Raw genomic sequence first — 56,957 nt, 5'->3', positions numbered from 1 at the left:
AAGCCCGGAACCTTTGTCGGCTGGATCATGTACCTCGCCCGTAGTCGTGGCCCCGTGCCCCCACTGCCAGCCCCCGTGCGCATCGAACCCGTCGAGGACAAGGGCACGCTGATCATCCTCACCCCCGAGCGCTTCACCGTGAGCAACCCGGAACACGTCGCGCTGGCCGAGCACGTCCGGGGCCTCCTGGACACCGCAGGACTCATGAAGCCCCTCACGCCTTGAGCCCCGGGCCACATCCTCACGCGGTGGCCTTGCGCGCAGCCCGTCGGGCCGCCATGCGTTCCTGGAGGCCGTGCACCAACGCGTAGAACGTGGGCAGTGCCAGCAGCGTGAAGAGGGTGGACGTCACCAGCCCGCCCACCATCACCACCGCCAGCGGCCGTTCTATCTCCGTGCCATGCAGCGGCAGCACCAGCAGGGGCAACAGTCCGAGGATCGCCGTGCCCGCCGTCATCAGCTTGGGCCGCACCCGCCCCAGGCTCGCTTCGCGCACCGCCTCCGGGAAGGGCTTGCCCCGAGCGATCAGATCCTTCGTCTGCGACACGAGCACCAGACCGTTCTGCACCGCGATGCCGAACAGGCCGATGAGCCCCACGAGGCTGGACACATTCCAGGTCTCCCCCGCGATGAGCAACGCCAGGATGCCGCCCACGAACGCGTCCGGCAGCGTCGCCAGGATGACCAGCGCCTCCGCCACCGAATCCAGCGCCAGGTACAGCAAGATGAACACCGCCAGCAGCGCCACCGCGATCGCCGCCGTCAACGACTGCGCCGCGCGCTCCTGGCTCTCCACCTTGCCGCCCACGTCCACGAAGTAACCCGTGGGCAGCTTGAGCTGCGTGGCCAGCACCTCGCGCAGCTCCTTCGCCGTGCCGCCCAGGTCCCTGCCGGACACGCCCGCCTCCACCGCGATGCGCCGGCTGCCCGCCTCCCGCCGCACGCTGCCCGCGCCGAACGTCTCCTCAATCGTGGCCAACTGCCCCAGCGGGATGCGCGTGCCGTCGTGCCCGTCCACCAACAGGTTGCGCAGCGCGTTCATGTCGCCCCGGCGGTGGTCCGCCAGCTTCAACACCAGGTCGTAGCGGCGCTGACCCTTCCAGATCTGCGCGGCCTCCTCGCCCACCAGCCCCACGCGGACCGCCTTGATGACGTCCCCGGGCGTCAGCCCCACCCGCGCCACCGCGGCGCGGTTCACCTGGATGCGCAGTTGGGGCAGCCCACTCAGCTTCTCCACTCGCAGGTCCTCCACGCCCTCCACCTTCGCCATCAACACCCGCGTGCGCTCCGCGAGCGTCGCCAGCGTGTCCAGGTCCGGCCCGAAGATGCGCACCGACAGGTCCGCCGGACTGCCGCCCAGCCCCTCGTCGATGCGCATCCCCAGCGGCGTGGTGAAGAGCGCGGACACGCCCGGCACCTTCTCCACCGCTTCGCGCATCCTCGACTCCAGCGCCTCCCGGTCTCCGGTGACATCCTTCTTGAGCACCACCAGCACGTCGGAGAGCGTGTGCGGCATCGGGTCCTCGGTGCGCTCGGCGCGGCCCGTGCGGCGCACCACGTCCTCCACCTCCGGGAACTCGCGCAGCACGTCCTCCACCCGGTGGTTCAGCCGGTCCACCTCGTCCAGGGACGCCTCCGGAGGCAGGATTGTCTGGAGCAGGAACGCTCCCTCATCCAGCCGGGGCATGAAGTCACTGCCCACCATGAACGCCAGCCCCAACGCAGGCACGGTGACGGCCAGCGCCACCACGCGCACCAGCCCCGCGCGGCGCATGCACGCCTCCAGGAGCGGCGCGTACGCGGCCTTCGCCTTGCGGATGATCCACACGTCCTCCGGCGCATCCTCGCGCGGCGCTCGCAAGAGCAGCCCCGACACCACCGGAACCAGCGTGAGCGCCAGGGCGAGCGACGCGGCCAGACACGCCACCACCGCCGCCGCGAGCGGCTGGTACATGCGGCCCTCGATGCCCGTCATCGCGAACAACGGGATGAACACCGCCACGACGATGAGCGTCGCGAAGGCGATGGGCCGCCCCACCTCCAGCGCCGCGTGCAGGGCCTCGTCCCGCACCGAACGGCGTCCCTTGCCCTCGCGCAGGTCGTGGATGACGTTCTCCACGACGATGATCGCCGCATCCACCAGCAGGCCCACCGCGATGGCCAGTCCTCCCAGCGTCATCGTGTTCAACCCGATGCCCGCCGCCTTCAAGAGCAGCCCCGCCAGCGCCAGCGACAGGGGCAGGGTGAGCGTGACGATGAGCGCCGCCCTCCAGTCCCCCAGCATGAGGAAGAGCACCAGCACCACCAGGAACGCGCCCAGCAGGATGGCCCGGCCCACGCCTCCCAGCGCGGAGCCCACCAGCTCCGACTGATCGTAGACGACGCGCAGCTCGACGCCCGGCGGCAGGGAGCGGCGCAGCTCTTCAATGGCCGCGCGCACGCCTTCCGTCACCCGCACCGTGTCCGCGCCGAACTGCTTGCTCACCCGGCAGCTCACCACCTCGCCCTTGAGCCGGTGGGCCAGCCCGCGCCGCAGGGCCGGGGCCTCGCGCACGTCCGCCACGTCCCCCAGCAGCACCGGGGTGCCGTCGCGCAGCGCCACGACGGTGTTGTTCAGGTCCTCCACCGTCTCCGCGCGGCCCATCGCTCGCACGGTCCACTCCATGGGCCCCTGCACCACGAAGCCTCCGGACGCGTTGACGCTGGCGCCCTCCAGGCCGTGCTGCACCTCGTTGAGCGTGATGCCTCGCGCCACGAGCTGATCCGGATCCAACAACACCTGGAACTGGCGCAGGTAGCCGCCCAGCCGCTCCACGCCCGCGACCCCTGGCACCGCGAGCAGCCGGTTCTTGATGTCGAACTCCGCCAGATCCCTCAGCGTCATCAGGTCCGCGCTGCCGGGCTCCGCCTCCAGCGTGAACTCGAAGACCTCGTTGAGCCGGCCCGTGAGGCTGGACACCAGCGGCGTGTCGGTGCCGGGCGGCAGCTCACCCTCCGCCTGGGCCACGCGCTCCACCACGTACTGGCGGCTGCGGAAGTAGTCCGCGTCCGGTTCGAACTCCACCGTGACCTGCGTGACGCCCAACTGCGAGGTGGAGCGGATGCGGCGCACCTCGGGCAGGCCCGCCAGCGCCACCTCCATGGGGATGGCCACCGCCGTCTCCAGCTCCTCGGCGCCCATGGCCGGGTTCTGCACGATGATGTTGAAGATGGGCGCGGACAGGTCCGGGAAGACGTCCTGACGCAGGTTCTTCAGCGCCACCGCGCCAAACGTCGCCAGCGCCAGCACGAGCACCACCGTCAAACCGGGCCTCGCGAAGGACGCGGTGAGGATGCGGCCCGGCAGCGACGCGCGGGGATCAGTGGCCATGTTCGTCGCCCCCGCCCTTGGACTTCTCCACCTCGGCCTTGAGCAGGAACGCTCCCTCCACCACCACCTGCTCCCCGACGGAGAGCCCCGACAGCACCTCCACCAGCGTGCCCACGCTGCGCCCCCGGCCCACCTCGCGCAATTCGAAGACACCGGCCTCCGGCGTCGGGATGAAGGCCACCCAGCCGTTCTCCACCCGCTGGAGCGCCGCCGCCGGCACCGCCGTGAGCGTGGCGTCCGAGTCACCCAGCGGCACGGACGCCGTCGCGGACATGCCCGGCCGCAACTGCCCCTTGCTGTTGTCCAGCTCCAAGCGGACGGGGATGGTCCGGCTGGACGGGTCCACCCGCTGCCCCACGTGGCCCACCTTCGCGGGGAACTCCTGGCCGGGGAACGCGGCGAAGGTGACACGCGCCTCGGTGCCGGGCTTCAAGCGCACCGCGTCCCGTTCGAACGCGTGGACGATGAGCCACAGCGACGACAGGTCCCCGATGCGGAACAGGGGCTGGGAGGGATCCGCCATCTGCCCCAGCCGCGCAGCGCGCTCGATAACGGTGCCGTCGATGGGCGCCCTGAGCACGAAGTTCGGGGTGCCGTCGCTGGAGGCGCCGCTCGTGCCCAGGGACAACAGCGAAGCCTTCGCGGCGGCGACCTCCGCCTCCGACGCGGCGGCCTCTGCTTCGGCGGCCTGCACGTCCTTGCGCGCGACGATGCGCTCGTCGGCCAGCGTGCGCTTGCGTTCGGCGGCCTGCCTCGCGGCGGTGGCGCGGGCCTGCGCGGCCTGGAGCTCCGCGCGAGCACGGCCCAGCTCCGGACTCTGGAGGTCCGCCAGCCGCTGGCCCTGCTTCACCGCCTGGCCCGTGGTGACGACGACGGCGGCCACCCGCGCGGGCACCGGCGTGGACACCTCCGCGTAGGCATCCTCGCTGAACGTCAGCTCCCCCAGCGCGGTGACGCTCTCTCCGCCGGGGCGCGCCTCCACCTTCGCGGTGGTGACGCGCAGGTCCCGGAGCATCTCCTGGGGGACGTGCACGTGGTGCTCATCCTCGGGTTCGTCATGGGTCTTCGCCGGGGCGGCTTCGTCGTGTCCGTCCTCGTGCGCGTCGTCGTGTCCGGGCTTGGAGGACTTGCAGGAGGTGAGGCCCACGACGAGGGCGGTCAGCAGCAGGAGGGTGGACTTCATGGCGTGACTCCCATTTCCACTGCGTATTGCGCCCGGGCGAGGCCGACCTCGAGCAGGCTGTCGAGCCACGCGGTCCGCGCCTCCAGCGTGTCGCGCCGGATGAGCATGAATCCCGCGAGATCCAACTCCCCGGCGTCGTAGGAGCGCCGGGCGAGCGATTCGTTGTCGGCGAGCAGCGGCAGCGCTTCGGCTTCCAGCAGCTCCAGCGCCTCCACCCGCGCGAAGTAGCGCCCGCCCGCGGCGGATGTCTGGTTCGCCACGGCCATCCGCGCGACCTTCAGCAGGGAGTCGAGGCGGCTCGCCTCGGCCTCCGCGCTGGCGCGTGCCTCCTGCCCCCGGGCGAAGACAGGCAGTGGCACGCTGAGCGTTCCCAGCAGCGCCGTTTCGTCGGCCTCGCGCTGGTAGCGCACGCCCAGGGTCACGTCTGGAAGGGCCTCGCGCCGTCCCAGGGTGGCGTTGGCCTGGGCCTGGGTTTGTTCCTCCTCCAGAGCCGTGAGGTCCGCGCGCTCCAGCTTCTTGCGCATGTCCCTGGGAAGGGGTGCCAGCACCAGCGTCCGCAGGTCACCCTGGACGCTCGGCACCTCTTGAATGGTGGCCCCCAGCAGGGCACGCAGTTCATCCATCAAGGCCGAGGCCTCCCCGCTGGCGAGCGCCTGCTCCGCCCGGGCCCGGGCCCGGGCCACCTTCGCCACGTTGACGTCCACCACCGGGACGTCACCGGCCTCGAAGCGTCGCTCGGTGGCGTGAACGGTGTCTGTCAACGCCACCACGACGGTGTCCGCCAGCTTCACGCGCTCCTGGGCGTGCAGGACGCGAAGGAAGCGGCCGGCCACCTCGCCCAGCACGAGCCGTTCGGCGTCGCGCACCTGGGCTTCCTCGCGTGAAAGGCCGGCCCGCGCGGCGCCCCGGCGCAGGCCCTGCTGGCCTCCGATTTCGAGGGGCTGTGAAAGCCCCACCGCGAGATCCATCCCCCGCTCGCCCGTGACGAGCCTGCGCGGGCCCGCCTGCAGGTCGAGCTGCGGATTGCCTCGGAGCAGCGGCGCGGCGCCAGCCACCTGACCCCGGGCGGCCTGGACGTGCGCACGGGCTTCCAGCAGGGCAGGGGCCCGCTCCCGGGCCAGGGCCAGGGCGGCTTCGAGCGTGATGGGCGGACCCGAGGCCCTCCCTTGATAGGCGCGTCTCTGGGTCGGACCCGCGTCGGCGGGGGACGTCACAAGCAGGGCGGCGGCGAGCCCGAAGGCTGCCGTCGCGGAACGGTTGAACACGGAGGGGACCCCTGGAATGGCGGGCGCCGCGCACCAGCGGTCCCGGACAGGGCCGGGCACACCGGTGGCGCAAGCGCGTGCGAACGGACGACGGACGCGGGCCTAGACCAGGGGGGCTATGGGGACGTGCAGGATGTCATCCGCGTCCGCGGACGACGGCACTACGGCGTCGAGCAGGATGCGGAGGGAACGGGGCGCGGAGCTCACGAAGCCCGGCAGCGGAACGGCGACGGCCAGCGGCTTCACGTGGCTGCAACAGGCGCAGTCCACGCAGGTCTCCGCGCACTGACCCTGGGCGTCGTCATCCGAACACCCGGTGACGCAGATCTCCGCTGGCGCCGGTCCGAAGGCATGCGCGAGGCCGCCTCCCACCGGAGCGAGGATCATCAGGCAGATGAAGAGCCAGAGTCGGAGCACCGGGCGTTCTTCTAGCACGCTCCGGCGCCCCTTCGCACCCTGGCAGGCGATAGAGCGCTCCCGAGGATTGCCTCAAGGGAGCACTCCGGCGTCAGGCCCGTCTCAGGTCCCGATGCCCTTGCGCAGCTTGGCCCAGTCGAAGTTGGCCGCCGGGTCGTCCTTGCGGCCCTTGGGCACCGCGACGTCCTTGTGCCCGACGATGTTGCCCGCCGGCACCTTGTACTCCTGCTTCAGGTAGCCCACGAGCTGCGTCAGCGCCTTGTACTGGGCGTCGGTGAAGGCCGTCTTGCCGCTGCCGTCGTTGACGATCTCGATGCCGATGGAGCGCCCGTTCACGTCCGTGGGCACGCCGTTGAGCTCGCCCTTGCCCGCGTGCCAGGCCCGCTTATCGTCCCCGACGAGCTGGTAGATCTTCCCGTCCCGGTCCAGCATGTAGTGCGCTGACACCTTGCTCGCCGGGTCGCGCATCCACGCCATGTCACCCTTGCCGTTGTTCGTCCCGGTGTGGTGCAGGACGATGGCGTCGATGTTCGCGCCGTTGCGCGAGTCGGAGTTGGGGGACGGCGCGCTGATGACCGCCGGCTTGGTGAACTTCCCCGGCTGGGTGGGCGTCGTCGGCGTCGTCGGCTTCGCGAGCGCCTTCTTCAGGGCCGCGGCCGTCTGCTCGCCGTAGAAGCCGGTGGTGGGCAGCTTCTGGTCGCCCTGGAACTTCTTCACCGCCGCCTCGGTCAGCGAACCGAACGTGCCCGGGCCCGTGGCCGCCTGCGCCTTCGTCAGGTAGCCCAGCTTCACCAGGCCGTCCTGGAGCTGCTTCACCTTCGGGCCGCTGTCACCCTTCTTCAGCCCGGCGGGCGGCGCGGTGATCGCGGGGGCCGTGGCCGCCGTCCGCGAAGTCACGGAGGCGGTGACGCGGGAAGCGATGGAGCGGATGCTCATGATGTAAAATCCCGGTAAAAGTGAAGAGAGGTTGCTTTCGCGATTATCGCCCCGGTGCGCCGGAAGTTGTGTGATCCGGCTCTCAAGATGAAAACAGCCCCGAGACCCGGGTTTCATGCCGGGCATCGGGGCTGCGGGTGATCGGCCTTCCGCCTACTGGAAGAAGGCGGGCGGGAACGCGTCCGCCGGCTCGGTGTCGACAAGATTCTTGTCGTCGAGCGTCACGGGCGTGCCCGTCTCGTTGGTCTGGTTCTCGATCTGATCCCGCACGAAGGCCGTGAACTCGGTGGTCGTGGGGCCGGCGTCCGGCGTCCCGGAGTCGGGCGTGCTGCCGCCGTCCGGCTTGTTGTCGTCGTCGTCGTCGCTGCATCCGGTGTAGGCCAGGGTGGCGCCCAGCGCGAGGATGCAGGCCATGGCTCTCAGGCTGCGCATGGCATCACGTCCCGTCGCCGTTGGCGCCCGCGTTGGGCGTCCGCAGATAGGGGAAGGTGGCGTCGAACTGCGACGCATCCTGGAGCACGCCGTCGTTGAACGGGATGTTACGCGACGGGGCCTGGGTGTCGTCGGCCAGCAGGTAGCCCATGGCCACGCGCAGCTCGATGTCCACCACGTCGTCGCCGGGGCGGCGGCCGTTGGGGAAGCCCGCCGGATCGCAGCCCGCGAGGCCGGTGTCCAGCTTGCCGTCCTTGAAGCAGCCCGCGGCACCCAGGTTGTTCTGGGTCGCCTTGGCGGTGGCGGGCAGCGCCATGTTCAACCGCTGCATCTCCGCCGTGGAGCCGTTGGCGTTGACGCCGGTGACGCCGGTGAGGAACGCCGTCACCAGGTCCGTGCGCGGGAAGACAGTGGGTGCCCTCACGCCGTCGTCGGTGAAGAGCGTCTCCAGCAGGGCGGGCAGGGTGGGGTTCGTCACGTAGTTGGCGAACTGGCCGTCGTCCTTGGGCTCGCTCGCGTTGAACTTGTCCTTGTCCGGCAGGCCGATGACGATCTCGTTCACCAGCGGCATGCCCAGGCGGCTGACCTGCTGCCACGCACCGCCGTCACGCGAGGGCTTCGCGAACGTGGGTGACGGGTTGATGGCGCGCGCCTGGCGCACGCTCGCGGACGTCCAGCCACCGATGACGTCCTGGGTGCCGGCCTTGAGGCAGGCGATGGGCACTTCCAGGGCCAGCGTGGTGATGTTGTTCTTCGCCAGCGGGTTGGGCACCGCGTTGCGCTGCGCCGCATTGGCGATGACCGACGCGGGCGCGTTCACCAGGTCGAACACCGGGCCCAGGTTGACCGCGAAGGACTCCTTGCGCTGCCCGACGAACACGCGGCCCGGGGTGGCACAGTCCGGGATGTTCACCGAATAGATGTGCTCCTTGGCGTAGGCCTCGTACACGGCCGGCAGGCCCAGCGACTTGGTGCCGATGTAGTCCGTGGGCTTGCGGAACGTGGCCAGACCGCCCGCCGCGTTGGTCACGTCCTTGGCGGCGCCGGTGCGGCGGTCACCGCGGACGACCTTGAGCGTGAAGGACTCCTGCACGTTCAGGTTGGCCTGGTTCGCGGTGGTGATGGGGCCCACGTTGAAGAGCGGCACGGGGACCGTCTTCGCCTGGGCGCCGGTCCCGATGGTCAGCGCCGCGCCGTTGTTGGAGTTGGCCAGCGTGTTGGTGAAGCGGAACTGGAAGGTGAGGTCCTCTTCCCCGTTCCCATTGTTGTCGATGTGGATCTCGTACAGCGCTTCGGGATCCAGCGTGAAGAAGTTGGGACCGCCGTATGGCTCCTGGAAGGGGACGTAGTTGGCGATCATCGTCACGAAGTCCGCGCGCGTCGCCTCATAGCTGCGGAACATGTAGAAGTCGGTCGCGTCGACCTTGGGTGACTTCGTGATGAAGGGTGCTTCCCGGTGACTCGACGCAATGGCGCTCGACGCGCCCAGCGTGGTCGCGACGGTGAGGACCGCCGCGAGCTTCTTCGCTCTCATCTGAACCTCCTGCTGCGTTGGATGTATTTGTTGGAGTCCCCGGGTGTCTTGCAGGCGCAGGACATACCTCCGGGTCACAGCAATACGCTGATGGGATTCGCGTGGATTTCCGGAGCGGACGGAAGGCCTGCGCTGGAGGGCAGGTGCCTCAGGTGAAGGACACACCCACGCCGAACGCGCGCTCCGCGAGCCAGGCGCACGCCACCAGGGCGATGACCGCGGATCCGCCCACGAGCAACGCCCGCCGATACACGGGCGTGCCGCGCAGCAGGTACGCCACGGGCAGGAAGACGGCCACGCACGCGAGCTGGCCCAGCTCCACCCCGACGTTGAAACCGAACAGTGTCACCGCGAGGCTGCCCGCGGGCAGCTCCAGGTCCGCCAGCACCGACGCGAAGCCGAAGCCGTGCAGCAGCCCCAGCGCGAACGCGGCCATCCAGCGGGTGCGATCCATCAGCGGGAAGACATTGTTGAGCGCGGCGACGATGACGCTGGCCGCGATGGCGGACTCCACCAGGCGCGACGGCAGTGACACCCAGCCCAGGGACGCGGCGCTCAGCGTCAGAGAATGCGCGAGCGTGAAGGCGGACACCACCTTCACCACGTCCTTGACCGCCGAACCAAAGTCCGTCACCGGCACCCACCGTCTCGTCGTGGGGTCGCGGCGCAGCACGGACGGCAGGAGCAGCGCCAGCAGGAAGAGCAGGTGATCCACGCCCGCCCAGATGTGTTCGACGCCGGAGTGCACCATCTGTCCAAAGCGTCGCCAGGGCGACAGGCCCTCCAGGGACACGCGGGCGGTGTGACGCGTGGCGGAGAGGATCAGCGGTTCGCCCGCGCCGTCGCTGCCCACCCGCACGATGCCCCGATGCTGCGGGTCGCGGTCGAAGAGCAGGGAATAGTCCACGTCCAGCGCCACGGGCGTGGCCGGGCACGCGGCGGTGAAGTCCACGACGGCATAGGCCCCGTCGGAGTGGCGCACCACCCGCAGCGGAGAGGCTGGGGACAGGGGGCAGCCGGCCCCTTGCGCGGACAGCTTCAGCCGGGCGAGCGCGTAGCCCGCGACGTCCGCCTGCCGCGCGCGCAGCTCGCTCCAGGTGATGGCGCCGTCGCCATCCGCGTCCAGGACGAGCACCTCCTCCAGGTCGCGCAGCGCCACGTCCCAGCGGCCGTTGAAGCCGTCACCGGCGCGGTCCAGGTGCAGGTAGCTGTCGCTCGGCTTGTGGGCCAGCGCCGCCAGCGGAAGGAGGAGCAGGGCCAGCGTCAGGGCTTTCATTGGGACGCCTTTCGCGCGCGTTCAGCGAGCGCCAGCAGGCCGGGGTCGTCCGCGCCGCTCGCCTCCATGAAGCGCAGGGCGGGGTTGGCGGCCTCGGGGGTGTGGTTCGCGAGTGCGGTCTCGAACAGCAGGCGCACATCCCACGGTTCGTGCTGCACCTCCCAGTTCACCTGGGCCAGCTTCAGCGCCTTCGCCGGGTCCTTGAGGACGTGGAGGGCGAAGCGGGCCTCCTCGCGCGCGTGCAGGCCGTCACCCCGCAGGTGGCTGGCGGCGTGGCGCGAGCCCAGTTCTGCGGCGAGCGCGGGGGCCTCCGGCGTGCCCAGCGCCGCTTCCGCGAGCACGCGGCGCAGCAACTGGTTGTCGTCCTGGCCGTGGTCCTTCACCAGCGCGATCACGTCGCGCGGCCGGTCCAGGTCCAGCAGCAGGTCCGCGTAGGCCGCGCGCGTATAGGCGTCCGACGGATCCAGGATCAGCACGCGGGCGAAGAGCTTCGCGGCGCGCTCGGTGTCGCCCGCGCGAGCGGTGGCCTCCGCCAGGGTGGACAGCGCCCACGATTGTTCCTCCACCCCGTGGGCCCCCCGGGCCAGGGCGGCGGACAAGAGCGCCTGGGCTTCCCTGGAACGGCCCGCCAGGCTCTTCACCTGCGCCTGACACACCGCGCCGGCCAGCGAACCCGCGAGGGGCGCGAGCATCGTGCAGCTCTTAGCGGCCTCCGCGTGTTCACCGCGCACGCCCAGGACGACGGCGCGCGTGAGCCAGGCCTGGGCATCGTCGGGGGATTCGCGCACCAGGGCGTCCAGGTCCGCCAGCGCGGCGGGAAACTCATGGCGGCCCTGGAGGATGGTCGCGCGCAACAGGCGCACGCCCGGAGGCGGGGTGGCAGCGTCCCACCAGGGCGCGAGCGCCGCCTGCGCCCGGCCCAGGTAGCGCGGGTCCCCGGAGGCCCGCCCCTCCTCGATGTCCAGCCGCGCCAGCCGCAGCGCCAGATCCACCTGGTCCGCGCGCGCCGCCAGGGCCCGTCGCAACGCGGCGCGTTCCCGGGCCTTCGCATCCGTCGCGGTCGCTGGAACCCGCTCCAGCACCGCGCTGTCGGTGGTGGGCGTGAAGGGCACGCGCTCCGTCGCGGGCGTCTGGCCACAGCCAGCGAGGCCCAGCGACACCGCGAGGGTCAGGCCGAGCGCGGTGCGTGAGACACCTTTTGACGACAGGCTGTGCGAAAGCATGGGTGCAGGACTCTACGGAGCCCGCGCCCGGGTGGATGCGTGTACGGCGGTCGGGATTGTCGCGCGGCGGACGTCAGCTTCCGGCGGCGCGGCGCGGCGTCTCGGTCAGGCCCGCCGCGTCACCGTGCACCAGCGCGTACGGGTCGAGCGGATCCCCGCCCAGCCCCTCCAGCGCCACCCACGTGCCCAGTCCCATGCGCCGCGCGTGCTCCAGCAGCATGCGCGTGACGACCTGATCCTCCAGTGCGTGCCCGGTGGAGTCGAACACCGTGTTGCGCAGCTGCCAGCCCTGGAACTCCTCCGGCTGCTGCACCACGGTGGCCAGATCTGGACCTATCTGATCCGGATGGAGCTGCTGACATTCCCCCTCCAGGCGCGCCTGGCTGGGAAAGTCCGGGCACACCAGGCTGCGGCGCAGGAGCGCCAGCGGCAGCTCCGTCTTGCCAGGCCGGTCCGCGCCCACCGCGTTGATGTGCGCATGCGGCTTGAGCGCGTGGCCGGAGATCACCGGCCCGGAGCCCGCCGTCACGGTGGTCGCGGTGCAGAGGATGTCCGCTCTCGCCTCCAGGTCCGCCAGCAGCGTGGGCCGCACATCCAGCCCCAGGAACGCCACGCGCCGCACAAAGGAGCGCGCCGCGTCCGGATCCAGGTCGTGCACCAGCACCTGCTCCAACTGGAACACGCGGCTGAGGGCATGAAGCTGCGTGACGGCCTGCGCGCCGCAGCCCACCAGCCCCAGCACCGTGCTGTCCGGCGACGCGAGACACCGGCTGGCCACGGCCGACGCGGCCCCGGTGCGCAGCGCGGTGGCGAAGACGCCGTCCATCACCGCCACCAGATGGCCCGTGCGTGCGTCGTACACGCTGTGGGTCGCGATGAGCGTCGGCAGGCCGGCCTCCAACACGTTGGCCGGGCAGGAGCCCACCACCTTCATCGTCAGGCTCTCGCCCCGCTGCAGGACGGGCATCCACTCGAGCGCTCCCAGCGGATGCGCCCCGTCCGACAGCGAGAAGCCCTCCCGCTTGTGCACCTGCGTGAGGGAGTCATCCAGCTCGCGCAGGGCCACGGTGAGTGACTGGATGAGCTCATCCATCAAGGCGTGCAGGCCCACGCCCGCCACGATGGCGCGCAGGTCGGTGGGACTGATGAGGAGCGTGCGAGGGACCGGGGGCGTCATGTGTTCAGAATTTACGCCCCTGACAGGAATTGCAACCTGACAGTTTTGAGCATGAATTCCTCCCGCGCTGTGTCTTTTGAATACAGGTGCAGGGAACAAGGCAGCTCCTGGTCCCTGTTGGACGTGAGCGCTCGACGCCCAGTGGAGTTACAGAAGCCACGCCCCTGTCTGCCACCCGAGCCTCCACCCCAACGCCCGAGTGACAACCCCCGTGACGCTTCCCGGCCCCAGGAATTCCGTGCTCAGCGCCGTGTCCGACATGCCTTCCGGCGCCCCCATCCCGCCGTCGAACGAGCTGCGCCGCGCCCGGGTGCTGCTGGTGGACGACGTGCCGGCGAACCTGCTCGCCCTGGAGGGCATCCTGGAGCCGCTGGGCCAGCAGTTGGTGTCGGTGCGCTCCGGCGACGAGGCGCTCAAGGCGCTGCTGCTGGACGAGTACGCGTGCGTGCTCATGGACGTGCAGATGCCGGGGCTGGACGGGCTGGAGACGGCGAAGCTGGTGCGCGCGAGGGAGCGCACGAAGCACCTGCCCATCCTCTTCATCACCGCGCTCAGCCGCGAGACGGCCTTCATCACCCGGGGCTACGAATACGGCGCGGTGGACTACCTGCTCAAGCCCGTGGATCCGGACATCCTGCGCGCGAAGGTGTCGGTGTTCGTGGAGCTGTACCTTCGCGGCGAACAGCTGCGGCAGCAGGCGCTGGAGCTGGCCGAGCGGCGGCGCGTGGAGCAGGAACTCCAGCGCACGGCGGAGCTGGAGCAGCAGATCGTCGGCATCGTGGGGCATGACATCCGCTCACCCCTGGCCGCCATCCTCACCACCGCGAGCATGCAACTGGCGCGCGAGTCGCTGCCGGAAGGCCAGCGCAAGGCCTTCGAGCGGGTGGCCCGGGGCGGCGAGCGCATCCAACGCATCGTGGAGCAGTTGCTCGACTTCACCCGAGCCCGCCTGGGCGGAGGCATCCCGGTGGAGCCGCGTCCGGGCGACCTCAACGAGCTGTGCTGCAAGGTGGCGGACGAGCTGCGCGCGGCCCAACCCCACCGCACCGTCCAATGCGATTTCACCTGTGACACCCTGCCGGGCGCGTGGGACCTGGACCGGCTGGCGCAGGTGCTGGCCAACCTCCTGGACAACGCGTTGAAGTACAGCCCCCACGACAGCCCGGTGCGCATCCGCACCTTCGAGCAGGGTGGCGACACCGTCCACGTGGAGGTGCACAACGGCGGCGCCCCCATTCCCACGCACCTGCGCTCCACGCTGTTCCAGCCCTTCCGCCGGGGCGTCGATACGGAAGGCCGGGAGAGCCTGGGCCTGGGGCTCTACATCGCGCACAGCATCGTGGAGGCCCACGGCGGAACCCTCCGGGTCGAGTCCACCCTGGAGTCAGGAACCACCTTCTTCGTGTGCCTGCCGCGTCACTCCCAGCGCGACGGGCGCCACCTCTCCGCCTGCGCCGGCGCGGCACAGCCGGAATCGCTGACGGCCTGAAAACACAAGTCCCGTCGCGTCAGGAGAGTATTGCAGTGCCGGCTGATTACTTCAGTCAAAGGCATACAACTATCCGCCCTCATCAAAACCTCTCATTCTCACAGCGAAGCTCTGGGCATTTTGCTACAATGCCAGACGTCCGGGAGGTGAGGTGCCACCGGACTTACATGTCCGCTGTGGGGAGGGTGCGAGACAATGACGACCGACAACTCGATGTGGATTCCCGTGGATGGAAACGACCCGATGAGGGCCTGGATCCGTCGTCCAGCATCCGGGAGTGGTCCGGCGTTGGTGGTGCTGATGGTGGAGGCGTTCGAGGGCAACGAACACCTCAAGCACATGGCCGAACACTTCGCGGAAGAGGGTTACGTGGTGGTCGCGCCGGACCTCGCGTCGAGGGGGGAGCCGGAGGAAGCGGATCTGAAGGCGGTGGTGGCCTACGCCCGCGCCCTGCCGGAGGTGACGGGCCTGAAGGGCAAGAAGCAGGTGGGCGCGCTGGGCTTCGGACTGGGCGGCACGCTGGCCGCGCAGCTCGCGGTGCACGGCCAGGTGGACTGCGCGGTGGCCTACTGCGCGCCGGGCATGGAGGACGTGCTGGCGGAAGCGGGGCCCGAGGCGTCCCCGATGGTGCTCAACTTCGCGGAGTGGGACGGCTTCGTGCCCCCGTCCGCGGTGGCGCGCGTGCGCAAGCACGTCACGCCCGACGTGGAGCTGTACGTGTACCCGGGCGTGCGGCACGGCTTCTTCCGCGAGGGGTCTCCGGCATACCACCGGCCCTCGCAGATGATGGCCCACACCCGCACCATGGCCCTGCTGCGCAAGACGATGGGTCCCCACTACGACCTGTCCGCGCTGTGGGACCGCCACACGGAGCTGGAGTTCGCCATCCGGGACGCCGACGCGACGATGGCCACCATGGTGGCGCATCCGTACGTCAACAGCATCCCGGTGATGACGGGCGGCGTGGGAGCCAAGTACCTGCACCGCTTCTACGAGAACCACTTCATCCACGCGAACCCGAAGGACACGAAGATGATCCCGCTGTCGCGCACCATCGGTGCCGACCGCGTGGTGGACGAGTTCATCTTCTGCTTCACCCACGACATCGAGATGGACTGGATGCTCCCGGGCATCGCGCCCACGGGCAAGTACGTGGAGGTGCCGCTGGTCGCGGTGGTGAACTTCCGCGGCGACAAGCTCTACCACGAGCACATCTACTGGGATCAGGCCACGGTCCTGGTGCAACTGGGCCTGCTCAACCGCGAGGGCCTGCCGGTGTCCGGCGCGGAGTCCGCGCGCAAGCTGCTGGATGAGACCCTGCCGTCCAACACCTTGATGGAGAAGTGGGACGACAGCGCCCCCACCAAGCGGCAGGCGGGCTGAAAAAGGGATGACGCCCGCGCCCCGGGGTGGTGTCTACCCAGGGCGCGGTGTCTCACTTTCATGCGGGAAACGCGCGGGACCATTGCGCGGGCTCGCTGGGGGTGTTCACAATGAGGCACCTCACTGGATAGTCCAGGGGGGCTTCGTTTCCCAGATTTCCCTCTGGAGTGACCTCCGCGCGCTGGCGACAGCGTGGAAGGAGGCCGCCACCGACGCCCGGATGCGACTTTCCCTGTCCCAGAAGCTCTCGCTGGCGCCGCTCCTGGTGGCGCTTTTCTTCGCGGTCCTCTTCTTCGGGTACCTCATCCCGCGCGTGTCCAACGCCTTCGAGGCGCAGGGCAGGGACGTGGGGGTGTCCATGCCCGCGGCGCTGGCCTCCACATTGGCGGGCGTCATGGCCTCGGGCCAGACGGAGTCGCTCCAGGCGCTCCTGGAGCCGGTGGCCCGCAACGGCAAGGTGGCCTACGTGGCCGTCTTCGACGGGTCGGGGCAGCTTCGCGCGGTGGCGGGGGAGTACGGCCCGGCCATGCGGGAGCTGCGGGATCGGCTGGGCAGGGCCACGGGCGAGGCGACGTTCTACGTGCGCGACGCGGAGCTGATGGACCTGAGCTCGCGGATGGCGAACGGCGCGGGCAGCGTGCACGTGGGCTTCAACCGCACGGCGGCGCGGGCCCAGGTGGCGAGCCTCACCACCGGCGTGAGCGTGGTGCTGGTGCTGGCGCTCGTGATGTTCGTGGTGGTGGGCATCGTGCTGGCGCGGCGCATCGCGGGGCCGCTGGTGCAGTTGACGGAAGCGGCGCAGCGCATCGCGGAGCACGGCGACCTGCGGGAGATGGTCCGCATCGACTCCACCGACGAGGTGGGGCAGTTGGCGGGCGCCTTCACGCTGATGGTGACGAAGGTGAAGGACCTGCTCGTGCAGTTGCAGCAGTCGTCGGATCTGCTCAAGGGGTCGGTGGACCACCTGAATGATTCGGCGGGCCGGCAGAACGAGATGGTGTCGCGCCACGCCGCCGCGCTGCAGGAGACGCAGGTGACGGCGCAGGAGATCCGCCAGACGTCGGTGGTGGCTTCGCGCGCGGCCGAAGCGGTCATCGACGTGGCGGAGCGCGCGGAGGCCCTGGGCAAGACGGGCGAGAGCGCCATCACCGACAGCATCGAGGGCCTGGTGGACCTGCGCTCGCAGGTGGAGCAGATCGCCGAGCGCATCATGGCGCTGGGCGAGCGCACCGAGCAGATCTCCGGCATCACGGAGACGGTGAAGGACCTGGCGGACCAGTCGCACCTGCTCGCGGTGAACGCGGCCATCGAGGCGGCGCGCTCCGGGGAGCACGGCAAGGGCTTCGCGGTGGTGGCCCGGGAGATCCGCGGGCTGGCGGACCAGTCCATCCGCGCCACCAACCAGGTGCGCGGCATCCTGGCGGACATCAGCGCGGCCATCTTCGCCACGGTGGAGATCACCGCGGCGGGCACGCAGCGCATGGAGTCCGGGCTCGCGCAGGTGCGCACCTCCGGGGACACGCTGCGCCAGCTGTCCTCCATCGTGCGCGACAGCGTGGTGTCCGCGCGCCAGATTTCCCAGACCGTGAACCAGCAGGCCACCGGCATCGAGCAGATCTTCACCGCGGTGAACGAGCTCAACGCGGTGATGGGCGACACGGTGAAGCGCATCTCCACCACCAGCGAGTCCGCCGTGGCGCTCAAGATGCTGTCCGAGCGCGTGGCCGCGATGGTGAAGGACTACCGGCTGTAGTCCTCCGCTCCGTGCAGGGGCCCCGGCGCTTCGGGGCCTTGTCAGGAGCGGACGTCCGGGGCGCGGGCCTCGCGCAGCGCGGGGCGGAGGCGGGGCAAGAGCCGCTCCAACACCTGACCCACGGTGCGCGCGGTGGCCGCCCCGGGCTCGTTGACCCGGGCCGCGAGGAACGCCGCGCCCAGGCGGGCCACCGACGACACGACGAAGAGGACGTGCAGGTTCGCCCACACGTATCCGCCCAGCATGAACTGCTGGGGGATGCGCGCGGCCAGGGCGCCTCCCAGGGCCGCCGCCGCCGCGTAGGCCAGGCCTCCCGCGGTGGCGAACGCGGCCAGGTAGAAGGGCCGTCCCCGGCGCGGCGCCACCGTGAGGGGCAGCGCGAAGATGGCCAGGCCGTGGCCGCTCCACAGCGCGCCCGCCAGCAGCACATCGAACAGCAGCGGCCACAGCGTCCCCGCGGACGGCAGGAGCCACAACAGCGGGATGACGCTGATCCCCAGCGAGCACGCCATCAGCACCGGCTGCGCGCCCAGCCGGTCGATGGCGCGGCCCCACATGGACGCGGTGAGCACGCGCACCCCCGCCACCGCCGCCGCGTGCAGGGCCATGATGACGAAGGTCATCTTGAGGTTCTGCAGCGAGTGCAGCGCGAAGAAGGGCGCGGACACGCCCACCGCCGCGTTCCACGCCACCTGGTACAGCAGCACGCGCCGGGCGCCGTCGTCCTTCCAGGGCAGCAGCGCCGCCTTCAGCTCCAGCCGGGGCGAGCTGCCCGGGGGCGCGGGGTCATGCTGCGCGGCCATCATCAGGGTGGTGACGAGGCCCATCGCGCATGCGGCCAGCGCCAGCAGCGGCAGGGCCATGCCCACGCTGTCCACCCTGCGCAGCCGATCCATCAGCAGGCCCGCGGTGAGCGACGCGCCGGTGCCCATCAGCGTGGTGAGCGCGGTGCGCTTGCCGAAGAAGCGGCCCCGCACGGCGCGCGGCACCAGCTCCCCCATCCAGGCCACCCAGGCGTTGTTGCCCACCACCGCCAGGAGCGCGGACAGGCCGGCCACGCCCATGAGCAGGTGCTGCTGGCCCGTCAGCGACAGCTTCAGCCAGGGCATCAGCGCCAGGGGCAGCATCACGAGCCGCGACAGGCACACGGCGGTGAGCGCCACCCGTCGGTGACCGAAGCAGAGCGTCAGCCATGCGGCGGGGAACTGGACGAACTGGGCGAAGAACGGCAGCGCCGTCATCACGCCCACGAGGAAGGGGCCCAGCTTCAGCGCGATGGCCCACGCGGTGAGTGCCGTGGCACCCGCGCACGCGGTGAACACCTCCGCGAACATCCCCTCCACGACGGACATGCGCAGCGACCCGCGCAGCCGCCGGTGGACGGGCGGGCCCCGGTGGCTGTCCGAGGGTGGTGGGGCACCCAACAGCGGCGCCGACGCACCGGGCAGCGAAGCCCCGGGACGGAAGAGCGGGACGCCGGTGGCGAGGGAAGCGAAGCTCTGGACGAGGTGGCGGCGGAAGGCGGCGGGGGACACGCGGCCCCGGATGTTCCCTGGCCTCGCATTCCCCCTCAACCGGACCCCCGGTGTGGCCCGGGCGCACGGCCGTCCACCAACCGGGCTTCTCCCCTGCATTCAGCTCGCTGGCCGCCCGCCTGCTGGGCAGATGGGATTCAGGTGCAGTTCACGCGGTCTTGAACTATATGAACGAGTTGAAGGAGACCGCGCACATGGATGTCGCTCACGAGCTGACGGAGTTTCTGGGGCAGGTGGAGCAGCGGCTGAACGCCTTGCTTGCGGATGGCGACGTCGGGCCTGACGTGGAAGGTGACACGTTGATGAACGCGGCGCGGCACCTGTGCCTGGGCACGGGTGGCAAGCGAGCGCGTCCCATGCTCGTGCGCCTGTTCGGTGGTGCCGTGGGCGTGCCGGCGGAGCGGCTGGTGGACGTGGGCGTGGCCGCGGAGATGATCCACTCGGCAAGCCTCCTGCACGACGACGTGGTGGACGCGGGCATGTACCGCCGGGGTCGCCCGACGGTGAACGCGCGCTGGGGCAACATCGTCGCGGTGATGAGCGGCGACCTCATCCTGTCCACGGCACTCACGCAGCTGGCGCTCTTGGACGCGCGCGTGGTGCAGAGCGGCCTGGCCATCGTCACGGAGATGACCCGCGCGGCCATCGCGGAGGTGGAGGCTCGGGGCGACATGAACCTGCCGCTGACGCGCCTGCGCTACATCGCCGAGGGCAAGACGGGCTCGCTGTTCGGCTGGTGCGGCAAGGCGGCCGCGACGCTGGCGGATCAGCCGGATGCGGTGGCCCGCTTCGACGCGTTCGGCCGGCACCTGGGCGTGGCGTTCCAGATCGCCGACGACATCCGCGACATCCTGGGCACGGACGTGGGCAAGCCCCGGTACGCGGACGTGCACTCGCGCACGCCGTCGCTGCCCATCCTGCTGGCGGTGGCGCGCGACGAATCGCTGCGCCGCAAGCTCAAGGACGCGTGGGCGTTCTCCGTCATCACCCCGGAGCGCACGCGGGAGATTGGCAACGCCATCGAGGCCACCGGCGCGGTGGAGGCGTCCATGGCGATGATGAACACCGAAATCGAGGCCGCGCTGGACAAGCTGGGGCCCTATTCGAAGGACGCCGCGGGCGCGGAGCTGGCCAGCTGGGCGCACCGGTTGGCCGAGGGCATCGCGGATCAGGTCAAGGGACGCGCTGCGTGAAGGGCTACCTGTGGACGGGGGGGGATCCCGGGAGCCAGAAGACCGTGGCACCGCTGGAGAACGGCCGGCTGGCGCCGTGGGAGTCCATCGCCGTGGAGGCGGTGGGCAACGTCATCGAGTTCTGGGGCTTCAAGCGCAACCAGGGCCGCGTGTGGGCCCTGCTGTACCTTCGCGGTGAGCCGCTGACGGCGGGGGAGATTGAACGCGAGCTGGAGCTGTCCAAGGGCGGCGTGTCCATGCTGCTGCGCGACCTGGAGCGCTGGGGCGCCGTGCAGCGGGTGCGCGTGCCGCAGGACACGGTGTGGCGCTACTCGGCGGAGACGGACCTGGTGCGGATGGTGACGCACGTGGTGGAGGAGCGCGAGGCGGCCTTCGTCACGCGCATCCGGGCGGACCTGTCCGAAGCCCGCCGGCTGGCCGTGGGCGTGGGCGGGCTGCCGGCCGAAAGGCTGCGGCGGCTGGAGCGCATGGCCACGCTGGCTGAGCACGTGGAGCGGGCGCTGCGCCTGTTCATCAAGACCTCGCGCCTGGACGTGGCGGGCGTGCTGGGCGCGTTCCGCGACGGCGCCCTTTCTCGCTAGGGGCAGTGGTAGGAGGGCACGCATGGACTCGCACTACGATCAGGTGATGAAGGCGCGCGCGCAGGCGGATGCGGACGCGCCCCGGCTGTACTTCGCGTACTCGACCATCCTCGACCGGGCCGCCTTCGAGGAGTGGAAGGGCCAGCACAGCTACGGCTTCTTCGAGCTGCCGGAAGGGCAGTTGGCCGAGGCGCTGGACGTGGACCTCGTCTACGACTTCCCCTCGCGCTGGTGGGGCGGACGGGTGGCGGGCCTCACCGACGCGCCGGGCGCGCGCGTGTACGGCCGGCTCTTCCAGATCGCCGGCAAGGACTGGCCCATCGTCCAGCACAAGGAGGGCTTCGTCACGAGCATGTGCGTGGAGCGCACGGTGCGCGTGCGCGTGGACGGCAAGGAGCTGGAGGCCACCGCGTTCGTGACCAACCCGCGCCGTGCGTCGTCGGACGGGCCGGTGAGTCCGCGCTTCGTGGAGGCGCTGGTGCGCGGTGCGACGAGCGCCGGGCTGCCCGCCGACTACGTGGAGAAGCTGGGCCGCGGCGAGACGCGCTGAAGCGCGCGGTGCATCCCGTCGCGAAGCCCGTGGCTCACGGCCGAGCGGCGGGCTCCCTGCGGTAGAGGGCGCCGGCCTGCTCGTCGCTGAGGACGAAGCCGCCGCACGGGGCCACTTCCACCGGCCGACCCCACACGCTCAGCAGGTCCGGGTTCTTGAACCCGGTGACGCCGTCTACCTCGCACGTGGCTGGTTCGCGGCGAGGTCCCACGGGAACGCGGTGACCTCGTAGCCGGTCCGCTCCGTGCGATTCCTCGACGCCGTGGGAGGCGACCCGCTTGCCCGTGGGTGGGGGCGTGGCGAAGTCACTCGGGGGATGCGTGCCCCTGTCTCCGGTGCGCTCCGTGCGGTTCCACGAGCAGTGGGAGGCCACCAGCGCGCCGCGCCGCCAGCCGGGGTGGAGCACCCACGCCAAGCCCTTCGGGTTGCGCAGGTCTCGCGCGAACAACTCCCGTGAGCCGCCAGCACAGCCGTTCAACGTGCCGCCCACTCCTGAACATCCCTTCAGGCAGGCGGGTGGCCATCCGAGCGATGGCTCCGGGGCCTGGGACTCCACGTTTTGGATGGGCAGCACCTCCGGAAGTCCCGCTCGTCTTTCCGGACCAAGCTCCTCGGCACAGGGGACTTCATGGGGCTCCACCCTCTAGCGATGACCGGAGCTGGGTGGACTGAACGGAACCTGAACAAACCTTCAGTCATTTTTTCAGGGGGCGCGAAGGGGCCTGAACGGGCCTGAACAAACCTTCAGCCAGTTTCGAGACCTCTCAATCTGTCATGCCTACATGAACAAACGAGTACCCATTTCTCCACGATGCATGCCCCTCCTCCAGTCGTGCCTGGAACAATTATTGTCTGTCATTGTTGGTCAAAGACAGTCTTTGTTTGTATGTTGTTTTTGATGTTTCATGTCTGTCTTTGAGGTGCTGATGGCGGGCATCGGGCCCGGAAACAGCGCGGACCGGCTTGACCCCGAAAGGGCGTTGTGGCTTCATGAATTTGATTTCGATAATCAAAGTCAATTGGAGGTCGCGATGCTCGGTCAGGGATGCTGCAGGGCGGTGCTGGCGCGAGGCCCGTGCGCTGAGGTGACGCGGTGCAGCTGTGGGCACATCCACCTGGCGGTGGGGCCGGTGACGCTCCGTCTGGAAGAGGATGTCCTGCGCGCGCTGGGCCACACGCTGCTGGAGGCCATCCAGCACCTGGAGGAGGTGCCGCAGCCGCCCCGTCACGAGCCCGAGGCATCGGAGCCGCCGGCCCCCACCTCGCACGGGGTGCCCAACGGCGGGTGGAAGCAGTGAGCCCGCAGGGGACGTTGCGGTGGGGTGGCATCCGTTCCGCCAGGGATCGGCGGCTGGGGACCTCGGCGGCCTCGCCGTCAGAAACGCCATCCCAGCCGTTGTCGGTGCGCCTGGAGGAGGGGACGGGCAGCGCGCGGCGGCAGGTGGAGCAGTCCACCTTCCTGGAGGCGCTCTTCCACGGTTCGTGGAACGGCGGTGTGTATGGCCAGTTCGTGCGGGCCCGGCACTACGTGAACCACCTGCGCCAACTGCACGTCCTCTATGAGGCCTTCGAGTCCGCGCTGCCGGCGGTGAAGGACGTCGCGCTCGCGCGGGTGCTGCGACTGCCGGAGCTGCGGCGGGCCTCGGCGCTGGCGTCGGACCTGGACTGGTTCTGCGGCGACACGCGCACGCAGCCCTTCGCCTGCGCGGAGACGCGGCTGCACGCCGAGCGGATCCACGAGGTGGCCACCGAAGCGCCCCACCTGCTGCTCGCGCATGCCTACGCGCGGTGCGTCCAGGACCTCTTCACGGCGCCCCAGCGCTCGGAGCTCGTCGTGCAAGCGTTCGAGCTGGAGGGCGGTCGAGGCACCGCCTTCTACAACGCGGTGTCCGCGGGAGAACTGAACGCCTTCCAGCGTCGGCTGGCGACCCGGCTGGATGAGGTGGCGCTGGGCGAACTCGAGTCCCAGGAGGTGATCCAGGAGGCGCGGCTGGCGTTCCGCATCCAGGGACTTATCTGCGACGAGCTGGCGCGCGACGCTCCCGGCATCGAGGACTCACGCGGCCCGTTCAATCCCTGACGCACGCGGACAACACCGCCCGGGGGCTGGGGTGACTGCAAACCCACCGCAGGGTCATCCCACCCCACAGGTCATATCCTCGTCTGGGAGGGCGATATGCCCTTTCGTGACAGGCACGCTAGGATGGCTGATCGTGACGACTCAGATGACCTCGAACATCGATCGCCGATCCTTCCCCCGGCTCCAGGCTCCCCTCTATTCGCGTCCCGCGCGGATGAAGATTGGAGAGAAGAAGCAGGTCCTCGACGTCAGCCTCGGTGGCGCGCGCATCTACTCCGACGAGCCGCAGGACGTGGGCTCACGCCTGGACCTGGAGTTGTTCCTGCCGGACGGCAGCTCCCTGGAATGTACGGCCCGCATCGTCTGGGCCGTCAAGCTACCCAAGGACGCCGTGGCCCGCTTCGAAATCGGCCTGTCGTTCATCGACGTACCGGACGCGACGCTGGAGCGGTTGAAGACCGTGCTCGTCGCGGATGAAACATAGAGGCTGAAACAGGGCGCTGCTGATGGCGGGAAGGTGGCCCTGACGTCGCCGCGCCAGGGCCTGTCGCTTCACCGCGCGCTACTTCGACGACGCGCTGTCCAACTCGCGCAGGTCGTCCGCTTCCAGCTTCACGCTGAACGCCCCGAGCAACTCCTTCACCTGCGGCACGGACGTCGCGCTGGCGATGGGCGCCACCACCGTGGGCCGCGTCGCGAGCCACGCGAGCGCCACCTGCGCCTCGCTGGCACCCCGGCGCTGGGCGACCTGCTTCAGCGCGGCGACGACGCCCCAGCCCTTCGCGTTGCCGTACTTCTTCATCACGCCCCCCGCGCGCGCGGACTGCGGCGGCGGCTGTCCCTCCTGGTACTTGCCGGTGAGGAAGCCCGACGCGAGCCCGAAGTACGGCGCCACCGCGAGCCCTTCCTTCTCGCTCAGCGGCTGGAGCGCGTCCTCGAAGCCGGGGCGCTCCACCAGGTTGTACTCCGGCTGGAGCACCTGGTAGCGCGCGAGCCCCAGGCGCTGCTGCGTGGCCAGCGCCTCCGCGGCGCGCTCCGCGGTGTGGTTGCTCAGGCCCAGCGCCTTCACCTTGCCCGCCTTCACCAGCGCGTCGAAGGCGCGGAGCGTCTCCTCGAAGGGCGTGTTCGGGTCGTCGTAGTGCGCGTAGTACAGGTCGATGCGCTCCACGCCCAGGCGGCGCAGGGACGCAGCCACGCTCTTCTCGATGTGTTCGCGGGTGAGGCCCTTGCCCAGCGCCGTCTCCGCGCCGACCTTCGTGGCCACCACCACGCGGTCCCTCGCCTTGCGCGAGGCCATCCACTTCCCCAGCACCGTCTCGGATTCACCGCCCTGGTGGCCGGGGATCCACCGCGAATACACGTCCGCGGTGTCAATGAAGTTGCCGCCCCCTTCGACGAACGCGTCGAGCACGGCGAACGAGGTGGCTTCATCACTCGTCCAGCCGAAGACGTTCCCACCCAGACACAGGGGAAACACCTCCAGCCCGGTCGTTCCCAACTTCCGCTTCGTCGCTGCCTGCGAAGCCATGCGCGCGTCCTTTCGTTGCCGCCGTGAAGGCCGGACGAAAGGACGCGCTCGAAGGCGCCCTTCTCAGCCCGGCGTGAACCACACCACCGACAGCGGGGGCAGGGTGAGGGCCACCGAAGCCGGCTGACCGTCCCAGCCCGTGGGCTCGGTGTGCACCTGGCCGTTGTTGCCCAGGCCGCTGCCGCCGTACTCGCCCGCGTCGCTGTTGACCAGCTCCACGTAACGGCCAACGAGCGGGAAGCCCACGCGATAATTCTCGCGCGGCACCGGGGACAGGTTGGCCACGCACACCACGTGGCGCCCGGGCGTGCGCGAGCGCCGCACGAAGGCCAGCACGTTCGCCGCGGAGGCGTCCGGCTGGAGCCACTGGAAGCCCACCGGCTCGCTGTCCGCATCGTGCAGCGCGGGCAGCTCGCGGTAGACGCGGTTCAGGTCCCCCACCAGCTTCTGGATGCCCTTGTGGCCCGGGTCATCCAGCAGGTGCCAGTCCAGGCTCTTGTCGTGGTTCCACTCGCCCGGCTGGCCGAACTCGCCGCCCATGAAGAGCAGCTTCTTGCCCGGGTGCGCCCACATCCACGCGAAGAGCGAGCGCAGGTTGGCGCGCTTCTGCCACGCGTCACCCGGCATCCGGCCGTAGAGGCTGCCCTTGCCGTGCACCACCTCGTCGTGGCTCAGCGGCAGCATGAAGTGCTCGCTGAACGCGTACAGCAGGCCGAAGGTGAGCTGGTTGTGGTGGTACTGCCGGTGGATGGGATCCTTGCCGAAGTACGACAGCGTGTCGTGCATCCAGCCCATGTTCCACTTGAAGTGGAAGCCCAGGCCGCCCTCGCTCGTGGGCTGGCTCACCTTGGGCCACGCGGTGGACTCCTCCGCGATGACCACCACGCCCGGGTGCTTGCGGCTGATGGTGTCGTTGAGCTCGCGCAGGAACTGGATGGCCTCCTCGTTCTCGCGGCCACCCCAGCGGTTGGGGATCCATTCGCCGTGTTTGCGGCTGTAGTCCAGGTAGAGCATGGAGGCCACCGCGTCCACGCGCAGCCCGTCGATGTGGTACTCCTCCAGCCAGAACAGCGCGTTGGCGATGAGGAAGTTGCGCACCTCGTTGCGGCCGAAGTTGAAGACGAGCGTGCCCCAGTCCGGCTGCGCTCCCTTGCGCGGGTCGGCGTGCTCGTAGAGGGACGTGCCGTCGAAGTTGCCCAGCGCGTGGGTGTCGCGCGGGAAGTGTCCCGGCACCCAGTCCACGATGATGCCGACGCCCTCCTGGTGCAGGTAGTCCACCAGGTAGCGGAAGTCGTCCGGGTGGCCGAAGCGCGACGTGGGCGCGTAGTACCCGCCGACCTGGTAGCCCCATGAGCCGCCGTAGGGGTGCTCCGCCACGGGCAACAGCTCCACGTGCGTGAAGCCCAATTCCTTCACGTAGCGTGACAGCTCCGGCGCCAGCTCGCGGTACGTCATGGGCCGGTCGCCGTCCTCCACCACGCGGCGCCAGCTGCCCAGGTGCACCTCGTAGACGCTCCAGGGCTGGCGCGCGGCCTCCGTCTGCTTCTCCCGGGCCTCCAGCCATGCCGTATCGCCCCACGCGTAGCGGGCCAGGTCGTGCACCACCGACGCGGTGGCGGGCGGCGTCTCCGTGCGGAAGGCGAACGGATCCGACTTGAGCAGCCGGCCGCCCTGGCCGGGACGGATCTCGAACTTGTAGCGGGTGCCCTCGCCGACCTCCGGGACGAACAGCTCCCAGATGCCGGAGGACCCCATGCGCCGCATGCCATGCAGGCGACCGTCCCAGCCGTTGAAGTCGCCCACCACCGACACGCCGGACGCCGTGGGCGCCCAGACGGCGAAGGACGTGCCCTTCACCCCGTTGTGGTGGATGAGGTGCGCGCCCATGCGCTCCCAGAGCCGCTCGTGGCGTCCCTCACCGGCGAAGTACAAGTCCAGCTCCCCCAGCGTGGGCAGGAAGCTGTACGGGTCGCGCAGCGTGAAGACCTTCTTGCCCGGGTACTCCACCTCCAGCAGGTAGCTGAAGGGCTCCGTGCGGCCGTTGATGCGCGCCTCGAAGACGCCGCCGGTGCGGTGCACCATGGGCACCTTGCCGCCGAACTCCGGCAGCACGTGCAGGGACACGGCCTCCGGCCGGTAGGCCCGAACGACCATCCCGTCCCCGTCCGGGTGGACGCCCAGCACGGAGTGCGGCTCCGGATGGCGCAGCTCCACCACGCGTTGCAGCTCCGCCTCCACCTGTGCTCTGTCCGCCGGCTTCCTCACTGGGCATCCTCCATCCGCAACAGGGCCTCGACGGGGATGCGCACCCAGTCCGGCCGGTTCGCGAGTTCGTAGCGCACTTCGTACAACAGCTTCTCCAACTCGAAGGCGCGCAACATCACATCAAAGGCTTCGTCGGTGTCGGGCAGGAAGGGCGCGCCGCGGGTCGCCGTGCGGTAGCCCTCCAGGAACGCGTCGCGGGTGGGGCCCACGCGCCCGCGCGGCTGGCCGCCCTCCAGCGCCACGGTGGCCTCCGCGTAGTCGAAGGAGCGGATCATCCCCGCCACGTCGCGCAGCGCGCTGTACTTCTCCCGGCGCGCGGTGAACGAACGCGAGGGCTCTCCCTCGAAGTCGAAGAACAACCACTGGTTCTCCGAACGCAGCACCTGGCCCAGGTGCAGGTCGCCGTGGATGCGGATCTTCTGTCCGGAGGGCGTCACGTGCGCCAGCTTCTTCGCGTACGCGATGAGCCCCTCGCGCCGGCCCTCCAGGTCCGTGTGCAGCCGTCCCGCGTCCGCCAGCGTCACGCCCAGCTCGCCCACGATGGACGCGCTCCAGCGCTGGAGGTCCTCCAGCAACAGGGGCTCCGGGGAGAAGGACAGGTCATCCGGCCCGGCGGAGGCGAAGGCCTTGTGCAAATCGCCCAGGCGCGCGCCCAGCTCCCGCATGTCCGTCAGGAAGCCGTCGCCCAGGGCCTTCGTCTGGCGCAGCCGGTCCAGCGTGTACTTCCAGCCGTCCACCGCGTCCGGCACGAAGCGGTGCGCCAGGGCCAACGTCGCGCCCGCGGGGCCTTCCAGGTTGAGCGCGCCCAACAACTGCGGCGTCGCGCGGAAGGACGTCTTCGTCGCCAGGAAGCGGCCCACCTCGTACTCGGGGTTCACGCCCGCTTCGAGCTTGCGGATGACCTTGATGATGACCCGCTCCCCCAGCACGAGCGACGTGTTGCTCTGCTCCACGTTCAGCCGGCGCACCGGCAGCGGATCCGGCAGGGCCACGCCGCTGTCGGTGGAGGCGATCCATTCGCCCAGCACGCGGCCGGAGCCGGAGGGCAGCTCGCGGCCCTCCCGCGCCAGGCTGAAGAGGGCGCGCACGCAGACGTCGTCGTCCAGCGCGCTCGTCAGGCCCTCCGGGGTCTGTCGCGCCATGAGCTGGTAGCGCTCCGGCTGGCCCAGCGCGTACACCACCTCCACGATGGCGAGGGTGAACGAGCACGTCCCCAGCTCCATGTTCACGTGGTCCGCCACGCTGACGCTCTTGATGGGCCACGCCTTGCCGGCGAACCATCGCTGGGCCTTGAGGAAGTCGGGGATCTTTGTCAGGTCCAAGGGTGTCACGCGCGTTTACTCCTTCCCCGGCAGAGGCTTGTCCAACCGGAACCACAGGAACATGTAGGGGCCCATCGACAACTGATAGGGCAGGTCGCTGATGCGGGGGAACGCCGTATCTCCAATCAGCTCCACCGGCACGGAGCCGCTCAGCTCGCGCAGGTCCAGCAAGGCCGGCTGCGCGAAGCGCGACAGGTTGCAGATGACCATCACCGTCTGCCCCTCCCACTCCCGCACGAAGGCCAGCACCTTGCGGTTCTCCGTGGAGAGGAAGCGCAAGCTGCCCATGGCGAACACGGGGTAGCGCTGGCGGATGCGGATCATCCGCTTCACCCACTGGAGCAGGCTGGACTTCTGCCGGTCCTGCGCCTCCACGTTGATGGACTGGTAGCCGTAGACGGGATCCGCGATGACGGGCGCGAACAGGCGCGCGTAGTCCGCGCGGCTGAAGCCCGCGTTGCGGTCACCCGTCCACTGCATGGGCGTGCGCACGCCGTTGCGGTCGCCCAGGTAGATGTTGTCGCCCATGCCGATTTCGTCCCCGTAGTAGAGGACCGGCGTGCCGGGCAGGGTGAACAGCAGGCTGTGCATCAGCTCGATGCGCCGGCGGCCGTTGTCCATCAGCGGCGCCAGGCGGCGGCGGATGCCCAGGTTGATGCGCATGCGCGGGTCGGTGGCGTACTCCCGGTACATGTAGTCCCGGTCCTCGTCCGTCACCATCTCCAGCGTCAGCTCATCGTGGTTGCGCAGGAAGATGGCCCACTGGCAGTTGTCCGGGATCTCCGGCGTCTGCTGCATGATCTCCACGATGGGCGTGCGGTCCTCGCGGCGCACCGCCATGAACAGGCGGGGCATCACCGGGAAGTGGAAGCCCATGTGGAACTCGTCGCCCTCGCCGAAGTACTTGCGCACGTCGGCGGGCCACTGGTTGGCCTCCGCGAGCAGCACCTTGCCCTGGTACTCCGAGTCGATTGTTTTACGCAGGCGCTTGAGGAAGGCGTGCGTCTCCGGGAGGTTCTCGCAGTTGGTGCCCTCGCGCTCGAAGAGGTAGGGCACGGCGTCGCAGCGAAACCCGTCCACGCCCATGTTGAGCCAGAAGCGCATGATGTCCAGCATGGCTTCCTGCACTTCGGGGTTGTCGTAGTTCAGGTCTGGCTGGTGGCTGAAGAAGCGGTGCCAGAAGTACTGCTTGGCCACCGGATCCCACGTCCAGTTGGAGCGCTCCGTGTCGGTGAAGATGATGCGCGTGCCCTTATACTGTTCGTCGGTGTCGCTCCAGACGTACCAGTTGCGCTTGGGGCTCTTCGGGTCGCGGCGGGCCTCCTGGAACCAGGGGTGCTGGTCGCTGGTGTGGTTCACCACCAGCTCGGTGAGGATGCGAAGGCCGCGCTTGTGGGCCTCCTCCACCAGCCGCTGGAAGTCCGCCAGCGTGCCGTAGTCCGGGTGGATGCCGTAGTAGTCCGCGATGTCGTAGCCGTCATCGCGCAGCGGGGACGGGTAGTGCGGCAGGAGCCACAGACAGTCCACGCCCAGTTCCTGGAGGTAGGGCAGCTTCTCGATGAGGCCCGGGATGTCCCCGTGGCCGTCCCCGTTCGAGTCGTTGAATGCGCGGATGTGCAGCTCGTAGATGAGCGCCTTTTTGTACCAGAGCGGATCCAGGTCCATACGCCTCTCGGAAGAGTGTCACTCGAAGTAGTCGAACGCGTGCTCGGTGCGGCGGAAGCGATACACGGCATACACGGCCGCGGGCTGTTCCGGCGTCAGGCGCACCTGCACGTCCGGTCCCTGCCACAGGGAGCGTTGGTCGGCCATCAATTCATGCACCTGGTACGTCTCTTCCGGCTTCACGCCCAGCCACTCCATGGGCACGTGCAAGAGCGCCTCCTGCGGCGCGTACGGATCCAGGCTCACCGCCACCAGCACCGTGCTGGTGCCGTCCGGCGTGCGCTTGCCGTAGAAGAGGACGCGCTCGTTGTCGGATTCGAAGAAGCGCAGGCCCGTGTACTGCTGGAGGGCGGGGTGCTGCTTGCGCGCGGCGTTGAGCTTCGCGATCCACCCGGAGATGTTGCCCGGCTTGTCCCAGTCGTAGGCCGTCAGCTGGTACTTCTCCGAGTCCAGGTACTCCTCCTTGCCCGGCACCGGCCGGCCCTCGCACTGCTCGAAGCCGGAGTACATGCCCCACACCGACGACAGCGTGGAGGCCAGCGCCACGCGCAGGCGGAAGGCCCCGGGGCCCGCGTTCTGGAGGTTCTCCGGGAGGATGTCCGGCGTGTTGGGCCAGAGGTTGCCGCGGAAGTAGTCCGCCACCGGAGGCTGGGTGATCTCCTCCAGGTACGTGCGCAGCTCGTCCTTGAAGAGGCGCCAGGTGAAGTACGTGTACGACTGGGTGAAGCCCACCTTGCCCAGCGCCTTCATCACCTTCGGACGCGTGAAGGCCTCCGACAGGAAGAGCACGTCCGGGTGCAGGTCCTGCACTTCGCGGATGAGCCAGTGCCAGAACTGCATGGGCTTGGTGTGCGGATTGTCCACGCGGAAGGTGCGCACGCCGTGGTCCACCCAGAACAGGACGACGGACTTCAATTCGTTCCAGAGGGCATCCCGCGCGGGACCCATCCAGTCGAAGTTGACGATGTCCTCGTAGCGCTTGGGCGGGTTCTCCGCCGTCTTGATGGTGCCGTCCGGGCGGTGCTGGAACCACTCCGGATGGTCCTTCACGTACGGGTGGTCCGGCGCGCACTGGAACGCGAGGTCCAACGCCACTTCGATGCCGTGCGCCTGCGCCGCGTCCACGAACGCGCGGAAGTCCGCGAACGTGCCCAGCTCCGGATGGATGGCCTTGTGGCCGCCTTCCTTCGCGCCAATGGCCCACGGGCTGCCCACGTCACCGGGCTGCGCGTTGAGGGTGTTGTTCTTCCCCTTGCGAGCGGTGCGGCCAATGGGGTGGATGGGCGGGAGGTAGACGGTGTCGAAGCCCAGCTTCTGGATGTACGGCAGCCACGCTTCCGCGTCCTTGAAGGTGCCGTGCGTCTTGCCGTCGCGCTTCGCCGAGCGCGGGAAGAACTCGTACCAGGCGGCATTGCGCGCCTTCTCGCGGTCCGCGAAGACCTCCAGCACCTCGTCGTAGCGGCGAGCGAGCGTCCGGTCAGGATGCCGTGATGCGACGTCCGCCAGCTCAGGTGACAGGGCGGCGAGGAGGTGGTCGGGCGAGGGTGGGGTGCGCAGGCGCGCTCCTGCCTCGCCGAGCGTGCGGGCGTCCTCGGCGGAGAGGGCCTTCGCGCGCGCGGCGGCGCCTTCCAGGAGCGCCGCGCCTTCGAGCAGCTCGCTCTTCACGTCGCGGCCCGCATCCACCTTGCGCTTCAGCTCGTGGGCCCAGGTGCGGAAGAGATCCGGCCACGCTTCAATCGTGTATTCGTAACGGCCATTGCGGGCGAGGGGGATGACACCCTCCCACGCGTCGTTGCTCTTGGGTGTGAGGGGCACCTCGGCCCAGTCGGTCTTCTGGGCGGCGGGGGTGACCTGGCGCCAGCGCGCGACGGCCACGAGGACGTCGTGACCTTCCTTGAAGATGTCCGCGCGGACGGTCAGGCTCTCCCCGGCGATGCGCTTGATGGCGTAGCGCCCTGCGTCCAGCTCCGGCTGGACGTTTTCGATGAACACGCTTCCGAGTCGGTCGGTCATATCGGCTGGCGGTGGCTTATAGGACTGTGAGTGGGTGGCTCCAGGCGGCAATGCGCGGGTGTTGTTGATTGAAGAGGGCGCCCGCCTGGTCGCGTTGGCCTGTCAACGTTAGGGATGGAGGGGACAGGCGACTACCCTCCGGGGCTGGGTGAACGGGCTTCGATAGTTGAAGCTGGGATCCGCCCCATCGGTTGCGGTATCCGGGAAGAACATGGCGCCAACCGACTCCGCTGCTCAGCAAGCGAGTGACCTGTCGGCCGATCGCGACCTGCTGCGGCAGGTGGCACTCGGCAGCGCGGAGGCCATGCGCGCGGTGTACGCGCGGTGCTCAGCGCGGGCGTTCGCCATCGCGGTCCGGCTGCTGCCCACGCGCGCGGACGCGGAAGAGGTGCTGCAGGAGACCTTCCTGGACGTGTGGCGGCGCGCGCGCGAGTTCGATCCCGCGCGCGGCGGCCTGGAGACGTGGGTCATGACCATCGCGCGCACGCGCTCCATCGACCGGCTGCGTTCGCTGGGGACGGTGTCGCGGATGGTGGAGGGCGCCAGCCATCAGCCGCCGCCGGTGAGCGCCACGCCGCCAGCGCCGGATGCCTCCGCGTCCTCGAAGCAGGAGCAGGTGCGGGTGCGCGAAGCGCTGACGCAGTTGCCGCCGGAGCAGCGCGAGGTGGTGATGCTCGCGTACTTCGAAGGCCTGTCACAGAGCGAGATCGCCGAGCGGACGGGACACCCGCTGGGCACGGTGAAGACGCGTGCGCGGCTGGCGCTGGAGAAGCTGGCGGTGTTGTTGGAAGAGCGCCCCGCCGCGGCGTCCGGCTGAAGTCCGCAGGACATCCGCCCTGGACCGTGGGGACGGGCGGTGGAGCAGGCCCGGGCCGTGTCTGCCTTGCCGCCGTCGCTGGGGACCCCAAACGTTGCGACTGTTTCGAGAACCCCAGGGAGGGGCGGACATGCGCAAGGTGAAGGATCCAGGTGTGTCGTTGATGAACGAGCGGGAGATGCGGTTGGTGCTGGCCAGCGCTCCGCGAAACCTCACGGAGCTGTCCGAGCGCGAGCTCAAGGGGATGGTGAAGCGGGCGCGCGGGATGATGGACAAGTACACGCAGCGCTCGCACATGCTGCGGCGTGAGGCGTCCGGCAAGCGCCTCCCCACGCGCAGCCGCAAGGCGGAGGGGGACATGAACACCCGGCGCAAGGCGGCGCTGTTCCGCACGGCGCTGTCGCGCTTCGAGATGCAGTTGGGCCGGATGGAGAAGGCGGCGACGCGCAAGGCGCGTCCCGCGATGCGCAAGGCGCGTCCGGCGATGCGCAAGCGTCCGGTGGCGAGGAAGGCGACGCGCGTCACGCCCGCGCGCAAGAAGACCGCGATGGCGAAGCGGACGGCGCGGCCCGCGGGCTACTCGCGCCGGGGGCCGGTGAAGGGCGGGGCGCGCAAGGCGCAGACCTTCTCGTCCATGAAGACGCAGGCGCACCGGGCCGCGCAGGGCCGCCGGACGCAGGCGCGGCGGGATGCGATGCGGTAGCGGGTGGGCGCAGCGTCCGCCTCACGGGGGAGTGGGGCGGACGCGGACGGAGGCCCGGTGATGGTAGAAGCCGGCCCATGCGGACCCAATGGATCATCGGCGGGGTGTTGGGGGTGGCGCTCGCCGTCGTGCCCCGGCTGCTCTCCCACTTCGAGCCCGAAGCCTACGAAACGGTGCGCTCGTTCGCCCCGTCCATTCCCTACCTGCTGTTCCCTCTGGTCGGGCTGCTGGCCCTCTACTTCCTGCCGCGCTACCGCAGGAGCAAGGCGCTCACCGACGAGGGGCTCCAACTGCTTTCGCAGGGGAGGGTGGCCGCCGCGCTCGACAAGTTCGAAGCGTCGCGTCCCCTGGCCAAGGTCCAGGTGATCCCCACGTACAACATCGGCATCAGCCGGCTTCAGCTCTGGCAACTGCCGGTGGCGGAGCGTGAGCTGGCGAGCCTGGAGGCTCGCAAGGACCTCACGCCGCAGTTCCGGGAGCTGTTGTCGGCATCGCTCGCGATGGTGTTCGCGATGGACGGGCGGGTGGCGCTGGCCGAACAGCGGCTGGCCTCGGTGAAGACGCGGGGCGCGAGTCCGCACCCGGTGGCGGTGCTGGCGTCGGGGGTGGTGGCCTGCCGCTCCGAACGTTGGGCCGAAGCGCGCGAGCAACTGGGGCACTCCTCGCTGCGGGAGCTCACGGGGCCGCTGCGCGGACTGAAGGAGGCGCTGGAGGCCTGGTGCCAGGAACACCTCACCGGGGAGCGCCGGACGGTGGATGCCGTCGCCGTGTTCGGTGAGGCTTCGCCCGATGTGCTGGAGCGATGCTGGCCGGAGCTGGTGGCCTTCCTGATGGATCGCTCCGGGAGGCGTGAGGCGGGAGCGTCGGAGTCAGCGGCCAGGCGCTGAGCGAAGATATCGCCCAGGCCAGGGGCGGAGGTCATCCGACGGCTCCGGCGGGGCGGCGGACGCAAAGGGCGACGGCCACGGTCCACACCGCCAGCGAGAGTTCGACCACCCGCTGCGCGGCGCCGTCGAATTCGATGGCGGGATCAAGCAACCCGAACGCCACGGCCGCCAACACGCCGCACCCCAGCGCGACGTTGAACAGGCCGCGGCCGGCGGGGCGGCTCCGCATCGCCAGGCCGATCACGAAGACCCCGATGATCCCGGCCAGATAGCCGAGCCCGCCGAGCAGCTCGTGCAGCATCGCCGCCTTGCTGGGCGACGCCATCGAGCATTGGAAGTCGCAGCGGAAGACGCCGCCGAAGAACAGGCCGAGGCCGTTCAGCGCGTTGAGGCCGAAGCCGACGAGCAGCGGCGGCGACTTCGGAAACAGGCCGGCGCACATCAGCCAGAAGCCGGTCAGCAGGGCGCCCGAGGCCATGAAGGCGAGACTGACCGCCGGTCCGGTGTTCGCGCCGGTCGCGCCCAGTTCGCTGATGTACTGCCGGAGGTGGTCGTACCCCGGATAGGCCAGGCCGCCCGCGAGGGCCGCGCCCGCCTGGATGAGCAGGCTCAGGAGCGCACAGGCAAAGGCAATGGTTCGCAATGGTCAGTCCCCTCGGGCCGTGCCTCCATCATCATCCAGCCGGAGGCTCCTCCTGACCAGATGCGCGGGGCGAAGAGTCAGGCCTGGGGAGGCATCAAGGGGCCGGTGAAGCCGACCTCCAGCCCCCCGTATTCGGACGGGGCCAGGGTCAACTTCCAGCCGTGCAGCTCCACGACGTTGTGCACGATGTGCAGGCCCAGCCCCTGGCCCTGGGGATCGCGGGTGCGGGCCGCGTTGCCCCGGAAGCGACGCTCCAGGAGCCTGGAGCGCTCCTCCTCCGGAATGCCCGGTCCATCGTCGATGACGCGCAGGTGGAAGGTCTGCTGCCGCGTCGTCTCCAGCACCACCGCCACGTGGCCGTCCAGGCGCCCGTAGCGGATGCCGTTGAGCACCACGTTGCTCACCGCCTGCTCCAGCAGCGTCTCGTCGCCCATCACCCAGGTGGGGCTCGCCGGCACGCCGCTCTCCAGCGCGATCCGCTGCGGCCTCGCGATGGGCTGGTGTCGGCCCAGCACCCGCGACACCAGCGCGTTCAGGTCCACCGGCGCGTGCTGCACCTGCGGCGCTCCGGCCTCCAGCCTCGCCGCCGCTCCCAGGTTGTGCACCAGGGACGCCATGTAGTGCGCTTCGCTCATCGCCGAGTGCATCAACGTGGGCTCCAGCGGCTCACCCGTCCGCAGCCGCTGCTGCATCGCGGCCAGGTGGCCCTGCAACACCGTCAGCGGCGTCATCACGTCGTGTGTGGTGTTGGCCAGGAACTCGCGCAGCGTCTGCTCGCGGGCCTCCTGGTGTGCCATCTGGGCCTGGATCTCCTCGCGCGCTTCTTGGAAGGCCCTCGCCAGCTCCGCGATCTCGTCGTGGCCCTGCACCGTCACCGGCTGCTGGTAGCGGCTGCCCGACGACGCGCGCACCTCCACCGTGAGCCGACGCAGCCGCTGCACCACCGGCCCCAGGGCCACCACCATCGCGGACAACAGGATGAACGTGGGCACGCCCCAGATGTACAGCGGGGGCAGGCCCACCTCCGGCGAGTCCGCGGGCTCCACGCGCCGGGCCAGCACGTACTCGCACGGACCTCCGTCCCAGGGCATGCGCAGGAGCAGGTCCTGCACCAGCGCGCCGTCGTCCTTGGTGTAGCGACGCACGCCCACGCCATCCGCGCGCGCGCCTTCGCGCAGGTCGTCGTCCAGGGCCGGGGCCTGCGCGTTGCCCGGCGCGAACGTCCCGTCGAACGGGAAGAGACTCACCGGAGGCAGCCGCCTTCCGAAGGGCCCGCGTTCGCCGGGACGTGACCGGGGAGGCCCGTCACTGCCCGGTTCGCGGGGCCCGGAGCCCGGCGTTCCACCTGGAGGCGGGCCATCGGGCGCGCCGGACGGGGGACCGCCTTTCAGATCGGGGACGCCCTCCCGTTCCCACGGTGGACGCTGGGAACGCGTGCGCACCATCCAGGTGTCGGGCGCGGCCTCGCAGCGCTCGCGTCCACCGGATTGCATCTGCGTCAGGACCGAACCGGCGATGACCTCATCCGTCGTGCGGCGGCGCACCGAATGCTCCACCTGCACCAGCGCGAACACCGCGGGCACCGTCACCGCCACCGCCGTGAGCGCCAGGCGCAGTCGCAGCTTCACGCGTCCTCCCCGGGGACCAGCCGGTAGCCCACGCCCCACACCGTCTCCACGCACTTCACCGGGCCCAGCTTGCGCCGCAGCCGTGACACGTGGACGTCCAGCGTGCGCTCCGTGCCTTCACGCTCCGGATCCAACACGTGCTCCACCAGCCACTGCCGCGTCACGGCCTCCTGCGGCCTTCGCGCCAGCGCCGCGAGCAGTTCGAACTCCACCCGCGTGAACTCCACCGGACGCCCCTGCACCTGGACGGCGTGCGCCTGGAGGTCGATGCGCAGCGGGCCCACCTCCACCACCGCCTGCTCCTTCTGGAGGGTGGGGCGGCGCAGGCGCGCTCGCACGCGCTCCACCAGCTCTTCCGGCCAGAAGGGCTTGGTCATGTAGTCGTCCGCACCCAGCTTCAGCGAACGGACCTTGTCCAGCGTGTCGTTGCGCGCGCTCAGGATGAGCACCGGAACCTCCGAGAAGGTCCGCAGTGCCTTGAGCATGTCCAGGCCGTAGGTGCCGGGCAGCATCAAGTCCAGCACCACGAGGCTCACGTCCGGAAGCTCGCCGGCCACCAGCATGCGGCCCTCGCGCCACCAGAGCGGTTCGAAGCCCGCGCCCTGGAGGTGCCCGACGATCTGCGACCCGAGCTGTTCGTCATCCTCCACCAGCAGGATGCGGTCCCGCATGCGCCAGCGCTCCCTTCGGACGGGAAGCCCCGGAGGCTTCCGGGGCTCCCTTCCACCCTAGTTCACGGCGTTCCGGCGTCGAAGCCCGGCGGAGGTCCGCCGAAGCCACCGTCGCCCGGGGGCGGACCCATGCCGCCGTCACCGAACGGCGGGGGACCGCCACCACCGCCGCCCCCACCACCGCCTGGGATGGCGCACTGCTCGTTGGCGAGCGAGGAGCGGATGATCAGCGTCTTGGAGGCCAGCATCGCGCCGTCCGCCATGCGCTGGGTCGCGAACAGGTAGTTGCCCACGCTCTCCGCGGAGACGACGTTGTCGTTCGCGTTGGTCGTGTCCCGGGCACCGCGCGTGTTGTAGAGCGGCTGGTGGTTGACGATGTCGTCGTTGAGCGTGTCGTCGAAGAAGAGCTGCGAGGTGACGAACTCCTGGCCGCCCACGCGCACGGTGAAGTGGATGTGGATGGTGCGGCTGCTGTACCAACCGGGGAAGCACGTGTCGAAGTCCGCCCGCCCGCTGGCATCCGTGGTCTGCACGCCGCGGAACCACCGCGCCGCGCGGGCCACCTCGTCGCCAGAGGTGCAGAAGTCGCTGGCGTCCTCGCCGGAGTAGAGCCCTTCGGGCGCGGCGTGCCAGATGTCCACCGTGGCGTTGGGGATGGGCTTGCACGTCTCGTCGACGATGAGGAAGGCCAGCCGCACCGGCAGGCCGTCGTGTCCTTCGCTGATGTCCTTGCGATCCACCGTGGTCGCGTAGCAGGGGCCCAGCGTGGATTCGCAGGTGAGCGCGCACACGGTGCCGAGGCCGGCGGCGAACGGATCCGGGTAGCTGGACGCGGCCGTCATCGCCGCGGTGCCACCGGTGGCCCACACGCCGGGGTCGGTGACGCCGCCGTCGGTGTCGGTGCCGCCGGTTGGGTCGTCCGTCTCACTGCCACCGCAGGCCATGAGCAGCTTGCCGATGGGAACCGCGGCCAGGGTCAGGCCGATGCCGCGCAGCATGCCTCGACGGGTGAGGGCCTTGGGGAGAAGGTCCTGAGGGTTTTCGCTCTTCATCCGGTGGTTCCTCCGGGAGCTGGGGAGCCGGGAGCGGCGGGGGTGCCACTCACGGGACCGTCCGGGGCTGACCGGACGGCGAACCGGGTTATCGCGGGAAGATCTTAAGCAACCCTTACGCGCGGCGAGCGCACCTCAGGAAAAGCGCACCACGAAGGCCGCGAGCAGGTGACCCACCGCCTGGCCGTCCGCTGTCGAACGCGGACCGCCCTCGGTGAGCTTCGCGCCCAGCTCCTCCAGCGCGGGCTTCATGTCCTCGAACGCGCGGGCCGCGGCGTCGGCGTTGTCGAAGAAGCGCGGGTGCCGCAGCCAGCCCGCGATGCCGCAGGTGATGGAGTGGAAGGAGCGCGCCTCATCCGCTTCGTAGGTGAGGCGCAGGTTGTCGCGATAGCCCTCGTCGCGCACCACGATGCCGCCCTGGCTGCCTTCGCCCCCGAGCGTCGAGCCCGACGCGTATTCGCTCCAGCCCGTGTCCTGGTCCATGCCTCCACCCTTAGCACCGCACGCGCGCTCATGGGCGGAGTGTCGGGGAAGCGCCACGCTGTTCCGCGAGGCTCCGGACAGGAAGGGCAGGGAGCCGCGCGGCGCGCCCCGCGTTCCGGTTGTCGCCTCCCAGCCACTGCCCCAGCTTTGAGTTGGGCTTCAGTGGGGGGCCGCCTTCATGTCCGTCGAACCATTCCATGAACCGCGCTACTCCGAGGAGATCGTCCCCTTCCTCGCGGGCGACGGTCACGCGCTGCACCTGGTGCACCTGCGCGGCCCGGAGGAGGCGAACAAGGGACCGGTGGTGCTGGTGCACGGCGCTGGCGTGCGCGGGAACATCTTCCGCGCCCCCGTGCGCCAGACGGTGGTGGATGCGCTCATCGACGATGGCTACGACGTGTGGCTTGAGAACTGGCGCGCGAGCATGGACGTGGAGCCTGTCGAGTGGACGCTGGATCAGGCCGCCGTCCTGGACCACCCGGCCGCCGTCCACACGGTGCTGGAGAAGACGGGGCACGACACCCTCAAGGCCGTCATCCACTGCCAGGGGTCCACCAGCTTCATGATGGCCGCGATGGCGGGGCTGCTGCCGGAGGTGGACGTCATCGTCAGCAACGCGGTGTCGCTGCACCCGGTGGTGCCCCCGTCCGCGAAGGTGAAGCTGCGCTACGCCGTTCCGCTGGTCTCCCACCTGACGCCGTACCTGGATCCGCAGTGGGCCTTCGGTGGTCCCACGCGCACGGCCCGGGCGTTGACGCGCGTGGTGCAGGCGACGCATCACGAATGCGACAACCTCGTCTGTCGCTGGACGAGCTTCACCTACGGCACGGGCTTCCCGGTGCTGTGGCGTCACGAGAACCTGAACGCCCGCACGCACGACTGGCTCCAGCACGAGTTCGGCCCGGTGCCCTTCAGCTTCTTCAAGCAGATGGAGGCGTGCGTGCGCGCCGGGCACCTGGTGTCGGTGGAGCACTTCAGCGCGCTGCCGGAGGACCTGGGCGTGCGCGAACCCCAGACGGACGCGCGCGTCGTCTTCCTGGCGGGGACGGAGAACCGCTGCTTCCTCGCGGAGAGCCAGCGCCGCAGCTTCGAATACATGGACCGCTATCAACCGGGCCGGCACGCGCTGCACCTGTTGCCCGGCTACGGCCACCTGGACGTCTTCATGGGCAAGTACGCGGCCCGGGACGTCTTCCCCCTCCTCCTCGCCGAGCTGGATCGCCCGGTGTGACGAAAGGCCTGCCATGTTCCTCCCCAGACGCATCCAGCGGCAGTCGGGTCGCTACTCGCGAGTGGACGACATCCCATACGCGCTGCCGGTGAATTCGCAGGGCTCTCCGGCCCTGATGGCCGCCTTCACAGTGGACGCGCGGCGCGTGGCGGCCCTGCTGCCCGGCAACGAACTGCACCCGCTGCGCGTGTCGAGGGACAAGGGCGTGCTGCTCATCTCCGTCATCGACTACAAGAAGACGGACATCGGCGCGTACATCGAATTCAGCATCGCGCTGGCGTGCACGCACGGGCGCAGGCCCGCGCCGCCGCTGGTGCCGCTGCTGTTCCCCAAGCGCTTCGGCGTGGGGCAGTACGTGGTGGACCTGCCCGTGAACACGGAGGTGTCCGTGAAGGGCGGCAAGGGCATCTGGGGCATGCCCAAGCACCTGGCGCGGCTGGACTTCAAGCAGGAGAACGGGTCGGTCAGCAGCCGCTACGCGGAAGGGGGCCAGGAGGCGGTGCGTGTGCGCATCGAACGGCCGGCGCACGCGTGGCTGCCCATCCGGACGTCGGCGGTGAACTACTGCGCGTTCCGGGGCATGTTGATGAAGTCGTCCATCTACTTCCGGGGCCGGTTCGGCTTCCGGATCGGCCGCAAGGCCTGGGCCACGCTGGAGCTGGGAGACCACCCGCGCGTGCAGGCGCTGAGGGATTTGAGCATCTCCCCGCGCGCGTTCTTCACCGGGTTCTTCCCGTCGTCGAGCGGCGTGCTGGATGACCACTTCGAGGCGTGGTTCCTCACCCAGCCCACGCTGCCCATGAGCACGTATCCGGAAGGGCTGGAGAGCGTCGTGGACCTGGGACAGGACCAGACGCCGATGCCGCCTCCGGATGGGGCCGGCGTGCCGACCCGGAGCATCTCCGAGAACACGCAGGGCGTCTGGCCATGAAGCGCGGCGACCTCCTCCACCTCGGGAACGCGTGCCTGCTGTTCCTGTGCGTGTCCATGTACCTGGGCACGGGGTGGTCGCTCGTCCTCTTCACATTCCCCATCGCGCCCCAGCTCACGGTGGACAACTACTACCTCCAGTTCGTGCCGCAGGTGCAGGCGGCCACGCGCTTCTTCACCGGCATGACGATGGTGATGATGCTGTCGGCGGTGGTGCTGGCGTGGCGGGAGCGGCGGACATCGCTGCGGTGGTACCCGTTGATGGTGCTGCTGGCGGTGGTGGTGGCCACGCTGCTCACGCGCATCTTCATCTTTCCGTACAACGACGAGATGGCGGCAGGCATCACGTCGCCTGAAAGGCTGACGGAGGTGCTGGGGGCGTGGATGCGGATGAACCGCGTCCGCGTGGGGCTGTGGACGGTGCAGTGGCTGTCCATGCTGGGCTACTTCGTGCACCGCGCGCTGCGCGCCGAACATCCGGCGGGCCTCCGGTTGCCGCGCTACGGGCTGTCCGTCCCAACGCACCGGGAGCGCCACGCATGAACTCGGGCCTGTCGAGGCGGCTGGAGCGTCTGTCCCGCACCCACGGCCGTGGGTGGCGCTGGGCGCTCGCGGTCATCGGGTGGATCACCGTCGTGTCCGGCGCGGTGCAGATGTTCCTGCCCGGAACGGAGCTGCGCCTGATGCAGGCGGATGCATCCGCCGCGCCCGCCCACTTCTTCCGCATCGTGGGGATGTTCATGCTGCTGTTCGGCGGCCTGCTGCTGCACGGCCTGCACGAGCCCCGAGCCAACCCGGCGGCCTTCCTGTGGTCGGGGCTCCAGAAGGTCGGTGCGTGCCTGATGGTCGCGGTGGCGGCGGGGCGCGGAGTGTTGTCGCCGATGTCGTTGTTCGTGGCGGGGTTCGATGCCCTGTCGGCCGTGCTGGTGCTCGGGTTCTACGTCACGCTGCGCCAGCGCGAGCAGGTCATCTCCGTGCTCAAGCCGCGGCCCGAGGTGGAACCGGGTGAGGAGGGGGGCCGCTCCGCGTCGTCCCTGCTGAGCGTGACGGGCCGGGCCGGGCCCCGCAGGCGTTCGCCCATCGAGCGGTGGATGAGGGCGGGGATGGATGTGCCCGTACGCTCGCCTGGCGTGTCTCGGATGACCGAGCCCGAGGAGGAGCGCACGGGTTCGTGGGCCGAGCCGCGCGGGCCGGTCTTGAAGCCGGTCGCGGGTTCGTGGGCCGAGCTGCGCGAGAGCGGGCCGGAGCCGTCCTCCGCGAGTTCACCCGATGCACTGAACGGGGAGGGCGGATCCGATCCCTCCCCACGCGCCCCTCCCGCGCTTCAGGATGCCCCGACCGCGAAGGAGCCAGGGGCGGGTGCGCAACCCCGACGCTCGCTCGTCCTCGCGGGCGGCGGCATGCGCGTCGCGTGGCAGGCGGGGGTGCTGCGCGCGTTGACGGACGCGGGCATGACCTTCGAGCACGCGGACGGCACGTCTGGCGGAATCATCACCCTGGCCATGTGGCTGTCCGGCCTGTCTCCCGCCGAGATGTGCGAGCGGTGGCGGACCCTGCGCGTGAAGGACTTCGTGTCCATCATGCCGCTGGATGCCTACGCGCGTCCCTTGAAGCTCGAAGCGCTGGGCGACGCGGACGGCATCATCAAGCGCGTCTTCCCGCACCTGGGCATCGACGTGGACGCTGTGCGCGCGAACCGCGAGCGCGTGGGCACCTTCAACGTCTGCGACTTCGGCCGGAAGACGAACGAGGCCATCGCCCACACCGACGTGGACCGCGACCTGCTGGTGGCCGGCATCTCCCTGCCGCTCTTCATGCCGCCCGTGCAGAAGGAGGGCCACCTCTACCTGGACTCGGTGTGGATCCAGGACGCCAACGTGATGGAGGCCGTGCACCGTGGAGCGGACGAGGTGTGGGTCGTCTGGTGCATTGGCAATACGCCTTCGTACGGCGCGGGGTTCTTCCGCCAGTACGTCAACATGATCGAACTGAGCGCGAACGGCGCGCTCTTCGCCCAGTTGGAGCAGGTGCGCGAACTCAATGAGCGCATCCTCGCGGGCGAAAAGGTGCCGGGACATTCCCGGCCCATCACCGTCCACCTCATCAAGCCGGAGCGGCCCCTGCCGTTGGATCCGGACTTCTACGCGGGACACGTCACCGCTGCGTCCCTCATCGACCAGGGCTACTCGGACGCCAGCCGCTATCTGCGCGTCGCGGACCCGCGGGGCCTTCCCCTCACGCCGGAGATCACCCAGATGACCGAATCCGCTCCTGAACTGACCTTCCGCGAGACCATGTCCGGTCCCCTGGCGCTGGGCACCACCGACCCCGAAGCCGGTGCCCACGACGGACGCTCCACGCTCTTCACCATGCACTGCACCATCAGCATCGACGACATGGACGCGTTCATCCGCGACAGGTCCCACGCCGCCCGGCTGGTGGCCCACATCCAGTATCCGCCCCTGGGGGACGACCTTCCCGTGCGCGAGGGGAGCTTCAACCTCTTCCGTCCCACCGATGATCCTTCGACGCAGATCATGAGCTACGGCCTGAACTTCCGGGCCCATGACCGCGACTACTATCTGGAGGGGACGAAAACATTGCACGACGACGCAGGGCCCGACCTCTGGCGCGACACCACGCGCCTGTACTGCCACCTGCACGAAGGCACCGACGCGCGAGGCCCCGTGGTGGGTTCGGGCATCCTCGTGCTGAGCCTGCGGGAGCTGCTGCAACTGGTCACCAGCATGCGGTCCTCGCGCGAAGGCGTGGAGGGCCTCCAGACCATCTCCCGCTTCGGCAAGCTGTTCATGGGCGCGCTGTGGGATCTCTACTCGCTCCGGGCGCGGGGCGGGGAGGGGCTGCATGAAAACGAGGTCTGAGCACTTCGACGTCGTCATCGTGGGTTCGGGCTTCGGCGGTTCGGTGATGGCGTGGCGCCTGGCGGACGCCGGGCTGCGGGTGTGCGTGCTGGAGCGCGGGAAGGCGTATCCGCCCGGCTCGTTTCCGCGCAGTCCGCACGACATGCGCCGCAACTTCTGGGACCCGAAGCACGGCCTGCACGGCCTCTTCAACCTGTGGTCCTTCAAGGGGCTGGGCGGGGTGGTGTCCTCGGGCCTGGGCGGCGGTTCGCTCATCTACGCCAACGTGCTCCTGCGCAAGGACGAGCGGACCTTCATCCACGAGGACCCACGCGACGGCGGCTATGAGGACTGGCCCGTCACCCGCGAGGACCTGGAGACGCACTACGACGCCGTGGAGCGGATGATGAAGGCGCAGCGCTATCCGCTGGAGCACGCGCCCTATGCCTCCACCGCGAAGACGCAGGCCATGCGGCTCGCCGCCCAACGCCTGGGCCGCGCCGCCGACTGGCAGTTGCCTCCGCTGGCGGTGACGTTCGGAAACCCCGGCGAGGTGCCCGTGCCGGGTGATCCCATCCGCGAGGAACACCCCAACCTCCACGGCCGCACGCGCACCACCTGTCACCTCTGCGGTGAGTGCGACATCGGTTGCAACACCGGCAGCAAGAACACGCTCGACTACACGTACCTCTCCGCGGCGAAGCGCGCCGGGGCGGAGCTGCGCACGCGCGCGGAGGTGACGGAGTTCTGGCCCGCCGACGGTGGGGGCTACGTCGTGCAGTACCTGGATCACCACGACGTCGCGGAGGAGACGCCGCGCGAAGGGCCTCAGTGGATGCAGCCCCGCACCACCGTGACGGCCGACCGGCTGGTGCTGGCGGCGGGCACGTTCGGCACGACGTACCTGCTGCTGAAGAACCGGCGGCGCTTCCCCGCGCTCAGCGACCAACTGGGCACGCGCTTCTGCGGCAACGGGGACCTGCTGGGCTTCATGCGGCAGTGCCGCGACACCAGCACGGGCAGGGCCCTGCCGCGCATCCTGGATGGCGGCCACGGCCCGGTCATCACCAGCGCGCTCCACTTCCGGGGCGCGGAGGAGGGCGGCTCCGGCCGGGGCTATTACATCGAGGACGCGGGCTTCCCGGAGTTCGTCAACTGGCTCTACGAGGGCGCGCACCAGGTGCCGCTCCTGAAGCGCGGACTGCGGCTGGGATGGCGCATCGTGCGCGGCTGGACGGGCCTCACGCACGACTCGGACGTGGGCGAGGAGATCGCCGAGCTGATGGGTGACTGCCTGGGCTCCGCGACGTCGCTGCCGCTGCTGGGCATGGGGCGCGACCTCCCCAACGGGCACATGCGCCTGACGGATGACGGGATGCTGGACGTCGACTGGAAGCTCAGCGGCTCGAAGGCGTATTTCGACCGCGTGCGCCAGTCGATGGCGGACATCGCCAAGGCGCTCGAAGGCAAGCTGGTGCAGAACCCGCTCAGCTACGTGAGCCGGGTCATCACCGTGCACCCGCTGGGCGGGAGCCCCATGGGACGCGCACCCCAGACGGGCGTGGTGGATGCGATGGGGGAGGCCTTCGGGCACCCGGGCCTGTACGTGGCGGACGGCGCGATGATGCCAGGGCCCACCGGGCCCAATCCGAGCCTCACCATCGCCGCGTTCGCGGACCGCTTCGCGGATCACCTCATCGATGACCATTTCTGCGGCGCGCCCGTCCACGGGTGGCACCGGACCGAGGAGGAGGCATGGCCGCCCGCGCCACCGATGTGAGCCACGGCCCCGTTCTGCTTCCGCCCCGGACCCGGGTGCGGCGCCGCGGGCTGCGCGCGCCGCGGGACATGCCTCCGGGCAAGCCGATGGTGTCCTGGTACGACCCGGAAGTGCTCGCGAAGACGGGCCTGAAGTCGCTCCTGTCGGCCGTCATTGGACGGCAGGCGGACCGGCGGTTGCTGGACGCGGTAGCGCAGCCGCAGCCCCTGGCGTTCGACTACTCGGTGAACGACGACGGCGAGGCCCGCGAGGAGCTGTGGCTGGACTACGTCGCGGACCTGGGCGACGGCTGGAACTCCACCTACGCGGTGGCGTCAGCCGTGATGGCGCCGACGCTGGACCTGGCGGATGCGACCGGACGGGTGCACCGCACGGAGGGCGGCGACGTGCTCGTGTTCGGTGGGGATGAGGTGTACCCGACCGCGAGCGTGGAGGAGTACCAGGCGCGCACGGTGGTCCCATACGCGGCCGCGCTGAACCGCCGCCGCCACCGGCCGCACCTGTTCGCGGTGCCGGGCAATCACGACTGGTACGACGGGCTGGTGTCGTTCACGCGCCTGTTCTGCCAGGGCCGGCGCTCCGATGGCTGGCGCACGCGGCAGCGGCGCAGCTACTTCGCGCTGAAGCTGCCGCACGGTTGGTGGCTGTTGGGCACGGACATGCAACTGGAGTCCGACCTGGATGCCTCCCAGGTGGAGTTCTTCCAGAAGGTGGCCGCGCGGATGAACCACGAGGACCGCATCATCCTCTGCAACGCGGAGCCGGCGTGGATCAAGCAACAGGTGATGCCCCGCGCGGGCCGCGGCTTCCTGGATCACAACATCGACTTCCTGGAGCAGACGATCCTGGGCAAGCGGGTGAGCGTGTTCCTCGCGGGGGACCTGCATCACTACCGCCGGCACGAGAACGCGGAAGGGCGCCAGAAGATCGTCGCGGGTGGGGGAGGGGCCTTCCTGCACCCCACGCATCTGCCCCGGGTGGACCTGCGGCCGGACGGCTTCGTGTTGAAGCAGTGCTACCCGTCCCAGGAGACGTCCCGGCGGCTGACCTGGCGCAACCTGCTGTTCTCCGCCATCAACCCCTGGTTCGCCGCGTTCATGGGCGCCGTGTACGCGCTGCTGGGGTGGGGCGTGGCCGCGAACCTCAACGAAGGCGCCGTGGCCGCGCCACCCCTGCGCGCAGTGCTCAACGCCGCGCTGCAGAGCACGGGCTCGCTGTTGCTCGCGGCGGGCACGCTGTTGGGCACCATCGCGTTCGCGGACAATCGCAAGGGCCGGCGCTGGCGGCAGGTGTCCGGGGGCGTGCACGGGGCCGTGCATCTGGTCCTCGCGTTGCTGCTCACCTGGGGCGTGTCCTCCATCGCCGCGCCCCTGGCGGGCGGGCTGCGATGGAGCACGGGGCGCGACTTCCTGAGCGGGCTGCTGCTCTTTGGGGGTGGCGCGCTGGTGGGCCCCCTGGTGGTGGGCCTGTACCTGCTGCTGTCGCTCAACGTGTTCTCCTGTCACCCCAACGAGGCGTTCTCCTCGCTGTCCATTCCGGACTGGAAGAACTTCCTGCGGCTCCACTTCGACAAGGACGGACAGTTGACGGTGTTCCCGGTGGGCTTGCGCCGGGTGCCGCGCCGGTGGCGGCGGGGACACTCTCCCGAGGAGCCGGTCTGGGTGCCGGACCCCAACGACGATCGGGCCACGCCCCCCGCGCTCATCGAGCCGCCCATCGTCATTGGCCGCTCGAAGGCACCCCCGCTGACGTCGGACACCGGTCAATCCGAACCCGCCCGCGTGACGCCGGACGAACAGGTTCTGGCCGGTCCGGTTTGAGTGGCGCGAGCCGAAGCCCTACGCTGGGCGGTCATGAAGGCGATGCTCCTGTCCCTGCTGCTCCTCGGTGCCGCGCCGCCCGGTGCCGCGCCGTCGTCCCTTCCTCCTGAAGCGATGGGCGCGCCCCCGCTCGTGGATGCATCCCCCACGGCATGGGCGTGCACCATCGACACGCTGCGCGCCGGCAAGGAGTGCGTCTTCGAAGCGGAGTTGCCGCCTCCCGGCGCGCCCAACGCCAGCGTGGAGAACGCCAACATCCAACTGCTCAAGGACGCGTCGCGCGCCCTCTGTTCGGAGGCCATCAGCAACGCGCGGGATGGCGTGGCGGACCCCAAGCTCGTCGCCGTCTGCGAGGGCAAGTACGCCACCGTCGTGGGCCGCTGCGGGCTCGAGGGCAATACGTCGGTGGTGGACAAGAAGGGGCGCTTCTCGCCCGAGGCCCGTGCCTGCTACCGCGCGCTGTCCTCCGTGCTCCAGGACGTGCAGTTGATGGCCTCCGTGGCCTCCTCCTGTTGCGAGTGCGCCGCGCGCAGCCGCTGCCCCGGCAATGGCGAGGCCTGCTACGCGGACGTGTCGCGCCAGCAGGCCGGGCCGGGCACGCTCGCGTGTCTGGACGAGCGCTGCCGTGACGCCTGCTCGATGATGCTGCCCCCGTCCGCGTCCATTCCCCGTCCGCCCCCGTCGCGCGTGAGCCCGGACACCGGCTCCGCGGCGCTGTAGTCCCCCCGTCCGTTCTTCCACAGGAGCCTCGCGCCATGCCCCGTCTTCCGATGCTGACCCTGCTGGGCGCGCTCGTCACCGGCTGCGGTGCCGCGCATTCACACGTGGCCCTGGAGGATCGTGCCCTCACGGACGCTCCGGCGCCCCTGCCCGCGCTGGTGCAGGCCCCGGCCGGTCCGCCCGCGGAGGACCCGCGGCCGTCGCCCCAGGACGCCCGCGCGTTCGCTGCCCGCTACCCCACGCCCGCCCTCTGTGAAGGCGCGGCCCGCAGGATCCAGGGGACCTCGCGCGACGAGGCGTGGCTCGCGCTGAAGGTGTGCGCGGAGTCGCCCGCCTTCACGCAACTGGGCGCGGTGCTGGGCAGTGCGTGGGCGGAGGACCTGCGCGTGCGGCCAGACGCCGCCAACCTCATCGCCCGCGTGGTGGCCCACCGGGGTGGCAGCGTGGACGGCGAGCTGCGCCTGCTGCACGCGCGCAAGGTGCCCATCTTCTCGCTCGCGTCCGCCATCGCGCAGCCGGACACCTACCGGGGCCGCTACGTGATGCTGCGCGCGCAGGTGGCGGACCAGCGCTTGGAAGGTGAGCGCCCCACGCTGTGGTTGGTGGAGCAGGGCCTCCAGTCCGTGGCCTCCCGTCGCGAGGTGGGGATGACGTTCCGCACGGACACCGTGTCGGAGACGTCCGGCGACCTGGGCGGGCGCACGGTGCTGACGGGTGAAGGACGGGTGGGGGGCTCGGTCGTCACGCGCGAGCGCACCTACCAGTCCACGACGGAGCCGACCTACGACAACATCTCCGATGAGACGGGCCGCGAGGCCCTGGGCCGGCTGGCGGCGGCGGATCCGTTCCTGGAGACGCGCCGCGACTACGTCATCCTCGCGCGCTTCGACGGCCTGCGCGTCACGTCCGGCATGACGAACGACGATGAGGACGAGGGTCCGAAGATCCCGGTGCTGACCATCGTGAGCTACCACCTGCCGCAGGCGCTCGCCGTCTACTAGCGCTTCGCCGGTGCCGGTGTCGTCGCCGTCGCGGTCAGGTCGCGCGACGGCGTGCCGGAGTAGATCTCCACGTCGGTGGCCACCCAGGTGCCCAGCCGCTCGCCGTAGGTTGTGTGCACCATCACGCCTTCGCGAAGCTGGGCCCGGGGCACGCGCTGGCCGTCGCGCAGGATGCGCGTCGTGGGGCCCACCTCGAAGGGCCGCTCCACGCCGTCGTCGTCCCTCACCGTGAAGCCCCGGCTTCCCGCGACCGTCACCGTCCCGTAGAAGTCGGGCACCTCGCGGGCTACTTCCTCGCCCGCGCTCCCACTGCCGCCAGTGCCTTCCGGTAGGGACTCCATGCGGGACAGCGGGAACACCGCGAGCGCGGCGCCGTGGCCTTGAGCCTCCTCGGCCGTCCCTCCCCGGGACTGGCACGCGGTGGCGAAGAGCCCCAGCCCTCCGAGCAACAGCAGCCTCCCCATTCCCTGGCGCATGGCACCCTCCTCGCGGTCCCCTCCAAGATGGGCCGGAAACCCGCGCCGACAAGCGTCCCCGGGAGGTAGGGCGGGACCAATGTCCGCGAGGGCACGGCGACCGTGACTGCGGGAGGGATGCGCGACCATTCCCCCGCACCCCGAGCGTGGGGCAGGGGAGGGGGCCGAAGCCGGCAAGCTAATCCGGCCCGGACGCGAGGCCGTGCTTGCGCAAGAGCTTGCGCAGGTAGACGCGGTCGATGCCCGCCTCGCGCGACGCCTTGGAGACGTTGCCGCCGCAGCGCTCCAGCAGCGTCTTGAGGTAGTCGCGCTCGAAGCCTTCGATGAGGCGCTCCTTGGCCTCCTTGAAGGGCAGGTCCAGCGCGAGCGACAGGGTGTCCTCGGGGTCCAGGTCCGCCGCCGGGCGCGCCGCGCGGACGGGCGCTTCGGGCAGGTCCGGCAGGGCGGACTCGCCCAGGTTCACCACGCGGTCCACCACGTTGCGCAGCTCGCGCACGTTGCCGGGCCACGGGTACTGGGTGAGCAGGGCGCGCGTCTGATCCGACAGGGCGCTGGACTTCTTGCCCATGCGCTCCAGCACGGTGTCGATGAGCAGCGGGATGTCCTCCGGGCGCTCGCGCAGGGGCGGCAGCGTGGCGCGCAGCACCGCGAGCCGGTGGAACAGGTCCCCCCGGAAGCGGCCCGCCTTCACCGCGCCCTCCAGGTCCTGGTGCGTGGCGGCCACCACCCGCACGTCCACCGCGCGGTAGTCGTTGGCGCCCACGCGCTTCACCTGCCGGCGCTCCAGCGCGCGCAACAGCCGGGGCTGCACCTCCAGGGGCAGCTCGCCCACCTCGTCCAGGAAGACGGTGCCCCCGTGCGCGCGCTCGAAGGCGCCCGCGCGGTCCGCCTGCGCCCCGGTGAAGGCGCCCTTCACGTGGCCGAACAGCTCCGACTCCAGGAGCTGCGGCGCCACGCCCGCCAGGTCCACGATGACGAAGGGCCCCTTGGAGCGCGTCCCGTGCGTGTGCAGCGCCTCCGCGCACAGCTCCTTGCCGGTGCCCGTCTCGCCCTGGATGAGCACGTCGGATTCACCCTGCGCCAGCCGCTCCAGCAGGGTGAACAGCTCCCGCATGCGGCGGCTCGTCCCCACCAGGTTCCCGAAGCGTTCGCGGGTGGACAGCGGCATGGCGCGCGACTGTTCGCCCTCCGGCACCAGCTTCAGCTCCGTGGTGCCCAGCGTGAGCACCGCGCCCGCGCGCACGTCCAGGGTGGTGAAGCGCATGCCCTCGCAGAAGGACCCGTTGCGCGAACCCACGTCCACCGCCTGGATGGTGTCCTCGCGCACGTCCAGCAGCAGGTGACTGCGGGACACGGCCCGGTCCGCGATCACGATGTCCGACGCTGGATCCGCTCCCAGCCGGTAGCGCCCGGGGGACAGGGGATAGCTCTGGCCCGCCTCCGGCCCGGACAGCACCAGCAGCCGCACCCGCACCCGCGATGGACGCAGGGCCGGCAGGGCATCCGTGCGGAGCAGCCGATCTTCCTCCCCGTTGTCGTCACCGAAGCGCGCCACGGCGCGCACCTTAACATGGGGAAATAGAAAGGCCCGGTCTCCCCGCGCGCGTCGTGCTGGCGCGCGTGCGGGGGGATCAGGCCCTCGACGAAGATGCGGTGCTGGAGAAGAGGCCCCTTACGGCGCGGTCGCCGGTGCCGCGGGCTTCGCGTGCTTGTAGAACAGCACCAGCGTGTAGCAGTGGAACTCGTTGTCGGAGGACTGGCAGACGACCCGGTCCACGATTTCGAGATCGGAGTTGCTCTTGATCCAGCGGGTGACGTTCTCACCCAACTCTTCCCGCTCCTTGGCCTTGGTAGCGGAGAAGACCTTCACGCCCGTGAACATCGCCTGCCACTCCTTGTGCGGTGGTGAGAAAAGGCTGACCGGGAGTTATCGCACACGGCGTTTCAAGGTGTCAAAAATGCTGCTCCCGGAAAGTGGGGAAGTGCGAGGAGGCAAGGGAGCGCAAAGCGCGGGGGTTTGCACGGTGGACGGCATGCATAGGTTCATCCGGTCGCACCCGGTCTGGATTGGGGCGGGGCCCGGAACCGTGGCGGTTCCAGGGGCATGGGCGGGAAAAAGGGGGCAGGACCGTGGACATGAAGACGAAGAAGGACCTGGCGGTGGACTTCATCAACACCATCCGCACCATGGAGCCGAGTGCGCTCAACGCCCTGATCGTGAAGGAAGCGGGCGAGGAACTGGCGCAGTTCTTCCTGAACTACAGCGCCAACCTCATCTCCAAGGATCCTTCCCGGGTGCTGGAGAACACCTCGTCGTTGATGCTGATGGGCTACCTCATCCGCACCTACGAGGAGAAGAACACCCAGGCCAAGCAGGGCAACTTCCAGTCCTACGCGTTCGCCTGAGGCTCCGGTGCAGCTCCGGTGAGGCCCCGGTAGGGCGGCATGCGCGCAGGCTCGACAGGCCCCGTGGGGCCTGTTAGGCACGGCTCGCCCATGCTCATCGACCTACATGCCCATTCCCATCTGTCCAAGGGGTGCGACCTGGAGCCGCGCGCCGTGCTGGAGCGGGCGGCGATGTTCGGCCTGGACGCGGTGGCGTTCACGGAGACCAACACCCAGGACGGCTGCGACGAGCTCTTCGAGATCGGCGCCAAGGCCAAGGTGAAGGTGTTCGTGGGGCTGGAGCTGGTGACGGACCGGGGCCAGTACCTGTGCTTCTTCCCGAAGCCGGAGCTGGCGCCGGAGCCCGTGCAGCTCTGGGGGAGCAACCGGGAGAAGCCCTGGAGCGCCGCCGAGTGCCTGCCCAAGGTGAAGTCCCTGGGCGCGGCCATCGTGGCGGCTCGGCCGTTCGACCGCGACGTGCCCAACCCCGCCATGGAGTACGTGCGCTCACTGTCGGGCGTGCTGTGCGCCGTGGAGGGCTACAACGCCAAGGTGAAGCAGACCGCCAACGACCTGGCCGTGGAGGCCGCGGACGTGCTCAAGCTGCCCTGCGTGGGTGGCAGCGACGCGCGCGGCTCCCTGGACGAGATGGGCCGGGGCGCGACCTTCTTCAAGCGCGACGTGCTCACCCAGGCGCAGCTGGTGGAAGAGCTGTTCAAGGGCGACTACTGGCCGGTGATGGCCGGCGAGCTGCCCCGCCTCACCCGTCCGGGCGAGGCCCAGGCCCAGCGCAAGGGCGGCGGGGGTGGCAAGAAGCAGCAGCACCGCCGTGGCGGCCGACGCTAGCTCAAGGGAGCAGGGGAGCTCCCGCCTCCTCGGCGCGCACCAGGCGGCCGTCGGTGAGGAACGCCTTGCGGCGCTCCCCGGCATAGCGCCACTCCTCGTTCCGGGCCGCGCCCTCCATCGAGCGGCGCACCGTCTCCGGCGGACCCCAGGCCATGCACACCGCGTCCGCGGGCATGTCCGCCACCAGCTTCTTGGTGCGCACGGCCTCCCGCACCGCCGCGCTGAAGCCCGCGAGCTGATCCTTCATCGGGTGGGGCGTGAGGGTCTTCTCCAGCTCCGTGCGGAAGGCGTCCTGCCGGTCGAGGTTGGGCGGGAGCACCAGCACCACCTGCTCGCCCGCCGGGGCTCCCTCCACCGTCACGTACACCCAGGGCCAGGAGCGCGGGGTGTACAGGACGCGCTCGGTGACGACCCAGGCGGTGGGGAATTCCACCTTCGTGATCCGCACGCGCGTACCGGCGGGCACCGTGGCCTGGATGGGGCCGGGGCTGATGGGCTTGCCGCTGGTGTCATCCAGCAGCCGTACGTCCTCGGGAGGGTAGGGCGTCAGGAGCCGCTTGGACGCGTCCCCGAAGAAGGGCGTCAGGTAGCCGGAGACGCGCAGGTACTGCTCCGAGTCCGGGCCGGACAGACCCCGGTCCAACGCGGCGCGATCCTCGGGGGACATGCGGGTGGCGGAAACGCAGCCGACGCTGACGACGGCCAGCAGCGGCATCAGGAGGAACAGGGGGCGTGAAGAACGCGGCATGGCACCAGGGCGCGCGGCGGGATGGAGCGCTCGCGCAGCAGATGCCTGCTTAGCCTAGCGGATGGCCTGCGTCAGCGCTGGCGTGCCCGCCGCGGCCTGCTTGCCGTCGCGGCACCCACGTTGCGCGGGGCACACCGGACCACGGCCATGGGGGTCGGCCACCAGGAGGAACCGACCCTGTCCCCTCGCATCCGTCAGCTCCGGATGACCGCACAGCGCGCACTGGCGCGGGGGACGCTTCGAGGGAGGAAAGGGCACGACACGAAGTGTGTGCCCAGTCCGCGCCCCCAGCGAATTTTCAGCCAGGGGCGGTCTTCACGACGACGTTACGACTTGTCGCCGCCAGCGCTGCTGGAAGGGGCCGGCGCGGGGCTCGCCGCGGGCGCGCTGCTGGCCGGCGCGCTGGAGGTCGACGGCGCTGGCGTGGAGGTGGACGAATTGGACGACGAAGAAGCGCCGCCTCCGTCCTTCTTCGTGGAGCCGTACAGGTCCGAATACCAGCCGCCACCCTTGAGGTGGAAGCTGGAGCGGCTGACCTGCTTGGTCAGCGTGCCTCCAGCTCCGCACGCGGTGCACGCGGCGGGAGCGGGGTCGGACATCTTCTGCAGGACGTCGATGGTCTTTCCACAGGCCGAACAGCCGTATTCGTAGATGGGCATGGGGTGGGTACCTCGTCTCAGTGCGAAGGGTTGACGGTCTGGGAGGAGAGCTGCTTGCGCAGCTTCTCCGTCAGACCCAGGCGCTCGAAGGCGCGGGTGACCAGCTCGGCGGGCGCGCCGTGTTTACGACCCACGACGTTGGCCAGCGAGTGGAGATCGGTGGCGTCCGACATCGAGTCCTTCACCAGCCGCTCCAGCTCCTTGCGGAGCGAGTCGGTGAAGCGCTTCTGGATGCCCAGGTCCGCCAGGTACTTGTCCTTGCCCAGCAGATCCAACCGGTGGGTCAGGTGGGAGGTGGCCAGCACCTCGTTGCGGAAGCGCTCGCGCAGGGCTTCCACCTCCTCCTCGAGGAGCAGGGCGTGCGTCAGCCGCTGCAATTCACTGGGGCTCAGGCCCAGGGCCCACGCCACGCGGCCGGCGGCGCCGCGCTGGGAGGCGTAGGCGGTCTGGAGGTTGCGCTTCTCCTGCGCCTCCAGCGTCTCCATGATGCCGTGCTGGCGCAGCACGTTCTCCATGTCCACCTGGGTCAGCTCGCCACGGGGACCGTTGTAGCGGTGCTCCAGCGTGCGCAGGAGCGAGTAGCGGTGCTCCGTGGCCTCGATGGCGGTCTCCAGCGTGGCCTTGCCTTCCGCGCGCGTCAGTTCGAAGAACGACAGTCGCTGGGCCTCCACGCGGGTGAAGCGGCCGCGGGGGCGGGGCAGCTCGCGCTTGATGAAGCGCGGGGCGTCCTCGTCATCCTGGGACGCGGACATGGCGCCGGGGTTCGCCTCGGGGGCGGCCTCGTCGAGGGTGTCCTCGTCGTCGGTGACGCGCTTGCGCGGGGCGATGCGCTCCTGCACGGCGGCGGCCTCCGCCTTGGCGCTCTTGCGGCGGCCCGTCTTCGGGTCGACCTCCGCGGGGGGCGCGCCCGTGGGGGGCAGGGCGAAGGTGGGCGTCGTGGAGACAGGTGGGGGCGCGGGGGTCTTCTCCTCACGCACCTGGGCCAGCTCCTGGGCGAGCCCGTAATAGCCGCACGCCTGGCGCTGGGCCGCGAGCGACGGGGGGACACCGCGCAGGATGTCCACCAGGGCGAAGGGCCCCAGGGGAGAGGTCTCCGGTTCACCGTCGGTGAGGGTCCGGACCCGGAAGTCCTCCTCCTCGGTGAGGAGCGCGAGCGCTTCGCGGACCTCCTGAGCGGGGGCGGGGGCCTTCGCGCGTCGGCAGAAGTCCGACACCGCCACGGCCACCGGCGTGGGTACGTCGTCAGGCTGCCGTCTTCTCTGCCAGGGACTGATCATGGAAAGGTTCGGAAAAATGCTCGTTTACGAGGGCGGTTGCCTCTATCTTCGCCGCCAGACAGGTGTCAATGAGCCAGTCCGACCCCAATGTAAACAGCCCACGTGCGACGCAAGTCGATCACCGTGGTAGTCAGGGGGGCGGGCGCTCCCTGAGGCCGGCAGGCGAATTTGGCTTGCGGGGCAGGCATCCCAGCCTCAACACATGTGGTGCTCCAGAGATTGCAGATGACGACCCATAGCCATTCCCACGCCCATTCGCACGACGACGACAAGAACAAGGACGAGGTGCTGGCGCGCTACATGGCCCAGCATGGCCTGAAGAGCACGCGTCAGCGCAGCCTCATCATCGACACGTTCTTCGCCGTGGGCGGTCACCTGTCCGTGGAGGAGCTGTGGAACAAGGTGCGCGAACAGGACACCAAGGTGTCGGTGGCCACCGTGTACCGGACCATGAAGCTGCTGAACGAGTGCGGCCTGGCCCACGCGCGCAACTTCGGCGACGGGCAGACGCGCTACGAGGCCGCCGCCGGGCGTGAGCACCACGACCACCTCATCTGCACGAGCTGCGGCACCATCGTGGAGTTCGAGAACGACCGCATCGAAACGCTCCAGGACGCGGTGGCGCGCAAGCACGGCTTCACGGTGACGTCGCACAAGATGGAGCTGTACGGCCTGTGCCGCGATTGTCAGGCCCGGGGCGGCCCCCCGACGACGGAGGCGTGACCCCGGTGAAAGCGCGTGCCCTGGCGTGTGCCGTGGCCGTAGGGGTGCTGTCGCTGTCCGGGTGTCACCGGAACAGCGGGCCGGTGGACGCCGGGCCCGCGTTCTTCCGGGCGCTGTACCTGCCGTCGGTGGGTCCCACCCGCTACGACCCCCGGCAGCTTCCCGGCAAGGTGGTGCTGGTGTCCTTCCTGGCCACGTGGTGCTTCCCGTGTCTGGCGGACCTGCCCACCCTCAAGAACCTCCAGGCGACGTACGGCCCCCAGGGCTTCCAGGTGGTGGCGGTGGGCATGGACCTGGACGAGGGCCGGGTGATGGCGCCGTTCGCGGACCACTACGCGTTCACGTACCCGGTGCTGGTGTCGGATGAGCGGATGCGCGCGGGGGAGAGCGCCTTCGGGCGGATCCGCGCGTTGCCCAGCACGGTGCTCCTGGACCGGCGCGGCCGT

General features: G+C 70.0%; 53 protein-coding genes (1 of these 53 running past the window's edge). 25 read left to right on the top strand and 28 right to left on the bottom strand.

Annotated features, from left to right (window positions below):
- Positions 1-225 carry the final stretch of an immunity 52 family protein gene (locus tag OV208_RS27395; protein WP_267576870.1) on the top strand. The gene continues 492 nt to the left of window position 1, outside the view, so only the last 225 of its 717 coding nucleotides appear in the window; the start codon falls outside the window, past its left edge; the stop codon is at positions 223-225.
- Positions 226-241: 16 nt separating this feature from the next.
- Here the strand turns inward: OV208_RS27395 and OV208_RS27390 are convergent, their stop codons facing one another.
- From OV208_RS27390 to OV208_RS27345, 10 genes are all read right to left on the bottom strand, one after another.
- Positions 242-3,370 carry an efflux RND transporter permease subunit gene (locus OV208_RS27390; protein ID WP_267576869.1) on the bottom strand — a complete coding sequence of 1,043 codons (3,129 nt, stop codon included), beginning with the start codon at positions 3,368-3,370 and terminating at the stop codon, positions 242-244.
- The gene (locus OV208_RS27385; RefSeq protein WP_267576868.1) at positions 3,360-4,553 is read right to left on the bottom strand and encodes an efflux RND transporter periplasmic adaptor subunit; all 1,194 of its coding nucleotides are present in this window, start codon (positions 4,551-4,553) and stop codon (positions 3,360-3,362) included. The genes OV208_RS27390 and OV208_RS27385 overlap by 11 nt, the downstream gene beginning before the upstream one ends.
- On the bottom strand, positions 4,550-5,818 hold the full coding sequence (locus OV208_RS27380) for a TolC family protein (RefSeq protein WP_267576867.1): 1,269 nt from the start codon (positions 5,816-5,818) through the stop codon (positions 4,550-4,552). Before OV208_RS27380 ends, OV208_RS27385 begins: the two co-directional genes overlap by 4 nt.
- A 102-nt stretch (positions 5,819-5,920) precedes the next feature.
- Positions 5,921-6,235: a hypothetical protein gene (locus tag OV208_RS27375; RefSeq protein ID WP_267576866.1), complete on the bottom strand. Its 315-nt coding sequence runs from the start codon at positions 6,233-6,235 to the stop codon at positions 5,921-5,923.
- A 102-nt stretch (positions 6,236-6,337) separates the two neighbouring features.
- Positions 6,338-7,171 carry an N-acetylmuramoyl-L-alanine amidase gene (locus tag OV208_RS27370; protein ID WP_267576865.1) on the bottom strand — a complete coding sequence of 278 codons (834 nt, stop codon included), beginning with the start codon at positions 7,169-7,171 and terminating at the stop codon, positions 6,338-6,340.
- 153 nt (positions 7,172-7,324) lie between these two features.
- Positions 7,325-7,603, bottom strand: coding sequence for a hypothetical protein (locus tag OV208_RS27365; RefSeq protein ID WP_267576864.1), 279 nt, complete (start codon positions 7,601-7,603; stop codon positions 7,325-7,327).
- Between the two features lie 4 nt (positions 7,604-7,607).
- Positions 7,608-9,137 carry a DUF4331 domain-containing protein gene (locus OV208_RS27360; RefSeq protein ID WP_267576863.1) on the bottom strand — a complete coding sequence of 510 codons (1,530 nt, stop codon included), beginning with the start codon at positions 9,135-9,137 and terminating at the stop codon, positions 7,608-7,610.
- 148 nt (positions 9,138-9,285) lie between these two features.
- On the bottom strand, positions 9,286-10,413 hold the full coding sequence (locus OV208_RS27355; protein WP_267576862.1) for a HupE/UreJ family protein: 1,128 nt from the start codon (positions 10,411-10,413) through the stop codon (positions 9,286-9,288).
- Positions 10,410-11,636, bottom strand: a complete 1,227-nt coding sequence (locus tag OV208_RS27350) for a tetratricopeptide repeat protein (protein WP_267576861.1) — start codon at positions 11,634-11,636, stop codon at positions 10,410-10,412. The genes OV208_RS27355 and OV208_RS27350 overlap by 4 nt, the downstream gene beginning before the upstream one ends.
- A gap of 73 nt (positions 11,637-11,709) precedes the next feature.
- Entirely contained in the window at positions 11,710-12,813 is a 1,104-nt protein-coding gene (locus OV208_RS27345) for an ornithine cyclodeaminase family protein (protein WP_267576860.1), read from the bottom strand.
- A gap of 238 nt (positions 12,814-13,051) precedes the next feature.
- On the opposite strand from OV208_RS27345, the gene OV208_RS27340 reads away from it, so the two are divergent.
- From OV208_RS27340 to OV208_RS27330, 3 genes are all read left to right on the top strand, one after another.
- Positions 13,052-14,302: a hybrid sensor histidine kinase/response regulator gene (locus tag OV208_RS27340; RefSeq protein WP_267576859.1), complete on the top strand. Its 1,251-nt coding sequence runs from the start codon at positions 13,052-13,054 to the stop codon at positions 14,300-14,302.
- Positions 14,303-14,497: 195 nt separating this feature from the next.
- Positions 14,498-15,685 (top strand): alpha/beta fold hydrolase, encoded by a 1,188-nt coding sequence (locus OV208_RS27335; protein ID WP_267576858.1) that lies wholly within the window; start codon positions 14,498-14,500, stop codon positions 15,683-15,685.
- Positions 15,686-15,905: 220 nt separating this feature from the next.
- Entirely contained in the window at positions 15,906-17,438 is a 1,533-nt protein-coding gene (locus OV208_RS27330; RefSeq protein ID WP_267576857.1) for a methyl-accepting chemotaxis protein, read from the top strand.
- A gap of 41 nt (positions 17,439-17,479) precedes the next feature.
- Here the strand turns inward: OV208_RS27330 and OV208_RS27325 are convergent, their stop codons facing one another.
- Positions 17,480-18,973 (bottom strand): MFS transporter, encoded by a 1,494-nt coding sequence (locus OV208_RS27325; RefSeq protein WP_267576856.1) that lies wholly within the window; start codon positions 18,971-18,973, stop codon positions 17,480-17,482.
- Positions 18,974-19,167: 194 nt separating this feature from the next.
- Here OV208_RS27325 and OV208_RS27320 point away from each other — a divergent pair, with 194 nt between their 5' ends.
- Genes OV208_RS27320 through OV208_RS27310 form a run of 3 tightly spaced genes read left to right on the top strand, consistent with a single transcriptional unit; the run spans position 19,168 to position 21,297 of the window.
- Positions 19,168-20,166 (top strand): polyprenyl synthetase family protein, encoded by a 999-nt coding sequence (locus OV208_RS27320; protein ID WP_267576855.1) that lies wholly within the window; start codon positions 19,168-19,170, stop codon positions 20,164-20,166.
- Positions 20,163-20,747 carry a GbsR/MarR family transcriptional regulator gene (locus OV208_RS27315; protein ID WP_267576854.1) on the top strand — a complete coding sequence of 195 codons (585 nt, stop codon included), beginning with the start codon at positions 20,163-20,165 and terminating at the stop codon, positions 20,745-20,747. Before OV208_RS27320 ends, OV208_RS27315 begins: the two co-directional genes overlap by 4 nt.
- Before the next feature lie 22 nt (positions 20,748-20,769).
- Entirely contained in the window at positions 20,770-21,297 is a 528-nt protein-coding gene (locus tag OV208_RS27310; protein ID WP_120541500.1) for a gamma-glutamylcyclotransferase, read from the top strand.
- 34 nt (positions 21,298-21,331) lie between these two features.
- On the opposite strand, the gene OV208_RS27305 is transcribed toward OV208_RS27310, so the two are convergent.
- Complete coding sequence (locus OV208_RS27305) at positions 21,332-21,787, bottom strand: hypothetical protein (protein WP_267576853.1); 456 nt, start codon at positions 21,785-21,787, stop codon at positions 21,332-21,334.
- Between the two features lie 541 nt (positions 21,788-22,328).
- Here OV208_RS27305 and OV208_RS27300 point away from each other — a divergent pair.
- From OV208_RS27300 to OV208_RS27290, 3 genes are all read left to right on the top strand, one after another.
- A complete protein-coding gene (locus OV208_RS27300; protein ID WP_267576852.1) occupies positions 22,329-22,595 on the top strand; it encodes a hypothetical protein in 267 nt (88 codons plus the stop codon).
- Between the two features lie 104 nt (positions 22,596-22,699).
- The gene (locus OV208_RS27295) at positions 22,700-23,377 is read left to right on the top strand and encodes a heme oxygenase (biliverdin-producing) (RefSeq protein ID WP_267576904.1); all 678 of its coding nucleotides are present in this window, start codon (positions 22,700-22,702) and stop codon (positions 23,375-23,377) included.
- 133 nt (positions 23,378-23,510) lie between these two features.
- Positions 23,511-23,861 (top strand): PilZ domain-containing protein, encoded by a 351-nt coding sequence (locus tag OV208_RS27290; protein ID WP_267576851.1) that lies wholly within the window; start codon positions 23,511-23,513, stop codon positions 23,859-23,861.
- A gap of 78 nt (positions 23,862-23,939) precedes the next feature.
- Here OV208_RS27290 and OV208_RS27285 read toward each other — a convergent pair whose 3' ends face one another.
- The 5 genes from OV208_RS27285 to OV208_RS27265 all read right to left on the bottom strand — a co-directional run bounded on the left by OV208_RS27285 (position 23,940) and on the right by OV208_RS27265 (position 32,170).
- Positions 23,940-24,905, bottom strand: a complete 966-nt coding sequence (locus tag OV208_RS27285) for an aldo/keto reductase (RefSeq protein WP_267576850.1) — start codon at positions 24,903-24,905, stop codon at positions 23,940-23,942.
- Between the two features lie 63 nt (positions 24,906-24,968).
- On the bottom strand, positions 24,969-27,170 hold the full coding sequence (gene glgB, locus OV208_RS27280) for a 1,4-alpha-glucan branching protein GlgB (RefSeq protein ID WP_267576849.1): 2,202 nt from the start codon (positions 27,168-27,170) through the stop codon (positions 24,969-24,971).
- Entirely contained in the window at positions 27,167-28,501 is a 1,335-nt protein-coding gene (locus OV208_RS27275) for a phosphotransferase (RefSeq protein WP_267576848.1), read from the bottom strand. Before OV208_RS27275 ends, glgB begins: the two co-directional genes overlap by 4 nt.
- Positions 28,502-28,507: 6 nt before the next feature.
- Positions 28,508-30,157: a maltose alpha-D-glucosyltransferase gene (treS, locus tag OV208_RS27270; protein WP_267576847.1), complete on the bottom strand. Its 1,650-nt coding sequence runs from the start codon at positions 30,155-30,157 to the stop codon at positions 28,508-28,510.
- An 18-nt stretch (positions 30,158-30,175) separates the two neighbouring features.
- A complete protein-coding gene (locus OV208_RS27265) occupies positions 30,176-32,170 on the bottom strand; it encodes an alpha-1,4-glucan--maltose-1-phosphate maltosyltransferase (RefSeq protein ID WP_267576846.1) in 1,995 nt (664 codons plus the stop codon).
- Between the two features lie 211 nt (positions 32,171-32,381).
- Between OV208_RS27265 and OV208_RS27260 the strand changes: the two genes are divergently transcribed.
- From OV208_RS27260 to OV208_RS27250, 3 genes are all read left to right on the top strand, one after another.
- Positions 32,382-32,987 (top strand): sigma-70 family RNA polymerase sigma factor, encoded by a 606-nt coding sequence (locus OV208_RS27260; protein WP_267576845.1) that lies wholly within the window; start codon positions 32,382-32,384, stop codon positions 32,985-32,987.
- Between the two features lie 130 nt (positions 32,988-33,117).
- Positions 33,118-33,690 carry a hypothetical protein gene (locus OV208_RS27255; RefSeq protein ID WP_267576844.1) on the top strand — a complete coding sequence of 191 codons (573 nt, stop codon included), beginning with the start codon at positions 33,118-33,120 and terminating at the stop codon, positions 33,688-33,690.
- A 77-nt stretch (positions 33,691-33,767) separates the two neighbouring features.
- Positions 33,768-34,577 (top strand): hypothetical protein, encoded by an 810-nt coding sequence (locus tag OV208_RS27250; protein WP_267576843.1) that lies wholly within the window; start codon positions 33,768-33,770, stop codon positions 34,575-34,577.
- A 31-nt stretch (positions 34,578-34,608) separates the two neighbouring features.
- Here the strand turns inward: OV208_RS27250 and OV208_RS27245 are convergent, their stop codons facing one another.
- The 5 genes from OV208_RS27245 to OV208_RS27225 all read right to left on the bottom strand — a co-directional run bounded on the left by OV208_RS27245 (position 34,609) and on the right by OV208_RS27225 (position 39,054).
- On the bottom strand, positions 34,609-35,220 hold the full coding sequence (locus OV208_RS27245) for a DUF998 domain-containing protein (protein WP_267576842.1): 612 nt from the start codon (positions 35,218-35,220) through the stop codon (positions 34,609-34,611).
- A 77-nt stretch (positions 35,221-35,297) separates the two neighbouring features.
- Complete coding sequence (locus OV208_RS27240) at positions 35,298-36,848, bottom strand: sensor histidine kinase (RefSeq protein WP_267576841.1); 1,551 nt, start codon at positions 36,846-36,848, stop codon at positions 35,298-35,300.
- Entirely contained in the window at positions 36,845-37,519 is a 675-nt protein-coding gene (locus OV208_RS27235; protein WP_267576840.1) for a response regulator transcription factor, read from the bottom strand. The genes OV208_RS27240 and OV208_RS27235 overlap by 4 nt, the downstream gene beginning before the upstream one ends.
- A 62-nt stretch (positions 37,520-37,581) precedes the next feature.
- The gene (locus OV208_RS27230; RefSeq protein ID WP_267576839.1) at positions 37,582-38,571 is read right to left on the bottom strand and encodes a protocatechuate 3,4-dioxygenase; all 990 of its coding nucleotides are present in this window, start codon (positions 38,569-38,571) and stop codon (positions 37,582-37,584) included.
- 135 nt (positions 38,572-38,706) lie between these two features.
- Entirely contained in the window at positions 38,707-39,054 is a 348-nt protein-coding gene (locus OV208_RS27225; RefSeq protein WP_267576838.1) for a hypothetical protein, read from the bottom strand.
- Positions 39,055-39,232: 178 nt separating this feature from the next.
- Between OV208_RS27225 and OV208_RS27220 the strand changes: the two genes are divergently transcribed.
- From OV208_RS27220 to OV208_RS27185, 8 genes are read left to right on the top strand one after another with little or no spacing between them, the layout of a single operon-like run.
- Complete coding sequence (locus OV208_RS27220; RefSeq protein WP_267576837.1) at positions 39,233-40,285, top strand: alpha/beta fold hydrolase; 1,053 nt, start codon at positions 39,233-39,235, stop codon at positions 40,283-40,285.
- A 13-nt stretch (positions 40,286-40,298) separates the two neighbouring features.
- Positions 40,299-41,216 carry an acetoacetate decarboxylase family protein gene (locus OV208_RS27215; protein WP_267576836.1) on the top strand — a complete coding sequence of 306 codons (918 nt, stop codon included), beginning with the start codon at positions 40,299-40,301 and terminating at the stop codon, positions 41,214-41,216.
- Positions 41,213-41,758, top strand: a complete 546-nt coding sequence (locus OV208_RS27210; protein WP_267576835.1) for a hypothetical protein — start codon at positions 41,213-41,215, stop codon at positions 41,756-41,758. Before OV208_RS27215 ends, OV208_RS27210 begins: the two co-directional genes overlap by 4 nt.
- Positions 41,755-44,097, top strand: a complete 2,343-nt coding sequence (locus OV208_RS27205) for a patatin-like phospholipase family protein (protein WP_267576834.1) — start codon at positions 41,755-41,757, stop codon at positions 44,095-44,097. The genes OV208_RS27210 and OV208_RS27205 overlap by 4 nt, the downstream gene beginning before the upstream one ends.
- Positions 44,081-45,856 (top strand): GMC oxidoreductase, encoded by a 1,776-nt coding sequence (locus OV208_RS27200; RefSeq protein ID WP_267576833.1) that lies wholly within the window; start codon positions 44,081-44,083, stop codon positions 45,854-45,856. Before OV208_RS27205 ends, OV208_RS27200 begins: the two co-directional genes overlap by 17 nt.
- Complete coding sequence (locus tag OV208_RS27195; protein ID WP_267576832.1) at positions 45,832-47,676, top strand: metallophosphoesterase family protein; 1,845 nt, start codon at positions 45,832-45,834, stop codon at positions 47,674-47,676. The genes OV208_RS27200 and OV208_RS27195 overlap by 25 nt, the downstream gene beginning before the upstream one ends.
- Before the next feature lie 33 nt (positions 47,677-47,709).
- Positions 47,710-48,396 (top strand): hypothetical protein, encoded by a 687-nt coding sequence (locus OV208_RS27190; protein WP_267576831.1) that lies wholly within the window; start codon positions 47,710-47,712, stop codon positions 48,394-48,396.
- A 35-nt stretch (positions 48,397-48,431) separates the two neighbouring features.
- Positions 48,432-49,397, top strand: a complete 966-nt coding sequence (locus OV208_RS27185) for a hypothetical protein (protein ID WP_267576830.1) — start codon at positions 48,432-48,434, stop codon at positions 49,395-49,397.
- Here OV208_RS27185 and OV208_RS27180 read toward each other — a convergent pair.
- The 3 genes from OV208_RS27180 to OV208_RS27170 form a co-directional block, all read right to left on the bottom strand.
- The gene (locus OV208_RS27180) at positions 49,394-49,873 is read right to left on the bottom strand and encodes a hypothetical protein (protein WP_120543419.1); all 480 of its coding nucleotides are present in this window, start codon (positions 49,871-49,873) and stop codon (positions 49,394-49,396) included. The two genes, OV208_RS27185 and OV208_RS27180, sit on opposite strands and share 4 nt — an antisense overlap.
- Positions 49,874-50,051: 178 nt before the next feature.
- Positions 50,052-51,428, bottom strand: coding sequence for a sigma 54-interacting transcriptional regulator (locus OV208_RS27175; RefSeq protein ID WP_267576829.1), 1,377 nt, complete (start codon positions 51,426-51,428; stop codon positions 50,052-50,054).
- A gap of 117 nt (positions 51,429-51,545) precedes the next feature.
- The gene (locus OV208_RS27170; protein ID WP_120543420.1) at positions 51,546-51,755 is read right to left on the bottom strand and encodes a hypothetical protein; all 210 of its coding nucleotides are present in this window, start codon (positions 51,753-51,755) and stop codon (positions 51,546-51,548) included.
- 248 nt (positions 51,756-52,003) lie between these two features.
- Here OV208_RS27170 and OV208_RS27165 point away from each other — a divergent pair, with 248 nt between their 5' ends.
- Positions 52,004-52,279, top strand: coding sequence for a hypothetical protein (locus OV208_RS27165; protein ID WP_120538309.1), 276 nt, complete (start codon positions 52,004-52,006; stop codon positions 52,277-52,279).
- A 90-nt stretch (positions 52,280-52,369) separates the two neighbouring features.
- Positions 52,370-53,104 carry a PHP domain-containing protein gene (locus tag OV208_RS27160; protein WP_267576828.1) on the top strand — a complete coding sequence of 245 codons (735 nt, stop codon included), beginning with the start codon at positions 52,370-52,372 and terminating at the stop codon, positions 53,102-53,104.
- A gap of 1 nt (position 53,105) precedes the next feature.
- Here the strand turns inward: OV208_RS27160 and OV208_RS27155 are convergent, their stop codons facing one another.
- The 3 genes from OV208_RS27155 to OV208_RS27145 form a co-directional block, all read right to left on the bottom strand.
- Entirely contained in the window at positions 53,106-53,852 is a 747-nt protein-coding gene (locus OV208_RS27155) for a hypothetical protein (RefSeq protein ID WP_267576827.1), read from the bottom strand.
- A gap of 326 nt (positions 53,853-54,178) precedes the next feature.
- On the bottom strand, positions 54,179-54,511 hold the full coding sequence (locus tag OV208_RS27150; protein ID WP_267576826.1) for an FmdB family zinc ribbon protein: 333 nt from the start codon (positions 54,509-54,511) through the stop codon (positions 54,179-54,181).
- 17 nt (positions 54,512-54,528) lie between these two features.
- Complete coding sequence (locus tag OV208_RS27145; protein ID WP_267576825.1) at positions 54,529-55,788, bottom strand: hypothetical protein; 1,260 nt, start codon at positions 55,786-55,788, stop codon at positions 54,529-54,531.
- A 225-nt stretch (positions 55,789-56,013) separates the two neighbouring features.
- Between OV208_RS27145 and OV208_RS27140 the strand changes: the two genes are divergently transcribed.
- Both OV208_RS27140 and OV208_RS27135 read left to right on the top strand, forming a co-directional pair.
- A complete protein-coding gene (locus OV208_RS27140; protein WP_267576824.1) occupies positions 56,014-56,511 on the top strand; it encodes a Fur family transcriptional regulator in 498 nt (165 codons plus the stop codon).
- Between the two features lie 5 nt (positions 56,512-56,516).
- Positions 56,517-56,957: TlpA disulfide reductase family protein (locus OV208_RS27135; protein ID WP_324291417.1), on the top strand; the 441-nt coding region annotated here is incomplete at its 3' end.

This window comes from Corallococcus sp. bb12-1, assembly GCF_026626765.1.
Lineage (GTDB): Bacteria > Myxococcota > Myxococcia > Myxococcales > Myxococcaceae > Corallococcus > Corallococcus terminator.
The sequence above is the reverse complement of the archived record's forward strand: the minus strand, read 5'-3'. Positions and strand labels throughout refer to the sequence as shown.

Coding starts and splice junctions, on each gene's coding strand:
- OV208_RS27390 (WP_267576869.1), bottom strand. CDS start 3,370: ATGGCCACTGATCCCCGCGCGTCGCTGCCGGGCCGCATCCTCACCGCG.
- OV208_RS27385 (WP_267576868.1), bottom strand. CDS start 4,553: ATGAAGTCCACCCTCCTGCTGCTGACCGCCCTCGTCGTGGGCCTCACC.
- OV208_RS27370 (WP_267576865.1), bottom strand. CDS start 7,171: ATGAGCATCCGCTCCATCGCTTCCCGCGTCACCGCCTCCGTGACTTCG.
- OV208_RS27365 (WP_267576864.1), bottom strand. CDS start 7,603: ATGCGCAGCCTGAGAGCCATGGCCTGCATCCTCGCGCTGGGCGCCACC.
- OV208_RS27360 (WP_267576863.1), bottom strand. CDS start 9,137: ATGAGAGCGAAGAAGCTCGCGGCGGTCCTCACCGTCGCGACCACGCTG.
- OV208_RS27355 (WP_267576862.1), bottom strand. CDS start 10,413: ATGAAAGCCCTGACGCTGGCCCTGCTCCTCCTTCCGCTGGCGGCGCTG.
- OV208_RS27350 (WP_267576861.1), bottom strand. CDS start 11,636: ATGCTTTCGCACAGCCTGTCGTCAAAAGGTGTCTCACGCACCGCGCTC.
- OV208_RS27345 (WP_267576860.1), bottom strand. CDS start 12,813: ATGACGCCCCCGGTCCCTCGCACGCTCCTCATCAGTCCCACCGACCTG.
- OV208_RS27335 (WP_267576858.1), top strand. CDS start 14,498: ATGACGACCGACAACTCGATGTGGATTCCCGTGGATGGAAACGACCCG.
- OV208_RS27330 (WP_267576857.1), top strand. CDS start 15,906: ATGCGACTTTCCCTGTCCCAGAAGCTCTCGCTGGCGCCGCTCCTGGTG.
- OV208_RS27320 (WP_267576855.1), top strand. CDS start 19,168: ATGGATGTCGCTCACGAGCTGACGGAGTTTCTGGGGCAGGTGGAGCAG.
- OV208_RS27310 (WP_120541500.1), top strand. CDS start 20,770: ATGGACTCGCACTACGATCAGGTGATGAAGGCGCGCGCGCAGGCGGAT.
- OV208_RS27300 (WP_267576852.1), top strand. CDS start 22,329: ATGCTCGGTCAGGGATGCTGCAGGGCGGTGCTGGCGCGAGGCCCGTGC.
- OV208_RS27285 (WP_267576850.1), bottom strand. CDS start 24,905: ATGGCTTCGCAGGCAGCGACGAAGCGGAAGTTGGGAACGACCGGGCTG.
- treS (WP_267576847.1), bottom strand. CDS start 30,157: ATGGACCTGGATCCGCTCTGGTACAAAAAGGCGCTCATCTACGAGCTG.
- OV208_RS27265 (WP_267576846.1), bottom strand. CDS start 32,170: ATGACCGACCGACTCGGAAGCGTGTTCATCGAAAACGTCCAGCCGGAG.
- OV208_RS27260 (WP_267576845.1), top strand. CDS start 32,382: ATGGCGCCAACCGACTCCGCTGCTCAGCAAGCGAGTGACCTGTCGGCC.
- OV208_RS27255 (WP_267576844.1), top strand. CDS start 33,118: ATGCGCAAGGTGAAGGATCCAGGTGTGTCGTTGATGAACGAGCGGGAG.
- OV208_RS27250 (WP_267576843.1), top strand. CDS start 33,768: ATGCGGACCCAATGGATCATCGGCGGGGTGTTGGGGGTGGCGCTCGCC.
- OV208_RS27235 (WP_267576840.1), bottom strand. CDS start 37,519: ATGCGGGACCGCATCCTGCTGGTGGAGGATGACGAACAGCTCGGGTCG.
- OV208_RS27230 (WP_267576839.1), bottom strand. CDS start 38,571: ATGAAGAGCGAAAACCCTCAGGACCTTCTCCCCAAGGCCCTCACCCGT.
- OV208_RS27225 (WP_267576838.1), bottom strand. CDS start 39,054: ATGGACCAGGACACGGGCTGGAGCGAATACGCGTCGGGCTCGACGCTC.
- OV208_RS27220 (WP_267576837.1), top strand. CDS start 39,233: ATGTCCGTCGAACCATTCCATGAACCGCGCTACTCCGAGGAGATCGTC.
- OV208_RS27215 (WP_267576836.1), top strand. CDS start 40,299: ATGTTCCTCCCCAGACGCATCCAGCGGCAGTCGGGTCGCTACTCGCGA.
- OV208_RS27210 (WP_267576835.1), top strand. CDS start 41,213: ATGAAGCGCGGCGACCTCCTCCACCTCGGGAACGCGTGCCTGCTGTTC.
- OV208_RS27205 (WP_267576834.1), top strand. CDS start 41,755: ATGAACTCGGGCCTGTCGAGGCGGCTGGAGCGTCTGTCCCGCACCCAC.
- OV208_RS27200 (WP_267576833.1), top strand. CDS start 44,081: ATGAAAACGAGGTCTGAGCACTTCGACGTCGTCATCGTGGGTTCGGGC.
- OV208_RS27195 (WP_267576832.1), top strand. CDS start 45,832: ATGGCCGCCCGCGCCACCGATGTGAGCCACGGCCCCGTTCTGCTTCCG.
- OV208_RS27190 (WP_267576831.1), top strand. CDS start 47,710: ATGAAGGCGATGCTCCTGTCCCTGCTGCTCCTCGGTGCCGCGCCGCCC.
- OV208_RS27185 (WP_267576830.1), top strand. CDS start 48,432: ATGCCCCGTCTTCCGATGCTGACCCTGCTGGGCGCGCTCGTCACCGGC.
- OV208_RS27180 (WP_120543419.1), bottom strand. CDS start 49,873: ATGCGCCAGGGAATGGGGAGGCTGCTGTTGCTCGGAGGGCTGGGGCTC.
- OV208_RS27170 (WP_120543420.1), bottom strand. CDS start 51,755: ATGTTCACGGGCGTGAAGGTCTTCTCCGCTACCAAGGCCAAGGAGCGG.
- OV208_RS27160 (WP_267576828.1), top strand. CDS start 52,370: ATGCTCATCGACCTACATGCCCATTCCCATCTGTCCAAGGGGTGCGAC.
- OV208_RS27155 (WP_267576827.1), bottom strand. CDS start 53,852: ATGCCGCGTTCTTCACGCCCCCTGTTCCTCCTGATGCCGCTGCTGGCC.
- OV208_RS27150 (WP_267576826.1), bottom strand. CDS start 54,511: ATGCCCATCTACGAATACGGCTGTTCGGCCTGTGGAAAGACCATCGAC.
- OV208_RS27145 (WP_267576825.1), bottom strand. CDS start 55,788: ATGATCAGTCCCTGGCAGAGAAGACGGCAGCCTGACGACGTACCCACG.
- OV208_RS27140 (WP_267576824.1), top strand. CDS start 56,014: ATGACGACCCATAGCCATTCCCACGCCCATTCGCACGACGACGACAAG.